The organism is Desemzia sp. FAM 23989 (genome assembly GCF_045528345.1).
In the GTDB taxonomy this organism is placed as follows: domain Bacteria; phylum Bacillota; class Bacilli; order Lactobacillales; family Carnobacteriaceae; genus Desemzia.
Window position 1 is genome coordinate 1 of record NZ_JBGQQT010000013.1, and the last position, 57,671, is coordinate 57,671.

At 38.0% G+C, this 57,671-nt stretch carries 54 protein-coding genes, 3 pseudogenes and 2 other annotated features (1 of these 59 running past the window's edge); of the genes and pseudogenes, 21 read left to right on the forward strand and 36 right to left on the reverse strand.

The features are described from left to right. Nucleotides 1–230 precede the first annotated feature (230 nt). Nucleotides 231–854: an acetate uptake transporter gene (locus ACEN36_RS08405; protein WP_407126357.1), complete on the forward strand. Its 624-nt coding sequence runs from the start codon at nucleotides 231–233 to the stop codon at nucleotides 852–854. Nucleotides 855–1,495: 641 nt separating this feature from the next. Here the strand turns inward: ACEN36_RS08405 and ACEN36_RS08410 are convergent. Continuing rightward, nucleotides 1,496–2,053 carry an NADPH-dependent FMN reductase gene (locus ACEN36_RS08410; protein ID WP_407126358.1) on the reverse strand — a complete coding sequence of 186 codons (558 nt, stop codon included), beginning with the start codon at nucleotides 2,051–2,053 and terminating at the stop codon, nucleotides 1,496–1,498. A gap of 565 nt (nucleotides 2,054–2,618) precedes the next feature. On the opposite strand from ACEN36_RS08410, the gene ACEN36_RS08415 reads away from it, so the two are divergent. Then, entirely contained in the window at nucleotides 2,619–3,035 is a 417-nt protein-coding gene (locus ACEN36_RS08415; RefSeq protein ID WP_407126359.1) for a hypothetical protein, read from the forward strand. A gap of 187 nt (nucleotides 3,036–3,222) precedes the next feature. Here ACEN36_RS08415 and ACEN36_RS08420 read toward each other — a convergent pair whose 3' ends face one another. Next, nucleotides 3,223–3,402 carry a hypothetical protein gene (locus ACEN36_RS08420; protein WP_407126360.1) on the reverse strand — a complete coding sequence of 60 codons (180 nt, stop codon included), beginning with the start codon at nucleotides 3,400–3,402 and terminating at the stop codon, nucleotides 3,223–3,225. A gap of 18 nt (nucleotides 3,403–3,420) precedes the next feature. Further along, nucleotides 3,421–4,509: a DUF871 domain-containing protein gene (locus ACEN36_RS08425; protein ID WP_407126361.1), complete on the reverse strand. Its 1,089-nt coding sequence runs from the start codon at nucleotides 4,507–4,509 to the stop codon at nucleotides 3,421–3,423. A gap of 163 nt (nucleotides 4,510–4,672) precedes the next feature. On the opposite strand from ACEN36_RS08425, the gene ACEN36_RS08430 reads away from it, so the two are divergent. From ACEN36_RS08430 to ACEN36_RS08450, 5 genes are all read left to right on the forward strand, one after another. Further along, nucleotides 4,673–5,344 (forward strand): ATP-binding cassette domain-containing protein, encoded by a 672-nt coding sequence (locus tag ACEN36_RS08430; RefSeq protein ID WP_407126362.1) that lies wholly within the window; start codon nucleotides 4,673–4,675, stop codon nucleotides 5,342–5,344. Next, nucleotides 5,328–6,086 carry an ABC transporter permease gene (locus ACEN36_RS08435; protein ID WP_407126363.1) on the forward strand — a complete coding sequence of 253 codons (759 nt, stop codon included), beginning with the start codon at nucleotides 5,328–5,330 and terminating at the stop codon, nucleotides 6,084–6,086. Before ACEN36_RS08430 ends, ACEN36_RS08435 begins: the two co-directional genes overlap by 17 nt. A gap of 251 nt (nucleotides 6,087–6,337) precedes the next feature. After that, entirely contained in the window at nucleotides 6,338–6,538 is a 201-nt protein-coding gene (locus ACEN36_RS08440) for a cold-shock protein (RefSeq protein ID WP_407102469.1), read from the forward strand. 208 nt (nucleotides 6,539–6,746) lie between these two features. Continuing rightward, nucleotides 6,747–7,799 carry an SDR family oxidoreductase gene (locus tag ACEN36_RS08445; protein WP_407102468.1) on the forward strand — a complete coding sequence of 351 codons (1,053 nt, stop codon included), beginning with the start codon at nucleotides 6,747–6,749 and terminating at the stop codon, nucleotides 7,797–7,799. Between the two features lie 72 nt (nucleotides 7,800–7,871). Next, nucleotides 7,872–8,087 carry a hypothetical protein gene (locus tag ACEN36_RS08450; RefSeq protein WP_079651004.1) on the forward strand — a complete coding sequence of 72 codons (216 nt, stop codon included), beginning with the start codon at nucleotides 7,872–7,874 and terminating at the stop codon, nucleotides 8,085–8,087. A gap of 730 nt (nucleotides 8,088–8,817) precedes the next feature. Here the strand turns inward: ACEN36_RS08450 and ACEN36_RS08455 are convergent. The 3 genes from ACEN36_RS08455 to ACEN36_RS08465 all read right to left on the reverse strand — a co-directional run bounded on the left by ACEN36_RS08455 (nucleotide 8,818) and on the right by ACEN36_RS08465 (nucleotide 11,917). Further along, entirely contained in the window at nucleotides 8,818–9,258 is a 441-nt protein-coding gene (locus ACEN36_RS08455; RefSeq protein ID WP_407126364.1) for a VOC family protein, read from the reverse strand. A gap of 77 nt (nucleotides 9,259–9,335) precedes the next feature. Continuing rightward, entirely contained in the window at nucleotides 9,336–10,709 is a 1,374-nt protein-coding gene (gene argH / locus ACEN36_RS08460; RefSeq protein WP_407126365.1) for an argininosuccinate lyase, read from the reverse strand. Further along, nucleotides 10,706–11,917: an argininosuccinate synthase gene (locus ACEN36_RS08465; protein WP_407126366.1), complete on the reverse strand. Its 1,212-nt coding sequence runs from the start codon at nucleotides 11,915–11,917 to the stop codon at nucleotides 10,706–10,708. The genes argH and ACEN36_RS08465 overlap by 4 nt, the downstream gene beginning before the upstream one ends. A 396-nt stretch (nucleotides 11,918–12,313) precedes the next feature. Then, nucleotides 12,314–12,540 (forward strand) — a binding site (T-box leader). A 63-nt stretch (nucleotides 12,541–12,603) separates the two neighbouring features. Here ACEN36_RS08465 and ACEN36_RS08470 point away from each other — a divergent pair. Genes ACEN36_RS08470 through ACEN36_RS08480 form a run of 3 tightly spaced genes read left to right on the forward strand, consistent with a single transcriptional unit; the run spans nucleotide 12,604 to nucleotide 14,851 of the window. Then, complete coding sequence (locus ACEN36_RS08470) at nucleotides 12,604–13,254, forward strand: amino acid ABC transporter permease (protein WP_407096041.1); 651 nt, start codon at nucleotides 12,604–12,606, stop codon at nucleotides 13,252–13,254. Next, nucleotides 13,247–13,969 (forward strand): amino acid ABC transporter ATP-binding protein, encoded by a 723-nt coding sequence (locus ACEN36_RS08475; protein ID WP_407096042.1) that lies wholly within the window; start codon nucleotides 13,247–13,249, stop codon nucleotides 13,967–13,969. The genes ACEN36_RS08470 and ACEN36_RS08475 overlap by 8 nt, the downstream gene beginning before the upstream one ends. Nucleotides 13,970–14,005: 36 nt before the next feature. Further along, complete coding sequence (locus ACEN36_RS08480) at nucleotides 14,006–14,851, forward strand: transporter substrate-binding domain-containing protein (protein WP_407126367.1); 846 nt, start codon at nucleotides 14,006–14,008, stop codon at nucleotides 14,849–14,851. A 65-nt stretch (nucleotides 14,852–14,916) separates the two neighbouring features. Here the strand turns inward: ACEN36_RS08480 and ACEN36_RS08485 are convergent, their stop codons facing one another. The 4 genes from ACEN36_RS08485 to ACEN36_RS08500 form a co-directional block, all read right to left on the reverse strand. Continuing rightward, nucleotides 14,917–15,615 carry a VIT1/CCC1 transporter family protein gene (locus ACEN36_RS08485; RefSeq protein WP_407126368.1) on the reverse strand — a complete coding sequence of 233 codons (699 nt, stop codon included), beginning with the start codon at nucleotides 15,613–15,615 and terminating at the stop codon, nucleotides 14,917–14,919. Between the two features lie 207 nt (nucleotides 15,616–15,822). Further along, the gene (locus ACEN36_RS08490; protein WP_407126369.1) at nucleotides 15,823–16,671 is read right to left on the reverse strand and encodes a PTS sugar transporter subunit IIC; all 849 of its coding nucleotides are present in this window, start codon (nucleotides 16,669–16,671) and stop codon (nucleotides 15,823–15,825) included. An 11-nt stretch (nucleotides 16,672–16,682) separates the two neighbouring features. Then, nucleotides 16,683–17,141 carry a PTS transporter subunit EIIC gene (locus tag ACEN36_RS08495; RefSeq protein ID WP_407126370.1) on the reverse strand — a complete coding sequence of 153 codons (459 nt, stop codon included), beginning with the start codon at nucleotides 17,139–17,141 and terminating at the stop codon, nucleotides 16,683–16,685. 21 nt (nucleotides 17,142–17,162) lie between these two features. Then, nucleotides 17,163–17,681 (reverse strand): SIS domain-containing protein, encoded by a 519-nt coding sequence (locus tag ACEN36_RS08500; RefSeq protein ID WP_407126371.1) that lies wholly within the window; start codon nucleotides 17,679–17,681, stop codon nucleotides 17,163–17,165. Nucleotides 17,682–18,267: 586 nt separating this feature from the next. Between ACEN36_RS08500 and ACEN36_RS08505 the strand changes: the two are divergent. Both ACEN36_RS08505 and ACEN36_RS08510 read left to right on the forward strand, forming a co-directional pair. Further along, nucleotides 18,268–18,726 (forward strand): annotated as a pseudogene (locus ACEN36_RS08505) (transposase). Nucleotides 18,727–18,842: 116 nt separating this feature from the next. Then, nucleotides 18,843–19,007: a transposase gene (locus tag ACEN36_RS08510; RefSeq protein WP_407102460.1), complete on the forward strand. Its 165-nt coding sequence runs from the start codon at nucleotides 18,843–18,845 to the stop codon at nucleotides 19,005–19,007. 737 nt (nucleotides 19,008–19,744) lie between these two features. Here the strand turns inward: ACEN36_RS08510 and ACEN36_RS08515 are convergent. Further along, nucleotides 19,745–21,517 (reverse strand): oleate hydratase, encoded by a 1,773-nt coding sequence (locus ACEN36_RS08515; protein ID WP_379902795.1) that lies wholly within the window; start codon nucleotides 21,515–21,517, stop codon nucleotides 19,745–19,747. Nucleotides 21,518–22,129: 612 nt separating this feature from the next. Here ACEN36_RS08515 and ACEN36_RS08520 point away from each other — a divergent pair. Then, a pseudogene (locus ACEN36_RS08520) lies at nucleotides 22,130–23,442 on the forward strand (IS1380 family transposase). A 193-nt stretch (nucleotides 23,443–23,635) separates the two neighbouring features. Here the strand turns inward: ACEN36_RS08520 and ACEN36_RS08525 are convergent. The 6 genes from ACEN36_RS08525 to ACEN36_RS08550 all read right to left on the reverse strand — a co-directional run bounded on the left by ACEN36_RS08525 (nucleotide 23,636) and on the right by ACEN36_RS08550 (nucleotide 34,095). Continuing rightward, complete coding sequence (locus ACEN36_RS08525) at nucleotides 23,636–23,902, reverse strand: MurR/RpiR family transcriptional regulator (protein WP_407102457.1); 267 nt, start codon at nucleotides 23,900–23,902, stop codon at nucleotides 23,636–23,638. Between the two features lie 269 nt (nucleotides 23,903–24,171). After that, nucleotides 24,172–25,923 (reverse strand): ABC transporter ATP-binding protein, encoded by a 1,752-nt coding sequence (locus ACEN36_RS08530; RefSeq protein WP_407126392.1) that lies wholly within the window; start codon nucleotides 25,921–25,923, stop codon nucleotides 24,172–24,174. 22 nt (nucleotides 25,924–25,945) lie between these two features. Beyond that, nucleotides 25,946–27,712, reverse strand: coding sequence for an ABC transporter ATP-binding protein (locus ACEN36_RS08535; protein WP_407096047.1), 1,767 nt, complete (start codon nucleotides 27,710–27,712; stop codon nucleotides 25,946–25,948). A gap of 19 nt (nucleotides 27,713–27,731) precedes the next feature. After that, a complete protein-coding gene (locus ACEN36_RS08540) occupies nucleotides 27,732–28,178 on the reverse strand; it encodes a MarR family winged helix-turn-helix transcriptional regulator (protein ID WP_407126372.1) in 447 nt (148 codons plus the stop codon). 779 nt (nucleotides 28,179–28,957) lie between these two features. Further along, nucleotides 28,958–29,683, reverse strand: coding sequence for a class A sortase (locus tag ACEN36_RS08545; RefSeq protein ID WP_407096049.1), 726 nt, complete (start codon nucleotides 29,681–29,683; stop codon nucleotides 28,958–28,960). A gap of 125 nt (nucleotides 29,684–29,808) precedes the next feature. After that, nucleotides 29,809–34,095 carry an Ig-like domain-containing protein gene (locus ACEN36_RS08550; RefSeq protein ID WP_407126373.1) on the reverse strand — a complete coding sequence of 1,429 codons (4,287 nt, stop codon included), beginning with the start codon at nucleotides 34,093–34,095 and terminating at the stop codon, nucleotides 29,809–29,811. A 494-nt stretch (nucleotides 34,096–34,589) separates the two neighbouring features. On the opposite strand from ACEN36_RS08550, the gene ACEN36_RS08555 reads away from it, so the two are divergent. Then, nucleotides 34,590–35,501, forward strand: coding sequence for an AEC family transporter (locus tag ACEN36_RS08555; RefSeq protein ID WP_407096052.1), 912 nt, complete (start codon nucleotides 34,590–34,592; stop codon nucleotides 35,499–35,501). Nucleotides 35,502–35,580: 79 nt separating this feature from the next. On the opposite strand, the gene ACEN36_RS08560 is transcribed toward ACEN36_RS08555, so the two are convergent. The 7 genes from ACEN36_RS08560 to ACEN36_RS08590 form a co-directional block, all read right to left on the reverse strand. Beyond that, the gene (locus tag ACEN36_RS08560; RefSeq protein WP_407096053.1) at nucleotides 35,581–36,012 is read right to left on the reverse strand and encodes an organic hydroperoxide resistance protein; all 432 of its coding nucleotides are present in this window, start codon (nucleotides 36,010–36,012) and stop codon (nucleotides 35,581–35,583) included. Continuing rightward, nucleotides 36,005–36,448: a MarR family winged helix-turn-helix transcriptional regulator gene (locus ACEN36_RS08565; RefSeq protein WP_407126374.1), complete on the reverse strand. Its 444-nt coding sequence runs from the start codon at nucleotides 36,446–36,448 to the stop codon at nucleotides 36,005–36,007. Before ACEN36_RS08565 ends, ACEN36_RS08560 begins: the two co-directional genes overlap by 8 nt. A gap of 431 nt (nucleotides 36,449–36,879) precedes the next feature. Next, complete coding sequence (locus ACEN36_RS08570; protein WP_407126375.1) at nucleotides 36,880–38,076, reverse strand: amidohydrolase; 1,197 nt, start codon at nucleotides 38,074–38,076, stop codon at nucleotides 36,880–36,882. 275 nt (nucleotides 38,077–38,351) lie between these two features. Next, nucleotides 38,352–38,504, reverse strand: coding sequence for a hypothetical protein (locus tag ACEN36_RS08575; protein WP_407096055.1), 153 nt, complete (start codon nucleotides 38,502–38,504; stop codon nucleotides 38,352–38,354). A 75-nt stretch (nucleotides 38,505–38,579) separates the two neighbouring features. Then, entirely contained in the window at nucleotides 38,580–39,056 is a 477-nt protein-coding gene (locus ACEN36_RS08580; protein WP_407126376.1) for a hypothetical protein, read from the reverse strand. Nucleotides 39,057–39,080: 24 nt separating this feature from the next. Next, a complete protein-coding gene (locus ACEN36_RS08585) occupies nucleotides 39,081–39,230 on the reverse strand; it encodes a hypothetical protein (RefSeq protein WP_407096057.1) in 150 nt (49 codons plus the stop codon). A gap of 100 nt (nucleotides 39,231–39,330) precedes the next feature. Further along, on the reverse strand, nucleotides 39,331–39,756 hold the full coding sequence (locus ACEN36_RS08590; RefSeq protein WP_407096058.1) for a hypothetical protein: 426 nt from the start codon (nucleotides 39,754–39,756) through the stop codon (nucleotides 39,331–39,333). Nucleotides 39,757–40,607: 851 nt separating this feature from the next. On the opposite strand from ACEN36_RS08590, the gene ACEN36_RS08595 reads away from it, so the two are divergent. From ACEN36_RS08595 to ACEN36_RS08615, 5 genes are all read left to right on the forward strand, one after another. Further along, nucleotides 40,608–41,582 (forward strand): bile acid:sodium symporter family protein, encoded by a 975-nt coding sequence (locus ACEN36_RS08595; RefSeq protein ID WP_407126377.1) that lies wholly within the window; start codon nucleotides 40,608–40,610, stop codon nucleotides 41,580–41,582. Nucleotides 41,583–41,605: 23 nt separating this feature from the next. Then, nucleotides 41,606–42,688: an iron-containing alcohol dehydrogenase family protein gene (locus ACEN36_RS08600; protein ID WP_407126378.1), complete on the forward strand. Its 1,083-nt coding sequence runs from the start codon at nucleotides 41,606–41,608 to the stop codon at nucleotides 42,686–42,688. A gap of 122 nt (nucleotides 42,689–42,810) precedes the next feature. After that, complete coding sequence (locus ACEN36_RS08605) at nucleotides 42,811–43,398, forward strand: hypothetical protein (RefSeq protein ID WP_407126379.1); 588 nt, start codon at nucleotides 42,811–42,813, stop codon at nucleotides 43,396–43,398. A 74-nt stretch (nucleotides 43,399–43,472) separates the two neighbouring features. After that, on the forward strand, nucleotides 43,473–43,700 hold the full coding sequence (gene relB, locus ACEN36_RS08610) for a type II toxin-antitoxin system RelB family antitoxin (protein ID WP_407096062.1): 228 nt from the start codon (nucleotides 43,473–43,475) through the stop codon (nucleotides 43,698–43,700). Beyond that, on the forward strand, nucleotides 43,700–43,969 hold the full coding sequence (locus ACEN36_RS08615) for a type II toxin-antitoxin system RelE family toxin (protein WP_407102452.1): 270 nt from the start codon (nucleotides 43,700–43,702) through the stop codon (nucleotides 43,967–43,969). Before relB ends, ACEN36_RS08615 begins: the two co-directional genes overlap by 1 nt. A gap of 80 nt (nucleotides 43,970–44,049) precedes the next feature. On the opposite strand, the pseudogene ACEN36_RS08620 reads toward ACEN36_RS08615, so the two are convergent. Beyond that, nucleotides 44,050–44,915: pseudogene (locus tag ACEN36_RS08620) on the reverse strand (NmrA family NAD(P)-binding protein). Between the two features lie 506 nt (nucleotides 44,916–45,421). Between ACEN36_RS08620 and ACEN36_RS08625 the strand changes: the two are divergent. Continuing rightward, nucleotides 45,422–46,177 carry a DUF975 family protein gene (locus tag ACEN36_RS08625; RefSeq protein WP_407126380.1) on the forward strand — a complete coding sequence of 252 codons (756 nt, stop codon included), beginning with the start codon at nucleotides 45,422–45,424 and terminating at the stop codon, nucleotides 46,175–46,177. Between the two features lie 155 nt (nucleotides 46,178–46,332). Here ACEN36_RS08625 and ACEN36_RS08630 read toward each other — a convergent pair whose 3' ends face one another. From ACEN36_RS08630 to ACEN36_RS08680, 11 genes are all read right to left on the reverse strand, one after another. Beyond that, nucleotides 46,333–46,929, reverse strand: a complete 597-nt coding sequence (locus tag ACEN36_RS08630) for a sigma-70 family RNA polymerase sigma factor (RefSeq protein ID WP_407102448.1) — start codon at nucleotides 46,927–46,929, stop codon at nucleotides 46,333–46,335. Nucleotides 46,930–47,007: 78 nt separating this feature from the next. Then, the gene (locus ACEN36_RS08635; RefSeq protein ID WP_407126381.1) at nucleotides 47,008–47,535 is read right to left on the reverse strand and encodes an NYN domain-containing protein; all 528 of its coding nucleotides are present in this window, start codon (nucleotides 47,533–47,535) and stop codon (nucleotides 47,008–47,010) included. Nucleotides 47,536–47,571: 36 nt separating this feature from the next. Further along, entirely contained in the window at nucleotides 47,572–48,429 is an 858-nt protein-coding gene (gene rlmB, locus ACEN36_RS08640) for a 23S rRNA (guanosine(2251)-2'-O)-methyltransferase RlmB (RefSeq protein WP_407126382.1), read from the reverse strand. After that, nucleotides 48,416–48,826, reverse strand: a complete 411-nt coding sequence (locus ACEN36_RS08645) for a Mini-ribonuclease 3 (RefSeq protein WP_407102446.1) — start codon at nucleotides 48,824–48,826, stop codon at nucleotides 48,416–48,418. Before ACEN36_RS08645 ends, rlmB begins: the two co-directional genes overlap by 14 nt. A 1-nt stretch (nucleotide 48,827) precedes the next feature. Continuing rightward, complete coding sequence (gene cysS / locus ACEN36_RS08650; RefSeq protein ID WP_407102445.1) at nucleotides 48,828–50,234, reverse strand: cysteine--tRNA ligase; 1,407 nt, start codon at nucleotides 50,232–50,234, stop codon at nucleotides 48,828–48,830. Between the two features lie 43 nt (nucleotides 50,235–50,277). Beyond that, nucleotides 50,278–50,808: a serine O-acetyltransferase EpsC gene (gene epsC, locus ACEN36_RS08655; RefSeq protein WP_407096069.1), complete on the reverse strand. Its 531-nt coding sequence runs from the start codon at nucleotides 50,806–50,808 to the stop codon at nucleotides 50,278–50,280. A 247-nt stretch (nucleotides 50,809–51,055) separates the two neighbouring features. Next, nucleotides 51,056–51,270, reverse strand: a binding site (T-box leader). Nucleotides 51,271–51,279: 9 nt separating this feature from the next. Then, complete coding sequence (gltX, locus tag ACEN36_RS08660; RefSeq protein ID WP_407126383.1) at nucleotides 51,280–52,752, reverse strand: glutamate--tRNA ligase; 1,473 nt, start codon at nucleotides 52,750–52,752, stop codon at nucleotides 51,280–51,282. Between the two features lie 151 nt (nucleotides 52,753–52,903). Then, nucleotides 52,904–53,611: a 2-C-methyl-D-erythritol 4-phosphate cytidylyltransferase gene (ispD, locus tag ACEN36_RS08665; protein WP_407126385.1), complete on the reverse strand. Its 708-nt coding sequence runs from the start codon at nucleotides 53,609–53,611 to the stop codon at nucleotides 52,904–52,906. A 12-nt stretch (nucleotides 53,612–53,623) separates the two neighbouring features. Continuing rightward, on the reverse strand, nucleotides 53,624–54,736 hold the full coding sequence (locus ACEN36_RS08670; RefSeq protein WP_407096072.1) for a PIN/TRAM domain-containing protein: 1,113 nt from the start codon (nucleotides 54,734–54,736) through the stop codon (nucleotides 53,624–53,626). Between the two features lie 112 nt (nucleotides 54,737–54,848). Continuing rightward, nucleotides 54,849–56,222, reverse strand: a complete 1,374-nt coding sequence (radA, locus tag ACEN36_RS08675; protein WP_407096073.1) for a DNA repair protein RadA — start codon at nucleotides 56,220–56,222, stop codon at nucleotides 54,849–54,851. 177 nt (nucleotides 56,223–56,399) lie between these two features. Next, complete coding sequence (locus ACEN36_RS08680; protein WP_407126386.1) at nucleotides 56,400–56,930, reverse strand: dUTP diphosphatase; 531 nt, start codon at nucleotides 56,928–56,930, stop codon at nucleotides 56,400–56,402. Between the two features lie 234 nt (nucleotides 56,931–57,164). Here ACEN36_RS08680 and ACEN36_RS08685 point away from each other — a divergent pair, with 234 nt between their 5' ends. After that, nucleotides 57,165–57,671, forward strand: the beginning of a protein-coding gene (locus ACEN36_RS08685) for an ABC transporter ATP-binding protein (RefSeq protein ID WP_407096075.1). Its footprint extends 621 nt past the window's final position; the window shows 507 of its 1,128 coding nt (coding positions 1–507); it begins with the start codon at nucleotides 57,165–57,167; its stop codon lies beyond the right edge, outside the window.

The window sequence follows — 57,671 nt, forward strand, 5'->3', positions numbered from 1 at the left end:
GGCTTTTATTACTTTATATTTCTTATCTTCATTCATCGTTAGTATTATCCTTTTCATGATTTTATTTTATCATTTTGGGACATTTTATGCTTCGACCTACTTAGGACATTATCACGTTCGAACGATAGCTCTCTTTCCGTAATAATTATCCTATTGACTTCCCTCCCTGAAGCCAGCTATAATTCAATCTGTTGTGTTTAAAAATATAGGTACATTAGGAGAATATGATTTTGGAAAAAGAAAAAATGGTATCATTTAAAGAAATTACTGCCAACCCTGCACCACTAGGTTTAATGGGGTTTGGTATGACAACGGTCTTATTAAATATTCACAATGCTGGATTCTTCGAAATGAACGCTATGATTTTAGCGATGGGAATTTTCTACGGTGGTTTAGCACAAGTTATCGCAGGAATTATGGAGTTCAAGAAAAATAATACATTTGGAACAACTGCTTTCACGTCTTACGGATTCTTCTGGTTATCATTAGTAGCTTTAAACATTCTTCCATCAATGGGATACGGTCAAGCAGCTGATTCATTGTCTATGGCAGCTTACTTATTCATGTGGGGAGTTTTCACTTTGTTTATGTTCATTGCTACATTGCGTATTAACAAAGCATTACAAGTTGTCTTCGGGTCATTAACTGTCCTATTTTTCTTATTGGCGATTGGAAATTATACAGGATCTACTTTGATTCTAAACATTGCCGGGTACGAAGGCATCCTTTGCGGATTCTCAGCTATTTATGCTGCTATGGCGCAAGTAATCAATGAAGTATACGGTAAAACTGTTCTTCCAATTGGTGAAGTTCAAGCATCACAAAAATTACAGGCAACTCCTGTAACTGAATAGAGTAAATATCTAAAAGTTTCTACGTCTAAATGATGTAGAAGCTTTTTTTGTACATACTTCATTATTATTTTCGTAGTAAAATTATTTTAGCAATCTTCAAAAGTTTTTTTCAAATTTACTTATCAAGTGGGATGAGTTCAAACGCTCACTTGAAGAATAAAATAAGTTTATTCCTCAAGTTAAGGGTGCTTCGAACCTCCACTTGACTAATAAAGCTGATTTATTCATCAAGTGAATAACATTTATCTCCCCACTTGATGAGTAAGGTAGTTTTGCCACGCAAATCCGACGGCTACTAAAAGAACAAAAAAACCGAGCAGCAATCAGGAATGAATCTGATTGCTGCTCGGTTAAAAGCATATATAAGAATGAAAGGCAAAACGCTTTTCTCTCTATCTAAAACGAGCTGCGCAGAGCAGACCCCATGGCTATAAGCCGGAGCCGTTCTGTTGATAAAATGCATCAACTGAACGGTTCCTTCTTATAGCCAGTGGTCTGAACGCTCTGTTCCGCTCTCTATCTAAAACGAGCTGCACAAACCATCCCACACGCCTATAAAGCCTCCAACAACTGTCAGGAAAATCACCTGACTGTTGTTGGAGGCTTTATATTCGGAGAGGTAAACGGTTTGCTCCGCTCTCTTATCTAATAGTGTTTAAAGCTTTTGTCCATAACAATAGGTCATCGAACATGCCTGCAGCATTCGCTTCGTTGTGAGCTGCTGGTTTGAAGACACTCATGTTTTCAAAGTCAGTGATCAATGAGAAGTTAGTTGTTGTGCGTACAGTTGCTACGCGCTGTTCAGCTAAGATTACACGGATATTTTCGTGAGCACGTGCTCCACCTAAACTACCGTATCCAACTAATGCTGCTGCTTTATTGTTAATTTCTGGGTTTAAGTAATCTAAAGCATTTTTCATTGCGCCACCTAATGCGTGGTTGTATTCTGGAGTGATAAATACATATCCATCAAACGAAGCCATTTTTTCAGACCAAGCTTTGATTGCAGATCCTGCAGCTTCTGCACGAGAAGCGTCTAATTTAGCTCCCAGTAATGGCAAGTCGAAGTCTGACAAATGTACTAATTCGTATTCTACTCCTTCGTCATTTCTGTTTTTAGCAAAGTCTAAAACCCATTGTGATACTGCTGTTGCGTTGTTTCCTTCACGTACACTACCTGAAATAATACCGATTTTCATAATTCTAGTCTCCTTAATTTCTGTTTGATTTTGGTTCCCGAATAAAGAATTTTTTACTCGAGTTAAAAAGCTTTCTTGTGCCAATGTGTTTCCTCCCATTTGTGTAACGAATTGTGGGAAACCCATCAACCGTTTACTTACTTTTTGTTAACTTACTTACATTATGGCATACGAATTAAATAAACACAAGCAGAAATTTACTGTTTCGAGATAATTTGTTTCGAACTACTTATTTTCCTTCATAAAATACAATTCTTTTCCCTATTCAGTTTAATCTTTATACTTATTTGTATACGTAACTTTCGTAGTTACAAATCAAAGCGAGAACATTCCCATCATGTCAGAAGGGTTAAATGATTTATTAGAGACGATTGAAGATTCATAGTCGTCTTGTTCTAATTCACAATAGTGACTCAGCTAAGCAATAAAAAACAATCGTTTTAACCCTGTAAGCAATTAAGTTCCATTGGCTGCTTTTTTAATTCGCACTTTACAATAAACTTTCCAAACTAATGTAGTATGGTAAAGTTAAAGATATAAATTGAGACACAAAGGAGATTAACAGATGACTTTTTCTTTCAAAGGTTTGGATCACATGCAAATCACTGCACCATTAGGCTCAGAGGCAGAGACTAGAAAATTTTTCACAGAGATTTTGGGTTGTAAAGAAATGGAAAAGCCCGAGTCACTCAGCCATTTCGAAAGTTTATGGTTTGATGTTGGCAAACACATTCTGCATGTCGGATTAGAAGAAAATTTCCATGCAGAAAAAAGAGGCCATCCTGCATTTGAGATAACTAATATTGCTGGATTGATGGACCGTCTGAAGGAATACAACGTTCCTTTTGAAGAAGATTACAATCTTCCTGGTGCCCGTCGCTTTTATACATACGCCTTTTTTGGTCATCGAATGGAATTTTTGGAGTGGCAAGTCAAACCTGAAGCGATGATGACCGATGTAGAAAAAGCGAGTATGAAGTAAACAAAAAAGAAGTCAAAGAAACAATTGGTTTCTGACTTCTTTTTTATTATGGTAGGAAATATGGTTTAACGAAAAAAGATATGGACTATCTCACCACGAATAACATGTACAACACCACACTAACAATAGCTAGCACACAAGCACTCGTTAATGCAGCTACTTTACTAATTTTCTCAAGTGATTTGAGCTAGCTTTTTCTTTGATGTTTTCCATAATACCTAATCCCTCGAATAGGCAAGTTACCCAGTACTAAGAAGACGGAGCCAATAATAATCAACGGCATTCCTAAAACGATACCGTCGCGTAATGATTTCAAATGCCGTTGTGCTGCTATTCTCCCTGCCATTGCCTCAATTTTTTCCAACATGTGACTTCCCCCTTTTTACTAAGCTTCAATAAATTTGAAACTTGACCAAGGTTCTAAATAATCCAGTAAGAAAATAGATTCAGGTGTTAATTTGGCAACGATATTTCGTGTTTCATCGTCTTCCATCTCTTTCAGTGCGATTTGTGTTTCCCCTTTGTATTGTCCGAAGTTATTGTTGCAAATTAGAACGTCGCCTTTCTTCATTTCTGCAGTAGCGTGCACCGGGAAATCTTCAGCTTTGTATTTCACACGCGTCATAGAAGAACGAATCATGTATTCAGAGCGGTCTCCTCTATATTGGTGCACTTCATCTAGGATCACTTTCTTTTCCAGTTCCGTCACATCAGGTTCGAATGTAATTTCTAATTGCACATGTGAATTCATAAAAGCTTCAGACATGGCTTTTAATTCTTCCTGGGAAGCATATCCGTTTCCAATCAGCAAATCATTGATCGTATCCATCAAACGATAGTGATTGACTTGCGTGCGGATAGACAATGAGCGGTGTTGTTCTAAGGTACAGAGCCCTGTTTGGACAGGCCAAGGACCTAACTCCCCTACTTGTGATGTCACAAAAGCCGCTGTATTCAATCGGTAATCCGTATATTGGGCGGTCGTTTTCTCAAAATGAGCTTGAGACAGACCAGAATATTTTTGCGGGTAAAAATTGTGAGATGCTGTGAGAGTTTCTTTATTTGGTTTATAACTCATAATATTATCGATATATTTTGTACCGCTGCTCATATTGACTTCGATTTGAAGACCGTATGGATTTTTAGTCATACGAGCTTCTTCAGCACCAGTAAAACCTAAATCTAAACGTACCGCAGCAGCGCCTAAATCACTAAAAAATTTCAGATCATCGTAGCTGACATTCAATTGTTCAAACAATCCAGGATTGATATCCACAACAGTTTCCATCCCTAGAGAATTTCCGTATTCAATAATTTTCTTGAATTTGTTCACCACTTCTTCTGTATCACCGGTGATTTCTAATAAACTAGTAAATATCCGTTTAAATCCATATTGATGTGCCAAATCTAAATACTCTTTATCCTGTTCATATGTACTTTTTGCTGGATAGATTGAGATGCCCATTTTCTTCACTCATTATTCCTCCTATTTATTGAAAACGTTTTATAACAATGCAATAAGTCTACCTGTAAAAAATCCACCTGTCAATTTATCTCCTGCCTGTTTACCATCTTTTCTTTTCTTCAAAATATGGTACCATAAAGTAGGAGTACACTATGAAAAAGGAGCAAAAAATATGTCCTTATTAAAAATCAACAACTTATCTTTTGAAGCAGCTGACAAAAAAATACTTGAAAATATTCAGTTTACTTTAGAAGAAGGCGATTTCCTCTCTATTACTGGGCCTTCAGGAAGCGGAAAAAGTACGCTTTTAAAAATTATTGCGACTATTTTGTCTAAAACCAGCGGGGAAGTTCTTTATAAGGGTAAATCTGTTGAATCTTATGAGCCAACGGAATACCGGAAAGAAGTCTCTTACTGTTTTCAGTCTCCGGTTTTATTTGGAGATACAGTTAAAGATAACTTAGCTTTTCCCTATAACATTCGTCAGATGGCGTTCGATGAAGGAAAAGCTGTGGAGTATTTAAAAACGGTTGGACTGTCTGAAGATTATTTAAACAAATCTATCACTAGCTTGTCTGGTGGCGAAAAGCAGCGGATCGCGCTTATTCGCAACATCTTGTTCCAACCTAAAATTCTATTATTGGATGAAGTCACTAGTGCATTAGATGAAGAAAACCGTCAGATCATCTGGAAATGGCTCCATGAGATGCGTCAAAAAACCGAAATGACGATTTTAATGATCAGTCACAACGAAGAAGAAGCTGCTCTTGCAAGCAAGCACATCCGTATCGTAGCGGGAAAAATGGCGAATAAAGGAGGAGTTGTAAATGAATCTGCAAATTAGTCCAGGTACAATTGCTTTAAGTTTTGCGCTGGTATTGGTAGGGGTATTTATTTCATATAAAGAAAAATTAGGAACGGCTAAAGAAATTTTGTATAGTATCGCGCGGGCAGTCATTCAATTAGTAGCTGTCGGCTATGTGCTGACTTATTTATTCGGTTTCGAGAATCCTATTGTCACTATTGGGTTAGTTTTAGTCATTGCTTTTAACGCTTCTTGGAATGCCCATAAACGCAGCAACCATATTCCTAATTCACTAAAAATTTCTTTGATCGCTATTTTTTCAACGATTATCCTGACTTTAGCAGTGTTGGTATTATCTGGTTCTATAGAATTTATTCCATCTCAAATCGTTCCTATCGCTGGAATGATCTGCGGAACTGCCATGACCACTATAGGATTGTGCTATCGCAACTTAAACACGTTATTTCGAGACCAGCGTCAGCAAATATTGGAAAAGTTGTCTTTAGGGGCAACACCCAATCAAGCCTCTCGATCTATCTTGCGTGAAACCATCAAATCTGGAATGCAGCCTTCCTTGGATTCAGCTAAAACTATCGGAATCGTCACACTGCCTGGAATGATGTCCGGACTGATATTTGCTGGAACTGTACCGACAACCGCTATTATGTATCAAATCATGGTCACCTTTATGATTGTTGCTACAACCAGCTTATCTTCTTATATTGCATCCTTTTTAGCTTATCGCAGTTTTTTCAACGACAGACAGCAATTTTTGGCGTAAGCAGCATGGCAAGTACTGTTGAGTATCCTCTTCACGATTTGTGTCTTCTTTGTTCACCTTGAAGAAGAACAATTAGTGATTAAAGCTTTACTTATGTGAAATAAAAAGATATAGTAATAAATGTAGTAGCTTATTTAAACAAATTAATTGGTAGTTTTATTCATTTTATGTCTAAATTCCCTCTTTGTTTTTTTAATGAAATATTGCAAATAAAACGTGCCATGAGCACATATAATTGGAGGAATTTAGTTATGAATAAAGGTACAGTTAAATGGTTTAATGCAGATAAAGGTTTTGGTTTCATCGAACGTGAAGGCGAAGAAGATTTATTCGCACACTTCTCAGCAATCCAAACTGACGGTTTCAAAACATTAGAAGAAGGCGAAGCAGTTTCTTTTGATATTGAAGAAGGTAACCGTGGTCTTCAAGCAGTAAACATCGTTAAAGGTTAATTCTAAAAAAACTAAACCTAACCTCCAAAAATCGGCTAGCTGATTTTTGGAGGTTTTTCGTTGTCTAAAACATTATTTTTGCATTCTCGTTACCCGCTTCATTATGATAAGAGATAAGGATAGAATTCTTCAGGTACTTCATTGCTATTTGGAAGAAATTCGTTTGTTGTCACTGATTGATCGTGGACTTAAATGAGGAGGAATAATGATGTCATCAGACAAAATGGAAAGCAAAATGCCTTCAAATAATCTAAAATTGAATTTGAAAAAAGTAGCAGATCAAGTTATTGTCATCACCGGAGCGTCTAGTGGTATTGGATTAGTAACAGCAAGAATGGCCGCTGCTAAAGGAGCAAAAGTAGTCGTTGCAGCACGAAATGAAGACGCTTTAAAAAAACTAGTGGCTGAGCTGAACGCCAAAGGGCAAACCGCTATCTATGTCACTGCTGACGTTGCAAAAGAAGAAGAGGTTAACCGAATTGCTGAGAGAGCCATTGAAGAGTTTGGCCACTTCGATACTTGGGTGAATAATGCAGGAGTAGCCATTTATGGTCATGGTACGGATCTTAGTATTTCAGATATGAAACGCATGTTCGAAGTAAACTTTTGGGGAGTGGTTTACGGAACAAGAGCAGCTGCTAAACATTTTAAAGATACTAGAAAACCAAGTGCTATCATCAATGTGGGCTCCGTATTTGGAGATAAATCTTCCGTGATGCAGTCTATTTATGCAACTTCTAAATTTGCTGTGCATGGCTGGACCGACAGTATCCGAATGGAGTTTGAAAAAGAACAATTGCCGATTTCGGTTACTTTGATTCATCCGCATAAAACCGACACGCCTTATACAGAACATGCCCATAGTTATATATCGAATCAACCTTCTCATTTAGGGATAGTTTATCCACCAGAATCTGTGGCCGAAGCGATTTTATTTGCAGCTCAAAAACCTAAAAGAGATCTATATGTTGGCGGGATGTCTAAACTCACTGCTGTATTAAACGATCTTTTCCCTCGTTTTACTGATCGGTTTGTGGAAGAAGTTATGTATCCATCTCAGTATAGAGACCGTCCTTCTAAGCCAAAAGAAGAAAGTAGCTTGTACAAAGCGGGTTATGGACTCCATGAACGAGGAACCAATAAAGGCTGGATTCGTAAAAGAAGTTATTACGTAAAAGCTCAAAAACATCCTGTATTAACGACTATGGCCATTACTATTGTTGCGGTATTAGGGTTAAAATTATTCAAATGCAAAAAGTAGCATTTCACAACTAATCAAATAACGTTTTTTGTCTCCCAATTGATGAAAAGCCTACACAAAGGAGTATTCAAAATGGAGAAAAAGCCTAATCAATCTTCATCTAATTCTACGGGAATAGGTATGTCTCTTGGCGTTTCTTTTGGAGTAGTATTTGGAATACTGTTTGATAATTTAGCTGTAGGGATAGCTATAGGAATCGCTCTTGGTGCTGCGTTTGGAGCGGCAATGGGCTCCAAACCAGATAAACATAGCGAATCTGGAGATGAATCTAAAAATCAAGACGAGTAATGCAAGCATCGATTTTCTAGTTCCAACCCAATTTCCATCTAGCAACAGCAATATAAGACCACCCCTTTCGCCCTACTTCTGCGGCAATAAGGAGTGGTCTTGTTTTTAGAAAGTACCATACCTCTCTATTGGAAAGCACTTTATGGTACTTGAAAACCTTCTTAGTACCATATCTCTCTGTTTGAAAGCTCTTTATGGTACTTGAAAACCTTCTTAGTACCATATCTCTCTGTTCAAAAGCACTTTATGGTACTTGAAAACCTTCTTAGTACCATACCTCTCTATTCAAAAGCTCTTTATGGTACTTGAAAACCTTCTTAGTACCATATCTCTCTGTTTGAAAGCTCTTTATGGTACTTTAAAACCTTCTTAGTACCATATCTCTCTGTTCAAAAGCTCTTTATGGTACTTGAAAACCTTCTTAGTACCATACCTCTCTATTCAAAAGCTCTTTATGGTACTTGAAAACCTTCTTAGTACCATATCTCTCTGTTCAAAAGCACTTTATGGTACTTGAAAACCTTCTTAGTACCATATCTCTCTGTTCAAAAGCACTATATGGTATTTGAAAACCTTCTTAGTACCGTATCTCTCTGTTCGAAAGCTCTTTACGGTACTTGAAAACCTTTTCAGTACCATCTCTCTGTTTGAAAGAAAAGTGATAAAACGTTAAAAAAGCTAGAGCACAGTACTGAGCTGTCCTAGCTTTTTTAAGTTAATTTACTTTTATTTAATTAACGTCTTCTGCATCAAGAGTCGATATTTGCCATTGAATACCAAATTTATCAAATAGATTCCCATACAACGGACTCCAAAAAGTTTCTTGCAACTCCATCTCAATCTTGCCATCCACTTTTAATTTGTCGAAAACGGCTCGTGTTTCTTCAGGGTCCTCATAAATTAAAGTCAATGACACATTAGTGCCTACAGTATACGGGGTTCCCGGAAAATTATCCGAAAACATGATATAAGACTCATTGGGCAACTGAATCGTCGCATTCATAATCAATTCTTTTGCGGCATCAGGGATAGGAGGTTCATCTGGATTGATCGGCATCTCTTTAAACTTAGTGCTGTCCAACACTTTGGCTTCAAAAATAGCTGCATAAAAACGAATCGCTTCATCCGCATTTCCATTGAAAATAAAATAGGGGTATGAATCTTTTAACATATCCTTACCTTCTCTCCTTTTGATAACTTTCGCTTCCAGTTTAGAGCTAAGATGTTGGTTAAGCAAATAATTCATATCTAAATCAATTCTTTTTTAGCTTGTTCAATCTGATAGTGAATTTGTTCAAATCCAGTTCCGCCAACTGAATTGCGTCTCGCTACTGCAGCCCGGGAATCCAATAGCGGATAGACATTTTCCATGATTTCAGGTGCAATGGCTTGGTAATCTGTCAACGAAACATCTTGCAAATAAATGCCTTTTTTCAAGCAGTCCAGGACCAATTTGCCGACGATTTCGTGTGCTTCGCGAAACGGAATCCCTTTTGTGCTCAAATAATCCGCTAATTCGGTTGCGTTAGAGAAATCTTTCGTCGTGGCTTCTAGCATGTTAGTTTCGCTGACTTCCATCGTTTCCAACAACCCAGCAAAAACGCGCAAACAATCTTTCACCGTCTGGACAGTGTCAAACATGCCTTCTTTATCCTCTTGTAAATCTTTATTGTAAGCTAGCGGCAAGCTTTTCATCGTTGTCAGCAAAGAAAACAGGTTCCCATATACACGCCCAGTTTTCCCCCGAATCAATTCAGCCATATCCGGATTTTTCTTTTGCGGCATAATCGAGCTGCCGGTTGAATAAGTATCCGATAAAACGACGAATTGGTATTCATGACTCGTCCATAGAATGATTTCTTCACAAAAACGCGACAAGTGCATCATTAATAAACTGCTGTTTGAAAGGAATTCTACAATAAAATCGCGGTCACTGACAGCATCAAGACTATTTGTATAAATATCCGAAAACCCTAATTGTTCTGCAGCATAGTGCCGGTCTATTGGAAAGGTTGTGCCCGCTAAAGCCGCTGCGCCTAGAGGAGACAAGTCGATGCGAGACATGCTTTCTTCGTAGCGCTCATGATCTCGTTTGAACATGTTGAAATACGCCAATAAATGATGCGCAAAAGAAATCGGTTGTGCGTGCTGCAAGTGGGTATAGCCGGGTAAAATCGTTTCTACATGTTGGTCCGCTTTCGTTACAACTACCGATTGCAAATGAACCAGTGAATCAATGATTTCGTTCACTGCTTTTTTCAAATACAGATGCATATCCGTCGCTACTTGGTCATTACGACTACGTGCCGTGTGCAGTTTTCCTGCTACTGGTCCAATTTCTTTATGCAAAAGCATTTCGATGTTTAAATGGATATCCTCATTCTCAACTGAAAACACCAATTCGTGGTCTCGGTATTTTGTCAGCAGGCTCTCTAAACCACGAGTAATCTCTTTAGCCTCATCAGCCGTTAAAATCCCTGTTTTAGCCAGCATGTTTACATGGGCTAAACTTCCCCGGATATCTTCTTCCGCTAGAATTTGGTCCACCTCAATTGAAGCGCCAAATTCATCGATCCATTTTACATTTTCGCCTTCAAAACGGCCTCCCCATAACTTTTTCATACCTTTTTCACCAACACCGGGTGATTGACTTCAGCATGGGTTTTCGTTGGCAAGCCCCACAACTTGATAAATCCAACGGCTGCTTCTTGGTCAAAGGCGTCTTCAGCTGTATAAGTAGCCAGCTTTTCGTTGTACAACGAATTAGGCGATTTTCTTCCTTCAACGATTGCGTGGCCTTTGAACAATCTGACACGCACTGTTCCGTTTACGTATTGTTGTGTCGATTTCAAAAAGGCTATCAAACTTTCTGTTAACGGGTTATACCACAAACCGTTGTACAACATCTCAGCCAATTTTTGTTCAATCAGTGGTTTAAAATGAGCAATATCTTTTACAAAGTTTAAATCTTCCAATTCTTTATGAGCTGTCATCAACGTCAATGCACCAGGTGCTTCGTAGACTTCACGAGATTTGATTCCTACCAGTCTGTTTTCGATATGGTCGATGCGCCCGATGCCGTGTTTTCCGGCAACTTTGTTTATTTTTTCAATGAGTTCTGCTAATGAATAAGGGACTCCATCAATCGCTGCTGGCACTCCGGCTTCAAACTCAACCTCAATCGTATCTGCCGTATCCGGTGTATAGTCTAAACTAGTCGTCAATTCATAAGCTGCTTCTGGCGGTGTAGCCCACGGGTCTTCTAAAATACCACACTCATTACTTCTTCCCCAGAGATTTTGGTCAATAGAGAACGGATTATCCAAATCGATTGGAACCGGAATATTGTGTTGAACAGCGTAGTCAATTTCTTCTTCACGCGACCATTTCCAGTCACGAACCGGAGAAAGAACCGTTAATTCTGGCGCTAAAGAGTTGATAGCCACTTCAAAACGCACTTGGTCATTCCCTTTTCCCGTACATCCGTGAGCAACAGCGATCGCATCTTCTTGCAAGGCAACTTCTACCAGCTTTTTAGCAATTAACGGACGCGATAAAGCCGAAATCAAAGGGTATTTGCCTTCATAAAGCGTATGGGCTTGTAAAGCAACCAGAGCAAAATCTTTTGCAAATTCTTCTTTAGCGTCAATCGTGTAAGAAGCCGCTGCTCCCATTTTAAGGGCCTTTTCTTTTATGAATGCTAAATCTTTTCCTTCACCTACATCCAGACAACAAGCCACCACATCATAACCTTTATCCACTAACCATTTAATTGCAACTGATGTATCTAAGCCTCCTGAATAAGCAAGAACGACTTTCCCTTTTTTCATATCAACACTCCTTTGATTTTTTAAACTTGTTACGCATCTTAATATGCCGAAAGATTAAAATCAAGTAATAATTTTTCTTCAAAAATTAGAAAACGCCTCTCTGTATTATGAAAATGCTGAAATATCGCCTTTTGTCATTTATAAATTAAATTGAATTTTTATTAATTTTATAGAATATTTTATTTAAATTAGTTTTTGCAATAAAAGAGTTGCATTTCTAAAATAAAGGTGTAATATAAGCTTTAACATTTAAAACGAACAAGATACATCAGCTAAAAATTATATATCACTCATTTTTTATTTGTATAAAAAATATTTTAAATGTATAGACGAGTCGTTTAAAACTATTCAACAACATTAGAAAATAGTGAGCAAAATCGTTTGTAACTGAATATCCTAAAATCTATGATAGAGAGAGTAGACTTGAATTTTTCTCCCAGCGAGTCGGGACAGAGTGTAAGCCCGTCAGAAAGCTCCTTGTTGAAGCGCACTTTATCCGATGAAGAGGTGAACTTAAAGTAGCTTCTTCCGCATTTCAGGCGTTATTATAATGAGGTGGATGTGCCTGCGCGCACGTCAACTAGAGTGGTACCGCGGATTAAATTACTTAACCCGTCTCTTGCGTTATACGCAAGAGACGGGTTTTTTTGTATCTAAAAATAAAGTTGAAAAGGAGTTCTGTACTCATGACTGTCGAATCTTTACTCACTTATTTGCCCCTTTATTTTAAAGGAGCTGGTTATACCCTAGCTTTATCTTTCTTTTCGATTATCATCGGTGTGGTGCTGGGTTCATTGTTGGCTATTGTAAAAATGTCCAACAACCCATTTTTGAATAAACCTGCATCGGCCTACATCCAACTGGTAAGAGGAACACCCATGCTGGTGCAACTGTTCATTATCTATTATGGATTGTATGTGATCAATATTGATCTTCCTGATTTTATGTCAGGCGTGATTACTATAGCACTCAACTCAGCTGCCTACATTGCTGAAATCATCCGTGCCGGAATACAAGCAGTTGATAAAGGACAAATGGAAGCTGCACGATCTATTGGAATGAGCTACAAAACAGCTATGCAGAAAATTATTTACCCGCAAGCCTTAAAAAACATTTTGCCTACATTAGGAAACGAATTTGTGACATTGATTAAAGAGTCTTCTATCATTTCCGTAGTTGGAATGAACGACTTAATGTACAACGCTCAAGTGGTAGCCGGTGCTACCTTCTCACCTTTTCTTCCTTATGTGATCGTGGCTGTGTTTTATTTCTTTATGACAACTGGCGCTTCCAAGATAGTTAATACATATGAAAAGAGGTTACAACTAAGTGATTAAAACAATTGAACTCATAAAATCCTATGACAATAAAGAAGTTTTGAAAGGCATTACTGAAGAAATCCATGATGGTGAAGTAGTTGTTGTGATCGGTCCATCCGGTTCTGGGAAAAGCACTTTCTTACGTTGTTTGAATATGTTGGAAGAACCGACTTCTGGACAAATCATTTTCGAAAACCAAACAATCAATCAGAAAGGAGTCAACATTGATGCTATCCGTACTAAATTAGGGATGGTCTTTCAAAATTTCAACTTGTTTCCCCATTTGACTATCATGGAGAATATTACGATTGGTCCGACTCAAATCCAGAGAAAGAACATACAAGAGGCTACACAAATTGCAGAAGACCTGCTTAACAGTATGGGATTATCAGATAAAGCAGCTGCTTACCCAAGCTCGCTCTCTGGTGGACAAAAACAGCGGATTGCTATCGCCAGATCTTTAGCGATGCAACCAGATATGATGTTATTTGATGAACCTACTTCGGCTTTAGACCCAGAAATGGTCGGTGAAGTCTTACAAGTCATGAAAAATTTGGCCAATAGCGGGATGACGATGGTTATTGTCACTCATGAAATGAATTTCGCTCGTGAAGTTGGAGATCGAGTCATTTTTATGGATGAAGGAAAAATCATTGAACAAGGAACACCTGATGAACTATTTGATGATCCAAAACAAGAACGCACAAAAGCTTTCTTATCAAAAATATTGTAAAAAATAAGTCTTAACAGACAACAGGGGGAAGAAAAAATGAAAAAGAATTGGGTAAAAGCTTTATTAGGGATTATGAGTATTTTGGCATTAACAGCTTGCGGCGATAGTGAAGCGGCTGAGACAGGCACGGGAGATACTGCTGCTACAGCTCCTACTACCGTTGCTGATATACAGGAAAAAGGTGAATTAGTTGTGGTCACTTCTGCAGACTACCCTCCTTATGAATGGCATTTAGTAAAAGACGGCAAGGATACAGTAGTTGGATTTGATATCGATATTGCTCAAAAAATTGCAGATGAACTGGAGGTGGAGCTGGTCATCAATGATATGGACTTTAACGGTTTAATTCCTGCCGTTTCTACAGGGAAAGCCGATTTAGTTATTGCTGGTATGAATCCTACTCCTGAAAGAGCTGAAAATGTTGATTTTACAGATGTATATGTCACTACACAAGATGTCGTTTTAATCAAAAAAGAAGATCAAGATAAATTCAATTCCCCAGAATCACTGAAAGACATGAAATGGGCAACACAAAAAGCTACTATCCAAGAAGATTTCTTAAAAGAAAGCTACCCAGATTCTTATTTGCAATCCGTTGGGAAATGGGGGGCAGCCATTCTTTCTTTAACTACTGGTAAAGTAGACGGTATCTTAATGGTAGAAACTGTTGCAAATCAATACGCTAAATCAAACGAAGATTTGGCTGTAGCCGAAATTGATTTGGGCAGCGAACCAAACCAAGCCGCAATAGCGGTTCAAAAAGGCAGCGACGATTTACTTACTACAGTAAATGATATTTTAAAAGGAATGCAGGCAGACGGTACTATTGATGAACTGATCGAAAAAAATACGCAACTGATGGAAGATAACAACGCTAACTAATCGATCTTTATTTAAAAAGGTATGGCCTCTCAGAAAAGAGACACCATACCTTTTTTGTATTTCATTTATTGTCCCAATAAAAAGCCTACTAAGTAAGCGAATAGAGCAGCAAAACCGCCGATAATCAGCATCTCTAAACCTGATTTAATCCAATTGGAGTGCGTTACCCGAGATTTTAATGCTCCTAAAATAAATAATGTCAAACCCGTCAATCCTGAAGCCAGCAAAAAGGAATAACTGATCACGCCTGGAATAAATTGGCTAAAAACATAAGCTAACAACGGTACTAACCCAAAAGTAAAAAATGAAGTAAAGGTTACTAAAGCATTTTTTATCGGACTGCCTTCTTCTTCCTCAACTTCTGTACAAAACAATTTTTCTTTAACAGAATCATCGTATTGGTTCATGATGGTACTCACAGTCGCTGCATCTGCTTGAGTTAAACCGATATTTTGATAGTGTTCAGCAAGAGACTGTTCAGCATTTTTTTGCTGCTTTATTTGGTTACGATGTTCTTCGTACTCTTTTTCTGACTTGCTGGATAGGAAATCTCCCGTTGCCATTGAGAAACCATCTGCTAGCAAATTTGAAAAACCAAGAATAATAATCACTCGCAAATCCAACGCTCCTCCGACAACACCCGCTACAACCGCAAACGTAGTAATGATACCGTCTAACCCGCCATAGACCATACTTTTTACATACGAACCTTGATTGCCAGACTTTTTGGACTTATTTCGCACTTTTCTTCTATATAATGTCATTTTTTACTCCTCCTAATTCTATTCAGTCGATCACAGTATTAGAATACTTTGTTTTAAAAGTTTTCCATGTTGTATATCGACATTCCTTTTGATAAGTTTTTTATTATATCTATAATATACAAAAAACTGACCCTATTAACAGCAACTTTATCTGCTATTTATGGGGTCAGTTTATATTATTCTATATCATCCGCTTCTAACAAGTTTTTAAATAGAATCTGTGTAAGCTTCTTCTACAGATTGTCCTTTTTCTAAAGCATAAGCTTTTTGATCCTCCATGCGGAAGAATGGGAAATAGATAGCAGTTGAAATACCAATTTCAACTACTTGCCATAAAGCTCCGCGCCAACCTGAAACAAGAAATCCTGAAAAAATCGGTGGCGTTGTCCATGGTACATTAACTCCATTTGTCGGAGGCACCAGTCCTGTTGTCATAACGATATAAGATAAGATCGTAAGAATTACGGGCGTTATAATGAATGGAATGATAAATACTGGGTTTAATACAATTGGCAATCCAAATATTAATGGTTCATTGATATTAAAGATAGACGGGCCAATCGCTAATTTTCCTAAAGTTTTAAATTGTTGCGACTTAGCTGCAAACAAACATAACAGAGCAAGCCCAACAGTAGCTCCAGCACCACCCATTTTAATAAAATTGCTATAAAATTGATAAGTTACAATATTCGGTAAATCTAAATTAGCTTGGAAAGCTGCTAGATTTTCAGCCATTGTAGATAACCAAATCGGCTGCATAACTCCACCTACGATGTTAGGCCCATGAAGACCAAAAGAAAATAAGATTGTTTCAAGGATAATAACTAGAACAGTTGCCGGCAAGCTTGTACCTATCGTAGTTAACGGCGTTTGAATGATTTGGAAGATGAAGGTTTGAGCTGTTTCATAACCGGTTGAACCAAAGCCCATACGGATCAGCATAAAAATCAAGATAATGAACAACCCAGGAATCAATGCATCAAATGAACGTGCTACATTGCTGGGAACTGATTCAGGCAAAGTGATTTTCCACCCTCTGCGCAAGACGAAAGCCATGATTTCAACCGCTAATATCGCGCTGCCAGCATCCCTAAGAAAAGTCCACTTGCACTAAAGTTAGCCATTGGAAGAAATGCAGAAGTTGCTTCATTGACTTCAAATGACGAAATGGGTGTTAAAATCAAAAAACCAATCAGAGCCCAAAGAACAGCTCCTAAATCATCTATTCCATTACTTTTAGCTAATGAACGAGATAGCCCAATAATAACGAATAATGTCATAATGTTCATTGTTACATCATACGGCACATTGAAAAATGTTGCCCAATTGTTTCCAAACAGGTTTGCCATCATATCCGCATATCCTGGAATAGGCAAATTGGCAAATAATAAAAACAACGATCCTAAAATCAAGAGAGACATAGCTCCCATAAAGCCATCACGTATTGCTGCTAAGTATTTGTTCTCATTTAACTTTAACGCTATTGGACCTAACTTATTCTGTAAACCTTCAAAGAATTTTTCCATATGTGAAAACCCTTTCTATATTTAATTTCTTTTATTATAAAAGGATTCTCTCTTTAATGAAAGCGGTATCTTTAATGTTGTGTTGATTTTCAATAGAAAGAAATTTTTTTTCACACATGAAAAAAACGAATCATTATAATTTTCTTTCTTCAGTTTATAAGTTTGCCTTGCAATGATTTCAATTAAATAAACCACTGGTACTGAAGAAGTCATCACATAATGATCTCCTATAACTTCTTTTTCAAAATTATAAGTCAAATTCATATTAGACAATTTTGCTAAAGTACTGGAAGCTGAACCCGTAATGCTCAGGACAAAATTTTGTTCTTTTCTTCGCAGTTTAGTCACTAGTTCGTTCACTACAGGCATTTCCCCTGTTACGGATAAGACAACAAAAATTAAATCAGATTGAATCCCCATTAAGGAATCAAATGGATAATATGGATCCTTAATACTAAATGCAGGAACGCCTACATTAGACAATATTCGAGCGCCGTAATCAGCATTGATTCCTGAAGAACCCGTTCCTAAGAAGACCAACGTTCGACCTTCCAATATCAATTCAACGATATAATCAACTTTTTGCTGGAAATCATGATTATCAATATTATCCAGAAAATTATAAATCAGAATAATTCATAGTTATTCTGAAATTAGTCTAAACCTGCACAGTGAAGCTATTGTTTTATGCAATTTTCAACACCCTTTGGGTGTACAAAAAGAACCTCATTTTGTTATGGTTAAAGCGACTGAACTAAACCAATAAAAGGGTTCTCTAAATGGCTACATTACAGGAAACACACGTAAAATTAAATTCAAAAATAGTGATAGATAATACTGGTGTAAATCTTTCTACGGATTCTAATTTGATAATAGTAAAATAATTTATAGATTTGATTGTTTTTTCGAATTTAGTTAATCAGTTTCTGACGTTAAAAAATAACCGAAGTTACTGGTTTAATAATAATATTTCCTTGTTGGAACAACTCTTCTTCCAGTTGATTGATGGTTATTCTGCCAATTCACTAAAAGATCCTGTTTTTCGTTTGTTATTTAATAAAGATTGAACCCCATATCAAGCTTCTCTTTCTCTATTTTGGAAAGGTTTGAACGAAATTCGACGGAATTGATTATTGATTTAGACTCCACGCATTCCGATATATTTGGGAACCAAGAAGCTACCCACTATAACGCTTACTATAGCACAAATGGTTATCACACTTAGTCAATTGTGATGGCTTAACAGGAGATTTTTAAAAAACAGAACCTCGTTCTGTGAATGTTTATACCTCAAATGGAGTAAAGAAACTTCTTGGATCCGATGCTGAAACATTACGGCCGTAACCTTCCTTGCACGGATATTATTGTGCGAGTCGATAGTGGATTCGCTACACAGGAAGTTTATGATACATGTGAATCGTACCAAAGTTATTATGTAGTTCATATTAAAGCGAATGCAAAACTGGCCAAATTAGCTGAGTCTTTCATTTTAATCGGTGATCATCATTCTTGGGAAGAGCAGGAGAGCCAATATTATCCCATTACTTATCGAGCTAAAAATTGGTCAAAAGTACGACGTGTCTGAATCAAATCCACTCGTAAAGCTGGTGAATTGGTGTTTCGTTATGAATACCTAGTCACGAACTTATCAGAGAACTTATCGGCTAAAATGCTGTTCAAGTTGTACCATAGCGTGGAACCATGGAAAATTATATCAAGGACGCCGAAAATGGGTTTTATTTCGACAAAACGAACAGTTCCAGCTTTCTAGAAAATAATGCCCATATGATGGTAAGCCTCTTAACTTACACCCCGATTAACTTTATGAAACAAATCTGCTTGCCGGCGGAAAAAGCTGCCTTCTAGGTAGATACTCTACGTCTTCGGTTATTCAAGGTAGCTGGTAAATTGGTTAGCAGTGTATGAATATCGTTCTTGAAGATAAGTTCTTCTCACATCTATCAAGATTTGTTCTATTATCTATTAGACAAAATCAAACAACTCAGCTGGTAGAATCAGAACTTAGTTTAAATGTTTAAAGTTCTATACACACCAAGGGATTCATATTCCCAAAAACAGGAAAAACTTCTTGTCGTTTCTTAGTGAAAGAAAATTCTAAACCAACAAACCAAAAAAGTAGTCGATTCTCGGCGTAAAAAAGACAAAATTCTTGACGAAGCCTTTTTACTTGAAAGTGAACGATTATAAGTTGAGGTAGCTTTAATAAAATTGAGAGAAACCTAAGGATTGACCCAAAGGCAATTAGCTGAAAAAGTTAAAAGTCCCAGTCTACAATTGCACGGATTAAAAAAAGAAATATGCTTGTTACTTTTATAACCATGAATGATATCACTAAAGCATTTGGTAAAATTATTGAAGTTAAATTTATTTAGCTAATTGAAAAAATTTCCAATAATTTATTGAATTGTCGATTATTTTTCTAGCTTTAATTCCTTGCAATGGATAATGTTTCATTTTATTGTTACCTTTATGTTTTTTTGAGCAATATAGAGACATGGCTGGGACAATATTCCCCAGCCATGTCTCTATATCTACCTACTTTTCAATGTTGTTAAATTTTATTTATTTGTATGGTTTCAATGCTAAAGAAGATCTGATTCTTTCAAAACATCTTCAATATACGTATTTTTGGTCTTCTTAACAAAAGTTTCTATCAATTTCCGCTCTACAAACGGAAGCTCCGTTTTCGTAAGTTTCTTCTTATCTGTTAAATAATATACAGCATTGGCAAGTGTACGAATATCATATGCAGAATCAAAAACTTCAGGAACACCACGTTCAATATTTAATAATTGATAAACAGCCTCCATAGCTGTTCTGACAGAATATTCAGTAGTAAATACTGTATCACGTTCTGTTTCTGCAAAGTTTCCAATGAATGCCAAGTTTTTTGATCCGTTTGGGATTACTAAAGGACGATCTCCTGGTGCTCTTAACATAAAGTATGAAGTAATATAGGGCATATAAACTGGAATTACTGTACAAGAAGTTTCAGATAACACTTGAATATCTTCTTCTGGTACACCAAGATGATACATTAATTCTTGAACAATTTCTTGACCGGAACATTGTTCGATTGGTTTTTTTATATAATTTCCTGGTTTATTTGATAACAAGCCATAGACCCACATTATTGTTTGTTGATCATTTTGTCCTTTAAAATGTGGTTGACGGTGTATTGCAAAGCTCATTAACCAGTTTGAATCCTTAATAGTGATTATGCCACCGGTAACGACTTTTCCTGTCCGCAATTTTCTCTTCGTTAATCGTGAAATATAGGGTTCAATATCGAAGTTTTCCCAAGTTACTGTTGCTGAAATATACCAACTTTCAGCTGGAAGATTTTCATAGAATACTTCTGGATGTCCAAATTCTGAAGATTGTTTAGCTAAGTTTTTCCAAAGATTCCAGCTTCCACCTAATTCATGAGTTATTGGTGCAGGTGTATTATGGTCTCCTTGAGTGGAACTTTCTGTGATTGATCCATTTGTAACAAAAACAAGATCGTTTTCAGATAAGGAAATTTCTTGTGTTTTTTCTTCCTTTGTTAACAAAATAGTGCGCGCAACTTTGGTTTCGTGATCAATATCAACCTGAATATTATTAATTTTCGTTTCATATTGGAAGTCGACGTCTTGATCTTTTAAGAACGTGATTAAAGGTTTAACTAATGACTCATATTGATTATAACGAGTGAACTTTAATGCAGAAAAATCAGGTAATCCTTTAATATGATGAATAAAGCGCATTACGTAGCGCCTCATCTCGATTGCAGAATGCCATTTTTCAAAAGCGAACATTGTACACCAATATAACCAGAAATTTGATTCAAAAAATTCATCGCCAAAGACATCTTCAATTTTTTTGCCAATCAATTGATTTTCAGAAGTCATGAATAATTCAACTAACTCTTTTTGTGCTTTTTTTGATAACGTAAATTGGCCATCATCATCTGCCCGTTCTCCGCGATTATGGATAATTCGACAGTTAGAAGAGTTGGGATCATCATGATCTAGCCAATAAAATTCATCTAAAACGGATGCATCTTTCACTTCAAGTGAGGGAACAGAACGAAAAAGATCCCACAAACACTCAAAATGATTTTCCATTTCACGTCCTCCGCGAGTAACAAAACCATCATGTGGAATAAAGGTTCCATCTAATGAACCACCTGAAAGGGATAGTTCCTCAAAAATGTGAACACGTTTACCTTCCATATGACCATCTCGAATCAAGAAAACAGCCGCTGCTAAACCTGCCAACCCAGCACCGACGATATAAGCGCTTTTTTCTTCGATACCATCTGGCTTACGACTTTTTGCAAATGCTTCATAATTCCCGTTTGTATGTCTCATTGTCTATTCCCTCCTATATTTTTAAACATCATAAGTTTATTCCTATTGTGGTTTTACGTCAAACAATACGCTGATCCTGGGACAGAAAACAACTAAAAAAAACAATCATACTCATTTGAATGCTTTTATAAAAAAGAAATATCTTTGGTATAATTAATAATAAGTAACGACAAATACAATAATAGGCTGGGGAATCCTGGTAAATTATGGTGAACAATAGTTTCTCAAGCTATGGATTGTGAATCCCTTTTGGTATAATGGGTTCCTAACAAACAACTCCCGTTTTTGTTGTTTTTTTCCTCGAATCTAGTAGACAAAAAAGTCATAGTTGTTTGTACTTTTGTGTCTTCTATTACTTAAAAAGTTGTAAAGTGGGGTTACATATATGAAATTAAATAGAATCGTGCATCCCTAATTTTACTCATTCAAGGTCTTTTTTAAAGAAAAATACGACTAATACCTAAATAATTCATAGTTTTTCTGAAAGCTATCTAAAACCTTACAGTGAAGCCATTATTTCACATATTTTACAACACCCTTTGGGTGTACAAAAAGAACCCCAATCTGTTATGGTTAAAGTGACTAAACTAAACCATGAAAGGGGTTCTCTCAATGGCTACATTACAGGAAAAACGGATAAATTTCAATCCTAAACTAACAGTTTCCAACACTGGTGGTAATCTTTCAACAGATGCCGGATTGATTTTAGTAAAAGAATTTATGGACTCACTTGGATTTTTAGAATTGGCCAAAAGCCTTCTTCAAATCAAAGATGACCGGACTTACTGGAGACACGACAATATCTCCTTACTAGAACAACTTCTTTTCCAACTGATCTCTGGCTACGCTGCAGATTCATCAGCTAAATTATTGAAGGAAGATCCCATCTTCCAACTTATTTTAAATAAAGAAACAGCTGCTTCACAACCTTCTCTTTCACGTTTCTGGGACCGAATAGATGAAAAAACGATCCGTCAATTCCAAGATTTGAATCAAGCTTTGATTGATAAAGTACGATTGAAGCGAAACACAACAGAGATAATCATTGATTTGGATTCTACTCATTCGGATACTTTTGGAAATCAAGAAGGAACGAACTATAATGCCCACTATCAAACAAACGGTTACCACCCCTTAGTTGCTTTTGATGGGCTAACGGGCGACTTTTTAAAGGCAGAACTTCGTTCTGGAAATGTTTATACATCAAACGGTGTAAGGGATTTTCTAAGGCCTTTACTCAATCATTACAGCCAGCAACTTCCTTGCACAACGATTCTTGTGCGTGGAGACAGCGGCTTTGCGACACTAGAAGTATATGAAACTTGTGAATTGAACGAAAGCTTTTATGTGATTCGTCTGAAAGCCAATGCTCAACTAGCAAAGTTAGCAGAATCATTCATTTTAATTGGCGATGATCATCATTGGGAAGAAAAGAAGTTCACTACTATTCTACGTCTTATCGAGCAAAAAGTTGGTCACAAGAACGTCGGGTTTGCATCAAATCAACTAGAGAAGCAGGAGAGCTGATTTTTCGTCATGAATATGTGATCACCAATTGTTCAGAAAATTTATCCGCTGAAAACATATTTTATACCTATCAAAATCGCGGTACGATGGAGAACTTTATTAAAGAAGCAAAGAATGGATTCTATTTTGATAAAACCGATAGCTCAACTTTTCTGGAAAATCATGCTCGTATGATGATAAGCCTATTGGCTTACAATATCGTTAACTTTATGCGAACACTTTGTTTATCGGCAAAAGAAGCGACACTTCAAATTGATACTCTCCGCTTGCATTTATTTAAAGTAGCAGGAAAATTGGTACGAAGTAGCCGTAGATTGCTATTAAAACTGAGCACGACTCATGTCTTTCAAGATAGTTTCTATCAGTTGTTAGAAAAAATACAACAACTCTGTTGGTGACCATCCAAATGAATTTTAAAAAATTCATTTCTTTCAGGGAGTTCGTGCGGCCAAAATTAAGTAATACCCTATCATTCAGCTCATCGTTTTACCTATTTTAACTTTTTCCATCCTTTAATGAATAAAAAAGTAAGTTAATTGGGATGGACAGATGAAAAAAATAACTTTTACAGATAAATTTTAGAAGTATGAATTATTCAGGATAAATGCTGTTTGTTAAATTATTTAACTCTTCTTGTTCATTTTGTTTAACTTCCTCTTTCATCTTAACTCTAAATTCAGCGAAAGAATCATATCCCATTTTTCGAATAAATCTAGTGATTGAAGCATTGGAAACATGCGTAGCTTCTGCCAGGTCTATTACCCGCATAAATTGAACTTTATCCAAATTTTGCAGAATAAATTTATAAATTATCATATCTGTTTCTGATAATTCATTGATTTTATCCATTCGAAACATATTATCCCCCCTGAATAATTAAGCTTTTTAACACTAATTAAAGAGTAACATTACTAAATCGATAAAGGAATGGTTATTTTATGGGTACGATAAACCACAGTAGTACATTTTAAAAGAATCAGTACTAACTTCGATACTCTTGAAAAAAAAGTCTACGAACAATATTATGTTAACTCATTTTGCTATACAAAAAAACAGCACTCTCTGCAAATAACTCAGGGAGTGCTGTTCAAATGATGTTTTATTTATTCAGCGACTGCCGAACTGTCTTAAGCTTCTTCAAACTGACTATTGTACAAGTTAGCGTAGAATCCGCCATTTGCCAATAATTCTTCATGGTTTCCTTTTTCAATGATATCTCCATTGTCCATCACTAAAATAACGTCAGAGTTTCTGATCGTAGACAAACGGTGTGCGATAACAAATGACGTACGGCCGATCATCAATTTATCCATAGCTTGTTGGATCAGTACTTCTGTACGTGTATCCACTGAGCTGGTTGCTTCATCTAAGATCAATAACGGAGCATCTTTGACCATAGCACGAGCGATCGTGATCAATTGTTTTTGACCAGCAGATAAGCTGGTTTGATCATCCAATACAGTATCGTAACCATGTGGAAGAGTATGGATAAAGTGATCAATTCCTACTGCTTTACAAGCAGCTTCCACTTGTTCATCGGTTACCCCTTTTACGTTATAAACGATATTGTCGCGTACTGTTCCTTCAAAGATCCATGTATCTTGCAGAACCATACAGAATTGATCATGAACCATTTCGCGGGTCATCTGCGTAGTAGGGATACCATCTATTTTGATGGCTCCGCTATTCACTTCGTAGAAACGCATCAATAAGTTGACAACTGTTGTTTTCCCAGCTCCGGTCGGTCCAACAATAGCCACTTTTTGTCCAGCTTTGATGTCTACTGAGAAGTCATTGATGATGGTTTTATCCGATGTATAACCAAAGTGAACATGGTCAAATTCAACATCTCCACGAACATTTGTCAATTGAGCTGTACTGTTGGTTTCTTCTCCTAATTCATCTTCACCTAGAAAATCAAAAACACGTTCACTAGCTGCAGCTGTTGATTGAAGACTAGTAGCCGCTTGTGCAAATTGAGATAGAGGTTGCGTAAATAAACGAATGTACATCATAAAGGCTACGATGACACCAAAAGTAATGTGACCATTCAATGCCAAACTTGCTCCTAAGATACTCACTACTACATAACCGAAGTTCCCGATAAAGTTCATCAACGGCATCATGATACCTGAAAAGAATTGAGATTTCCAAGCACTTTGATACAAGTCGTCGTTGATTTGATCAAATGTTTCTTTAGCTCCGCGTTCAGCATTGTAAGCTTTAACGACATTGTGTCCAGAATAAATTTCTTCTACATGACCATTAACGGCACCTAGAGCTTTTTGTTGAGCTCCAAAAAATTGTTGAGAATGTCTAACGATCAAAATCATTAAACCGAACCCAATCAAAGTTGAAACAACAGCAGCTAATGCCATTGGTACATTTGTGATGAGCATCATAACCAATGAACCAACAAACATTGTTGAAGCTGTTACCAATGAACTGATACTTTGGTTCATCGTTTGGCTGATCATATCGACGTCATTCGTCACACGACTCAAGACATCACCAATGCTGTGTCCGTCAAAATAGCTTAACGGCAGACGATTGATTTTTTCAGAAATATCTGTTCTGAGCTTTTTAGATACCCGTTGTGTGATCGTGGCCATAATAAACCCTTGAACATAATTGATGACAAAACTAATTACATACAGCGTTACTAATAGAAATCCGATTTTTTCGATGGCAGCAATATCCAATTCGCCGGCTAGTCCAGCTGTGATCAAGTCTGTAATTTCACTGATCTTGTGCGGACCAACTAATGAAATGATCGCTGCCCCCATAGCCAATACTAGCGCAAATACCACTACGGGTAAATATGCACGGATATAAGCAAGGAGTTTTTTGTACGTTTGTTTTGTGTTTTTAGGTTTCATACCTGATACTTTGCCAGCATGTTTACTCATTTGCAAGTTCCTCCTCTGATAGCTGAGAATAAGCGATTTCGCGGTAGACTTCGCATGTAGCCAGCAATTCTTGATGTGTTCCTTTTCCAACAACGCGACCTTCATCTAATACAATGATCGTGTCAGCATCTTTAATGGTTCCGATTCGTTGACCAACCATCAAGTTCGTTACATGTCCTGCTTCTTCTTTCAATTGAGAACGCAATTCGCGGTCTGTTTTGTAGTCCAAAGCAGAGAATGAATCATCGAAAATAAAAATCTCTGGATCACGAGCAATCGCTCTAGCAATGGCCAAACGTTGTTTTTGACCACCTGAGAAGTTGTTTCCACCTTGAGCCACATGACCTTCATACGTATCGGTTGTTTTTTCAACAAAATCAGTCCCTTTGGCTACATTGATTGCATGCTTAACAGCCTCTTTTGAGATAGAACCTTTACCATTGTCTCCAAATGCCACATTCGATGTAATTGTGCCGCTGAACAAGACAGATTTTTGCGGAACATATCCGATTTTATTGCGTAAAGCTTCTTGCGTATACTCTTTAACGTTTACGCCATCCACCAAAATTTCTCCTTCTGTTGAATCATAAAAACGAGGTATAAGATTCAAAATCGTACTCTTTCCGCTACCTGTTGATCCAATAAAGGCAACTGTATCTCCTTTATGCGCTACAAAGTTGATATCTTTAATTACATATTCAGAAGCATCAGGGTATTTAAAACTTACCCCGCGGAATTCAACTTCACCTTCTAAATGCGCTTTTCCTTCTGTAACTGTTCCATCATTGATTGATGAAGCGGTAGTCAATACTTCATTGATCCGGTTAGCAGAAACTTGCGCTCTTGGTAAAAGAATAAAAATAAAAGTCAACATCACAAATGACATGACTACTTGAATCGCATAAGATGAAAAGACGACCATATCACTAAAAATTGTGATGCGCGCCATCATATCCAGCGTATCATTAATCAAATACGCACCAATCCAATAAATTGCCAAACTTAATCCATTCATTGCAGCTGTCATACTTGGTGCCATTAAAGCCATTGTACGAGTCGTAAATAAGTAATTTTTATTCAAGGCCGTATTCGCTGTCTCAAATTTACTTTCTTCATGGTCTTCAGCATTATAGGCACGGACAACACGAATACCCGTCAAGTTTTCACGCGTTACTGCTGTCAAATTATCCGTTAATGTTTGGATACGTTTGAAGCGTGGAAGAGCCAACGCAATTACAACTCCAATAACAGCTAGCAAAGCCACTACTGTAATTCCTGTTGCAGCTGTCCATTGCCAGTTTTTATTGGAAATCTTAGTGAGTGCCCAAATAGCCATAATAGGAGCTTTGAACAGAATTTGCATTCCCATTGCAATAAACATTTGAACTTGGGTGATATCGTTTGTTGAACGAGTAATTAAGCTGGAAGTTGAAAATCCATTAATTTCTTCCATTGAAAAACCTTCTACTTGATCAAACAATCTTTCTCTTAAATTTTTTGCAAAAGAAGCAGCTAGTCTAGTGGCAAAAAAGCTCACAATAATAGCAGCGATCAAACTTCCTAGGGCACATAACATCATGTAGCCACCTGTTTGGATAATATCGCTGGTTTCACTACCTGGTGTTTGAACCATAACAGTGATTTCAGACATATAATCTGGTAATTTCAAATCCAAAAAGACTTGACCAACAATAAACAGGAAAATCATAAAGACGATTCCCCAATCTTTAGCTTTTAAGTATTTTAACAACTGTATCATATATAAACTCCCTTACTTCTTATTCAATATCCTCGATATTTTTTTTTATTTTATTCAATGTATTAAAAAAAGCTTCTATTTCTTCTTCAGTTAAACCAGAACGTACTTGGCTTTCAACATCATGAATACATTTTACAGCTTTTTCTGAAAATATAATCCCAGCTGGAGTGATCACCAATTTTTTTAGACGAGCATCATAGTTAACAGGAACCCGATGAATCAGTCCCTTTTTTTCTAACGTATTCAAGATACCTGTCGCAGTAGAACGTCGAATTTTCAGCAACTCTTCTATATCTTTTTGGAAAATGTCTTCTTCCTTGTTATTGTATATATAACCAACAATCCTAGATTGCATCATATTACTGTTATCATCTAAAATAGCTGACATCCTCGCAGCCATTAGCCATTTGACTTGATGACTGGTAGCTTGCAGTGAGAAACTAACGAAATTTTGAAATTCTCTCACTTTCCTCCCCCCTCCACTAAATTCATTTATATTCCCTTTAATCATCAAAAATAGTTCATTTTATCTAGTTAGGTTCCGAACTGTTAGGTTCCGAACTGTTAGGTTCCGAACTGTTAGGTCACTAACAAATATTATGCACCTTTTTATTTCCTGATGCAAGTCTTTTTTCATATAAATAACCCAACAAATCAATGATTCCCCTTCCATTCCTTTAAATACAAGAAAATCTTTTTTACTATCATGGGCTAGACTATATGCGCACAAATGACACTAGAACAACAAATGATTTTTACCAGCCTAAATAAAAAAGAATATTACGCTTTCTTAAAGGAGCGAAAGCGTGACATTCTTTTTTATTGGTAAACTGTTGCTTTTGCCTTTTCTTATTGTCAACATCTAAGATTAGCGCAGATCTGAAATTCAGAGCAACAGCAAGATACAAGATGCAGGGTCTTTACCTGACTTGTCGGAAATATTCTGGTGCTCATAAGTCAGGTAAAAGAGAGAAACCTGACTTATACTCTAAATTTTCACCTCCACAAGTCAGGTAACGAAGAGTTACCTGACTTGTCGTACTGATTTTGAGTTCCATAAGTAAGGCAACAGATTACACAGACCTTAGTAAGTATGAGTGGAGGCTTAGATGACAGCAGGGTTGCCAAATAAATAGAAAAAAATACACTCCCACTATTGAATCAAATCATTCATAGTTTCGGGAGTGTACATTTTCGAGAAGCTTTTTGTATTAGTATATTTCAGTTAGTAGGATTTTTTCCCTATTAGCGAGAACGAATGCTCAAGTCTAAATCAAAAGCCGCTATCATTTCAGCAGAAGCCTCTTCCACGGGAACTTTTTGAACAAAATCAGCTACCGTTAATAATCGAGCTACACCATCTTCATCACACGTAATCAATGTGAGCGTTGTTTCACCTGAAACATCATTCAACACACTGACTTCAGTCGCTTCAATCATACGTTGTTCTGCTACTTCGTATTCATAGATGAAACTAAGATCGGTCAAATATACCGCGTCTCCTAACTCCACTCTATATAACGGCTTAAACAGTAGATCAGAACGCTCCATATAGTGTCCTGCTAAAGCATAGTTTCCTTCACCCATGACTTGCTCCTCTTTCATCGTCCCCGCTGTCAAAGCTAAGGTGTAGGAAGAAGTTCCTTTTCCAATAGGCAAATTGAGTCCTACACTAGGTATACTAATCCCGCCAAGGACATTGATTTGGTCGCTATTGAATTGGGCTAGAGCTGCTGTTTCTAAATCCAGCATTTGGACCTCATCAAACTCAAAATCTGCATCTTTTTGATAATTTTCTTCTATAGTACTAGCATCGATCGAGTCAACCGTTAATGATTGCGAACCATTAGAGATCATCCAATTCTTAATAGGGCCGCTAAATATCAACAATAGTCCGACAATTAGTAAAATAATCCATACTCCATTGAGCCACTGCTTCTTATTTTTTTTCTTCTCTGTCCTCTTTTTCATATTCACGCTCACTTACTTTCACTTCTGCCATAAAATAACAATTTGGAGACAAAACAAGGTGGTTTAATTCCTGAGTTTTGCCTCCTGATTGTATTTGCATTAAGTTATCATACTATCTACTGACTTTATTTCTTTTTGTTCAACCCTTTTTTCTTTTTCAATGCTAGCATTACTGCACCAAGAGAGGCCATTACAAATCCGCTGATCATAGTGAAGATGTTTTGAGATTCCCCTGTTTGTGGAAGTGTAGCTTGGTCTTGACCATCTCCACTGAAAGAACCATTGTCTCCACCTTGATTATTGCCATCAGATGGATCATTGATACCACCATTTGTATTATCTGAAGTATCATTATCATCTCTCGGATCCGTTCCGGCTTGCTCTTCTTCCTCATCGATTGCTCCATCATTGTCATCGTCTGGATCCGTTACATCTGGATCACCATCTTCATCTGTATCGCGTTGCACCACAAATGCGAACGTTTCAGACGATTCATTACCTGCTGCATCCGTTGCTGTGACTGTTACTTCAAATCCACGCTCTTCTTCTCCTGCAGCCCAATCTCCAATCGCGGGAGCCCCACTGATAAGCCCTGTTTCTTCATCAAATGAAACTCCTGAAGGCAAACCATCTACGACTACTGCACTTGGTTCATTAACTTCTACCAAAATATCTTCAATAGGTTGATTTTCTATAGCTGTCAGATCTTCAATAATTGAAATTACTGGAGCTACCATATCTACATCTTCTGGAACATCTGTCTCATCTTTTGGATCTGTTCCTGCTTCGATTTCTTCTTCATCAGTTGCTCCATCATTGTCGTCATCTGGATCCGTCACATCCGGATCTCCATCTCCATCCGTATCGCGTTGGACAGTGATCGTAAACGTATCTGCAGCTTCATTCCCCGCTGCATCTCTAGCAACAACTGTTGCTACAAAGTCACGCTCTTCCTCATCAGCTGCCCAGTCACTCACAACCGGAGTACCACTAATCACCATAGTTTCTGGGTCAAATGAAACTCCATCTGGCAAGTCAACAACTCCTACTGATTGTATAGGTGCTGCAAATGGTTGAATCAAACTGAAGGCCTGTAATTCTGAGACTACAGATGGTGTTTCTTCTTCACCTGGATTTTCTACGACGACTTCGATGTCTTCAATTGGTAAACCTTCCACAACTGTTTGATCTTCGACTTCTACAATAATTGGAGCAGTCATGTCACTGACTGTAATTGGTGTTACCTCAGAAGTGTTGCCAGCTTCATCAACTACCACTACTTCTAATACTTCTCCGCCCGTTAAATCTAGGTCTTCAGGTAATACTACTACAAAATTACCATTCTCATCTGTTATACCAGTCACTGTATCTCCATTTGGTAAAGTAACAATGACTTCTGAATTTGGTTCTGCCGATCCTGCTACTTCAGTATCTTCACTAGTTACACCTTCAATAACTGGTGCATCTGGTGCAATAACATCTGGGAAGTCTGTTTCATCTTTTGGATCTGTTCCATTTTCGATTTCTTCCTCATCAGTAAATCCGTCTCCATCATCATCTTCATCTTCACTGTCTGGAATCCCATCGCGATCTGTGTCACGTTGGATCGTAATGGCAAACTCTTCAGCTTCTGACTCGTTTCCAGAATGATCCATAGCGGCAACACTAACATCGACTGTCCGTTCTTCTTCATCTGCTTCCCAATCTTCAATTACAGGAGCTCCAAAAATTCTATCCGTTTCTGCATCAAAGTCTAAACCTGCTGGTAAGCCATCTACTGTGACTACACTAGTTTCATCATCCGTTTCTACCCCAATGTCTTCAATATCCAGCCCTTCTATAACTGTAATATCATCAATTGCTGTAACAATTGGTGCTGTGGTATCTGGATCAATATCTTCCGGGAAATCTGTTTCATCTTTTGGTTCTGTTCCTGCATCTTCTTCGTCGCCGTCACTTACACCATCATTGTCATCGTCTGTATCTTCTATATCAGGAATCCCGTCTCCATCGGTATCACGTTGAATGGTTAAGACAAACTCCTCAGTGCCTGCATTATCTGCTGGATCGATTGCTGTAACGGTAACTGTAAATGGACGTTCCTCTTCTTCTGTACCCCACTCTTCAATGACTGGTGTGCCTGTGATTAACCCACTCGCTTCATCATAACTCAAGCCTGATGGCAAGCCAGCTGTTGTAACTTCACTCTCTTCGTTAACTTCCACTACAATATCTGTGATAGGTTGTTTTTCTAAGGCACTTAAATCTTCAATTTCTGAAATAACTGGAAGAGATAAATCTTCTACCGTTACTTCCACAGCATCGGAAGCATTCCCAGCTTCATCTGTCGCAATCACTGTCAGAATATCGCCTACTTCTAGTTCTGTACCTTCTGGCAGTGTTACTACAAAGTTACCATCCTCATCAGTTGTTCCTGTAACTTCTTCACCATCAGGCAAGGTAACAGTGACAGCTGATCCTGGTTCGGTTTCTCCAGTAATTTCTGTCACATCATCACCTACTGGATCAATTATTGGTGCTGCGGGTGCTGTGGCATCTGTGACTGTAACTGCCGTTGGGTCGGAATCATTATCTGCAACGTCAGTCGCTACTAATAGAAGTTCTTCGCCACCTACCAAATCTACCTCTTCTGGTATAGCTACGGTAAATGCTCCTCCTGCGTTTGTCACTCCTTCTGATGTTTCCCCAGTTGGGAACGTAACTGTTATCGTTGAATTCGGTTCTGCTGTTCCAGTGATTACGGTATCTTCACTGGTTACTTCATTTACGTCCGGAGTTGCTGGTGGTGTTTCATCTAAAAGGTCTACTACTACGGTTGTTGCTGGATCAGATCCATTACCTGCTGCGTCTGCCGCTACAACAGTTATTGTCTCATTACCCATTAAATCCACATCTTCTGGAATGAAAGCAGAATACACACCTTCTGCATTCGTCGTTCCCACTATCTTCTGACCGTTTGGTAAAGTCACTGTGATATTCGAATTAGGTTCTGCTGTCCCTGTAATTACTGTCGAATCTGTGGTCACTCGGTCAATAGTTGGTGTTTCTGGTGCAGTTGTATCTACTACGTTAACAGTTGCTGGATCTGACGGATTTCCCGCTTCGTCTGTTGCTATAACAGTCAATGTTTCCCCACCAACTAAATCCACGCCTTCTGGAATTGGGGCAGAAAATGCGCCTTCCTCATTTGTAGTGCCTATCGTTGTTACACCGCCTGGCAAATTCACTGTAACTGTCGAACCTGGTTCTGCTGTCCCGGTGACTTCTGTTGCTTCACTGGTTACTTCGTTTACAATTGGCACTTCGGGTGCGGTCGTATCTGCTGGAAATGCAACTTGGGTTACACCATCTAGATCGCTTAATAACTCAGCATCAATCACATTAGTACCCGCGTTAATCGCTGAACCGGAAATAGAAACTAAGCCAGTAGCATCAGTATCTCGTTCTACTGCAACATCTACTGAGACAGTAGTTCTACCTATAACTTGTGCAGAAACTAAGCCACTAGTTAAGTTTGTTGTACCATCTGCTATATTATTAACTAGATCTAACACTGGCTGTAACAAAGCTTGAACTGGAGCTAACGGAACGCTTATTGTTCCACTCAACAACTCAATGTCTAAATTCTCAATAGCATCTGCTACATCTTGCAGTAAGGGTTCTACAACATCATTAACCGCTGAATTTAAATGATTTCCTAGACCTTCAGAAAAATCGACAGTAACAATTCCATCCTCCGTATTCACAACAGCAGGAGCAGTGGCATTGTACTCAAGAATATTAAAAACCGTACTATCTAAATTATTTAATGCAGCTAAAGCTCCCTCAAGTTCATCTAGTCCTTGAACATCTATTAGAGGCGAAGTAAGGGGATTACTTAATATGACATCTACTGCAGATACTAAATCACCAACAACTGAATTTAAGTTGCCAGTTATCCCGTCTAAAGCATTTCCTAGTCCTGGAATAGAAGAAGCATTAATAGGCAATAGTTCTACGTTAACTTGTGCGGTTGGATTGTTTTCTATTAAATCTCCTGCTAATTCTGGTGCGTGAAACACCGCTACTGTTTGTGGATTAACTAACTCAACATCTGCTAATCCAGTTCCTGTTAACGATAAATTCAAATTATAAGGACCAGTTCCTTCTAGATTTCCTAGACTCCCACTAACAGCCACATCTCTTAACAACCCAACTTCCGCCAAAGTCGCAGCTGAAGCTGTATCTTCTGCAAATCCTATCAACTGTCCATTTTGAATAACAGGAACGAATGGCTGGAAAACTAGCGCAGACGCTACTGCTGAAGATGCAACCATTCTTTTAATTTTTTGTCTATGTATCTTTCTATTATTGTCCATTTTCTTTCTGTAATCGTACGACTTTCTTCTCATATTCTTATTCCTTCTATTTTTTCACCTATAGCGACCAGTTTTTGCCCCAAACAACAACCTGCAAACTTAGGCGGTAATCATTCAAGAAAATTGAATATAAAAAAAACCGCTTTCTAAATAAAAAGTAACACAAGTGTTTTTTTCCAAAACAAAAATGCTCACAGGAAAAAGCATAAAGGAGAAATAGTCTTTTAAAATAAAAAAATCACAATAAACATAACGAATATTATAAAAATAGTTAATTTTTTCAGAGAGCTCATTCAGTTCAATGTTTTCAATATTTTTACATACATTTTTTGGACCAGAAAAAACAAACAGTTAAAGTAACAAATAGTAAGTGCATTTTTTATTTTTCACTAACGATTGATTTCCAACAAAAGACAACATTGTACTTAATAACTATTGTACAAAAAGTTCTAATAGGAATTTTCTTTTTCTTCCTGTAAGATGACTCTAAAAGGTTTTTATTACTGGAAAAAGGAGTTGAAATATTAGTGGGTGCTGTACTTACGCAAGCAATCAGTTTCTTAAGTGTGATTTTAGTTGCTTATCTTTTTAAAACAAAAGGATTGTTAGAAGAAAAAGATGGGCACACAATTTCTAAAATTATTTTAAATTTAACATTGCCAGCCACTATTATATTAGGTTTTAACGGGGTGCAAATAACCAGCACCTTGATAATGATGATTGCTTTAGGGTTATTAACAAATATAGGGCTGGTTACTATTGGAGGATTGATTTGGCGAAAAAGACAAACAGCAGATCAGGCCTTGATGATGTTTAGTCAGGCTGGTTATAATATCGGAAATTTCACGATCCCTTTTGTACAAGGGTTCTTTCCCGAAGCTATTCCGTTTATCGGCAGTTTTGATTCTGGGAATGCTTTAATGCTGTTTGGCGGGACTCCCTTGTTGGCAGATAAAATGTTGGGGCAACATCGCGGAAAAAGAGGTCCTAAAGAAGTTATTTTCCGTCTTTTCCGCTCTCCTTCTTTTTCGACTTATATCATTATGATTCTATTAGCACTGATCAACTTCACCATTCCTGAAAATGTCCTCTCAGTTATTGATCTTTTTGCCAGCGGAAATGCTTTCTTGTCGATGTTTATGATTGGGCTCTATTTGGATTTTAATATTCCTCGGATAGATTTGAGAAAAGTGATTCAATTGCTGTTTACCCGCTATACTTTAGGGATTTTACTAGCGTTAGTCTTTTACTTTGTGTTGCCGTTACCAGACATTGTTCGGTTATCTTTAGTTTTATTGGCACTAGCACCAATCGGGACTGTTTCCACCATCAACATGGTCGTTTACGGTAATAAACCCTCTCTTTCTGGTTTTTTATCTTCCAGTAGTATCTTGATTTCGTTGATTCTTATGACAGGAGCTTTGGCTTTGATATTGTAAATTAACTTACAGCACATAAAAACAGGCACCCGACAGTTTGTTTAACTGCTGGGTGCCTGTTGCATATTTATTTTTATTTTTATTTAAATTCTACTGCTTTTACTTCTACTTCAATATTATTTTGAACGGCTTTTGAGTAAGGACAAAATGCATGAGCTTTTTCAGCTAACTCTTTTGTTTCTTCAAGACTCTTTCCTTCAATCGCCACTTCCATGACAACAGACAATTTAAAACCATTATCTGTTGGGTCGCTGTTTAACGTAACCTCTGTGGCTACTTCCGATTTAGCTTCAACGTTTGCTTCTTTCATTTTAACTTCTAATGCGGAATGGAAACATGCGCTGTATCCTAAAGCAAATAATTGTTCTGGATTGCTGCCTTGGCCTGGTCCACCCATTTTTTTCGGTGTAGACACTTTAACTGAGAAAGATCCATCTGGTAAGTGACTTTCTCCTTCACGTCCACCTGTGTTGATTGCCTTTGCTTGGTACATTACTTTTGATTCAGTCATTATTTATTCCTCCTAATGTTTTAGTCAAAGCATTGATGCGTTCCAATAAATCAAAGTACTCTTTTTCTTCCAAATTCAGAAGATCTAAACAGTCGGAAACCTTATTTGTTAACTCATCTTTTATCTCACGTGCTTTATCTGTCAAGGAGACCATTACTTTTCTTTCGTCTTCCGGATTACGATTTCGAGTAATGTAACCAGCTGCTTCCATTCGTTTGAGCATCGGTGTTAAAGTACCACTGTCCAATCCCAACCGTAATCCTAAGTCTTGAACACTTTGGTTTGATTCTTCCCAAAGCGCAAGTAAGGCTACATATTGAGGATATGTAAGAAAATAAGGATCTAAAACCGGACGATAAAACTTGGTAAACTGTTTTGATAAAGCATAAGTTGAAAAACAAAGCTGCTCTTCCAATAAAAAATGATTTCCTTCCATGTTCTTTTCCTCCTAATTCGGTTGTGCACAATTATATTGTACACAACTTATTTTATAAAAACAAGTTTTTTCTTATCTATTTGTAAAAGGACGTTTAAAGTAGCTCAATGTATTGCACTATGGCGGCTGTAAATTATTTGACGTTGGTAAATGAAAATTCGCTAGCGTTATTTCAGCTCATTTTATATTGGTCATTTTTACACGACCGATACGATCAGCAAGATTTCTTGCTCCAACCATAAACATACCTGAGAACAATGGTGTTATACTAACTGAAATAATCAATACACCAGCTGAAATGGCTAAATCATTTTGAACGTCTGGTCAAATATTTAACATCGTTTGTGTGAACAACCAAAAGGTCAAAATGCCCCTTACAATACCTGCGATTAATTTATTATCACCTTTAAACTCTTGTTCCATCATACATGTTACTTCCCTATCAAATAATCGACTACAATAGATCCCATTGCTTTTGCTGAGATCATGAGTGATTTTTCATCAATATCAAATTTTGGATTGTGGTGAGGATATGCTTTTCCATTTTCAGGAGTTGCTCCAACGTAGAAGAACATACTTGGACGTTCTTTCGCATAGTAAGCAAAATCTTCTGAAGGTGGCTGTGGTTCACACATTTCTACACCTGTTAGTTCAGGAATATCTGTGTTATTCAACACCTTGATACCAAATTCTGTCGTTTCAGGATCATTGTACAAAACTGGGCAGTCGTTTTTGTAATCTAGATCATATGTTACACCGAACATAGTGCTGATTCCATTTAACTTCGCACGAATCTCTCTTTCAATAGTCTCTTGTGCTTCATCAGATATAGAACGAACGTCGCCTTCAAGAATTACTTTATCTTTGATAACATTGGATGAACCTTTGCCATCAAAGTTTCCGATAGTGATCGAACCCACATCAAATGGACTCAATGCACGACTGACTATGGTTTGCAAAGCAACTACAAAGTGGCTTGCTGCAACAATAGCGTCTTTTGTTTTATGAGGCGAAGAGCCATGTCCTCCAACTCCATTGATGGTTATTTTAAAGTAAGAACATCCAGTTTGAACGTTACCAGGTCGGTAGAAAATTTTGCCTGTTTCCATTTCAGACATGACATGGATACCAAATACATTATCCACTCCATCCAATGCTCCATCTGCAATCATACTGACAGCTCCACCTAGCGGCACTTCTTCTGCGTGTTGGTGAAGAATAACGACTTTACCTTCTAGTTTGTCTTTCATTTCGATCAATGTTTCTCCAAGGATCATCATGTAAGCTGTATGTCCATCATGACCGCAAGCATGCATCACACCAGGATTTTGTGAAGCAAATGGTAAGTTTGTCTCTTCAGTAATTGGAAGTGCATCAAAATCCGCACGAATACCGATCGTTTTACCAGGTTTCCCACTATCAACGGTTACAACGATTCCATTCCCGCCGACATTTGTACGAATGACGCAATCTTTACCTTGATAAAAATCTTGAATGTATTTAGCCGTCTTATCTTCTTTAAAAGATAGTTCTGGATGAGCATGTAAATAACGACGAATTCCGAACATACGGTCTTTTTTCTCATCTAAGCGTTGCATCAATTCTGTTTTTACGGATTGTTCTGCCATAATTCATTACCTCCTGTTTTTTTACTTATGTGTTAGTTACATTTTATTGCTGTGAAGGACTTGTTCGCTTCAACAGTACCCATTATAGGACTTTTGCAATTTATTACTATGCTTCTTCTTATCATTTTCGAATTAGTTTTTTACCTCTGTCTTAGGGATAAGCGATTGAATGTAAAAAATAAAGGTCATAATTTTTACATCCCTTCTTTTTACTCAATAACTTTCCGCATTTCTACAAAATGAATGGCGTTTCTAGATAGTTAAGCTGAAAATGATCACTCATCCTCGATGTATTCGTCTACCATTTCAATTGCCGGACGAGACAAATGCAGAATGTAATCAATAATCTCATTATCAATGCCATAATAACTACTCAGTTTTCTCCAATTTCTATATAATCCGCCATTTTCATTATCAAAGCGGAACATACGAATTTGGTAATTTCCTTTGTGCAAACCGGTTAAGTGAAAATGCAGTTCTTTATTACGGGACTATACAAATAATTAATCTGTAGAATATTGCGGGTTAAAGCGGCGCTCATTAAATAGAATGATTTGGTACGCATCTTCGTTTTCTGTCATTTGCTTAAAGTAACGTGATAAATAAGAAATTGAGAGAAATTTTTCCTCTGCTACATCCGACAATGTCAACGAATCGCGGTAGCGTTCTTCAATCTTTTGAATGATACGAGTGACTCTCTCATCACCGGCTTCCGTTCCGCTCCATTCGGCGATACCTTTTCTGAAGAAACGAGTCATGATCAGCATGATCTGATATATATTGCTTTGCAAAACTAAATCACTGTTTTCCTCATCACGGTAAATTTCAATAATCATTTCGGATAAGACATGGTATAGTTGCCGACTCGTTCTGTCTCTCCCGCTATTGTGCTCGTCAGAAAAAAACTGGAATGCACTTTGAAAATATTTTTTGTAATACAACGCAAAAAAGTGACTTGTAATACTTAGTGTAATCAACATACAGTCTTCATCGCCCGTCACAACCTAACGTTTATTCCGATTGACGAATACCGTATCTCCTGATGTTATCCTTACTTTATTTCCTTCATAAGATACTTCTGCAGTACCTTTCACTGCAAATAAAATTTTGGTTTCAAAAAACTGTTGCGGAGAAGAATAGTGTACGTTCTCCATGACAATTGTAAAATCTTCGGTTTGTTTACGTTCTATGTTGACCGATACTTTCTTTTTTCATCTGATTTTTTATCTAAATGGTTTATTACACCTCTACTCTCTACTCTACCAGTTTCCTTCCCTTATTTGCAGATAAAAGTCTTCTTTTAGTCACAAGCACCGCTGACAAAATCAATTGCACGATGGCAAACCCGAAAGTAATGAGATGCACAGGCTCTATAATTTGTAACATGATGACTTGTACCACCAACCATATAACCAGCACACCGCCAAAAAATCCGCTGATGTAACCTTGGTAACGCGAACGAAAGAAAAAGAAAGTTGCGCTGAATAGTTGACCCAAACCAATTGCCACCAATAATAAAATTCCTGGAACAAAGAAATTATCAAATGGCGAGTTAGCCAACAGGTCTGTTGAGATGCCAAATGGACTTTCCGGAATTGAAACAGCTGTCCAACCACCCAATACAGCAAAAATCCCGACAACTATATGGGTAAAAAACAATAACAATTTGACAACTTTCATTTCTTTGACCTCCTTACTTTTCACCAACGTGTCGTTAACAGAGTTCGGCTTTAAATCAGAGTGCATTGAACAATTTTCTACTTGCTTTACATCTCAAATAGTAGTCTTTTTCTTTGTACTGTCAATTGATATGAATAAAAATCAAATACTTTATCTTATACCGTTGGCAAAGAACTTTTTTCAACTTAGTTGTGTTCTTTAAATACCTGATAATAAAACTATTGAAAGATAAATCTGACTTGCAAGAAGAAAAATAAACCTCACAAGTCAGATAAATCGACTTTATCTGACTTGTGAGGTCTAAAATAAGATCGATAAGTCAGGTAAATGGATTTAACCTTACCTGTGAGGCCTAAAATAAGATTGGCAGGTTAGATAAATATTTGCTGCTCGTCTTTTATTCATTATATGAAGTAAAAAAGTAGTCTATATTGAAATATTTCTAAATAAAGTGGTTTTTTTTAATAGAATCTCACTAAATACTATCTACTTTTCCTTTACGCTCGAAACATAAATGATAAATAAATGAGATTAAAGTGTTGACTCTTTCATTTTTCAATGTTATTCTTTCATCACCAACTTATGAGAGGAACATCGTCCATGAAACCAATGTTCAGCCAAGCAGCTATTATTATTAAGAAGAGGATTTAGACACTGTAAGAGAGTTTTTTTACAGTCGTTTAAGTCCTCTTCATGCTACTTAGCTGAATGGGACTTAGGCCACCCATTCATTTTAATTGAATGGGTGGCCTTTTTATTTTCTCGAAAGGAGTGAGCACTATGGAAAGTGACATTGATATTTTAACTTATCGAAAAAAACCACCAGATAACATACCCTAGGAGGAATTCATATGAAGTTCTTTAACACATTCAATCATCTTTACAATAAATATTTGGCTTTAATCGTTGTTGCTGTGGCCGCACTAGCGTTATTCTTACCGCACTCTTTTTTATGGGCCAGTTCTTATACGACATTATTTTTGCAAATCGTCATGTTTACCATGGGATTAACAATGAAACCAGCTGATTTCGCAGCAGTTTTTAAAAAACCATGGATGATGCTGCTGGTTACTTTTTTGCAATTCACCTTTATGCCGCTGTCCGCTTATTTATTGGCTAAATTTTTCCAGCTTCCGGCTGAAATGGCATTAGGGCTGATTTTATTGGGGTGTGTGCCTGGGGGAACCTCTTCTAACGTGATTACTTATTTAGCAAAAGGTGATGTACCGTTGTCTGTAGCTGCTACTTCTGTATCTACTCTCTTAGCTCCTTTACTTACCCCCTTGTTCTTATCTTTCTATGGCGGAGCATATTTAGAAATCAGCTTTTGGACTATGTTTTTATCCATCATCCAAGTCGTTCTAGTCCCTATCATTGCCGGATTGGTGCTCAGCTACTTCTTCGCCCAGCACGTCGCTAAAGTAGAAACCGCCTTACCTTCCTTATCTGCTACCGCTGTTTTAGTCGTCTTAGGCGGAACCGTTTCGGTCAATTCAGAAACCTTATTAGGAACCGGGATGATTATGTTCTTGATTGTTTGGTTGCACAATTTATCTGGCTACGCTATTGGTTATGCTGTTTCAAAATTATTCAAATTCAATCGCCCTGCTACGAGAGCGGTCGCCGTTGAAGTTGGGTTGCAAAATACTGGTCTTGCTGGGAGTTTAGGTTTAGCTCACTTTAGTCCTGCTGCCGCTTTAGCTGGTGCAGCAGGAACCATTGTCCATACCTTATTTGGGACTTTATATGCCTCATTTATGAGCCATAAAGATCAAGCAGAAACACACACTGAAGAACCAGTTGCAACAATCGTTGCGGAATCTTAAAAAATAGAAAGAAGGAATGTTACATGCGTTTGAGTCAAGTTGTTCGTCCAGGCCCAGGTCAATTTTTGAGTGAATCAGGAGCTTTAAAGTATTTAGACGGGAAGCTGACGGCTTTTCAAAAGCCCGTTGTGATTACGGGAGAGTTGTCTTATGCAGCTTTTCAAAAGCACTATCCTGGTTCGCTGGATTTGCCGGTATATCGCTACGACGGCACAGCTTCCCATGAAGATATGGAACGTCTGTCCAAATTAATCCAAGGAACGGATTGTGTAGTCGGAATCGGCGGCGGCCGAGCATTGGATACCGCAAAAGGCACAGCTGAACTGCTGCAGGTCGAATACATGACCATTCCGACAGTCTTAGGAACTTGTGCAGCTTATACCCCGCTTTCCGCTGTGTATCATCCGGATCATTCTTTTAATGTGGTCGATTATTATGAAAAAGCCGCTTTGCTTTGTTTGATGGACCTAGATTTGCTGATCGAATCGCCTCAAAAATACTTCATGGGCGGAATTGGAGATACATTGGCAAAATGGTACGAAGCAGAAGGCATCACTCGTCACGTCGAAGGAGATCTGCCAGCAATGGTGGAAGTTGGGCTGAAAACCGCTAAAGTGACACAAGAACTGTTGCTTGCCGACAGTCAAGAAGCTTTAGCCAGCATGGAACACGGTGAAGTGACCGCTGCGTTTAAGCGTGTTGCCGAAGCTGTTGTAGCTATTGCCGGAACAGTCGGCGGATTTGCTGGAGAATACGGCCGCATGGCGGGGGCTCATGCAGTTCATAACGGAATGTCTCTGGTTCCCGAAACTCATGCTTACGAACACGGGGTCAAGGTAGCTTATGGAGTACTGGTGCAATTATGGGCTTCCGGAGATGCAGAAGAAGCTCTGAGATTACTGCCTTTCTATAAAGAAAACCACTTCCCTCACCGTTTAGCTGACTTCGGAGTGGAAGACTATTTATTGGAGAAAGCAGAAAGAATCGCCGAATTTGCGGCTTCAGATGCTAAAACCTTTAACTTGGCTGTTCCAGATGTTACGAAAGAAATGGTGTTTAATGCGATGAGAGCTGTGGAAGAACTTTCTGGGACGGTGACTGTTTAAAACTAAATGATGCTTTTGATGTTCATGAGTTAAAATTCATGAACATCTTTTTTTGTGCAGAAAAATAAAACAGATAAAAAATGCGTACAGTTATAGAGAAAGACAAAATTTGAGGTGATAATATGGGACAAGATTATTGGATATTAAATGCAGACAAAAAATTGATGCTCGATCCGCTTCAATATGATGCAGGAGGAAAAATATTTGAACACTGTTTTATGGGAAAAAGTTATTTGTATGAATTGCTCCATTTACTAGCAAATGAGTGGAAAGGGGATTGCGTATTTAATAGTGGGGATTATGCGACCGATTTCCCTGAAAAATACAATCATAGATATCAACGCTATAACGATAGTATACTCAACTATAAAGATGAATGCGATGGCAGTTTTAGAGTACTGACTAAAGATTCTGCTAAACAATTACCTGCTAGGTGGGAGACCTTCATTCAGCAGTATGTATTTGTTAATTATGATCAAAATATTTATTGTACCATCGACTGTTGTCCTGCTACTCCTACAAGGCAGATTTGCCCGGTTCCGCTCTTACTATCCAATAGTGACACTATTTCAGGTGGCGATTATGCTTCTTTTAGCGACTGTGACCAAGTTGGGAGCTGGCGATATAACCATGTGGGAGTAGAATTCAAACATTGGGAGAATCTATCTTTTATGACACAAGTGGACTATAAATTCACTTACTGGTCTTAATAGAACATATTGAAGGCCGTCCTCTTTACTCCTGTATTGCTTTGTAATACAGTAAAAAAAAAGAGGTGTTTTCGATGGCAATGATCACTATCCGTGTAAAAGATGAAGAAAAAGAATGGTTGGAATACATGGCAGAGTTTTATGGAATAACCTTATCTGATTTAATGAAAAAATACTCTATGGAACTATTAGAAGATGAATACGACAAGCAGATTGCCGAAATTTCCCGCAAAAGATGGATAGAATCCGGTAGAGAAACAGTTTCGATGTCTGAGATTTTAGATGAATTTGGAGAACTCTGATGCCGTATAAACTGCTTTTTACAAAAAATGTCCAAAAACAACTCAGAAAAATGGATCAGTTTCAATCTTGTCTCATCACGAGTTGGCTATATCAACACATCGATGGAATAGATGATCCGAGAAAGCTAGGTAAAGGACTGACCGCCAATCGCTCTGGTTATTGGCGTTATCGAATTGGTAACTATAGAGTACTTTTAGACATCCAAGATGACAAAATGATTGTGTCGGCTATTCAAGTAGATCATCACAAAAATATTTACCATAAATAGCACAAAGCATTCTTTAAAATTTTGAGAAAATGTAATAAACAGCCTCGCACCAAAGATCACTTCTTCAATACGAGGCTGTTTTAGTTTTCCTTCTTAATGCCTTCTTGAATAAACCACTCCATTGCTTGCGGGTCGTGACCGGTAATGAATTTGAAGTCTTCCGTGACGGTATCCAACAAGCCCATTCCGCCTGCTTTGTACATCGAAGCCAACTCTCTTCCCATGCCATCTTCATTGTACATTTCCGCAAATTCTTTCAAGGAAACTGGCTCATAACCGATTTTTTCTCCCGTCACCTCACTCAACACCTGACTTAATGCCACCATATCGTAGTTACGCGATTGAGTCAGCAAGTAACTTGCCCGTTATTCCGCAAATGAGTGTTTAGAGCTACTTTAGCAATCGCTTCGGCACTGTCTTGTATGGTAATAAAGGACAACGCTTGGTCTTTCACCGGATAAATAATATTTTCACGTTCAATCAATTCCGACAAATAAGGTACCAATGGATCTGCATACAAAGCATTTTTTACAACAGCATACTGGATGTCTAATCCCGCCAAGCGTCTCGGTGCGTACGCATAGTAAGACGACATTTGAAACGGATTGTTTTCTTGATCCGCGATGAAGCCGACAAAAACGATATTTTTGATACCGCTCTCTTCCACTGCTTGCAACGTATTTTCAAATTCCGTAATGCGCTGCAGCACATTATAAGTTTTACTCGGGATATAAACGAGCACATCCGTCTCTTTAATGGCCTTTACTATGGTTGCAGCATCTAAATACTCAATAGCGGTTACTTCAACCCCTTGTTTTTTGAGATTTTCCGCTTTTGTAAGGGTGTGAACCGCTGCTCGTACTTCATGAGGTGCCACTTGCTTCAACAGCTCTTCCACGACTCCGCTGCCTAAATGCCCGGTTGCACCTGTCACTGTATATTTCATTTGTTACTCCTCCTCTTTATGGCTTTTTTATTTTAATACAACCTTCTATTTTCATTAGAATTTACGACTCTCTCAAAAAAGTGACTTTCTTTTACAACTAGAAAGGCTGTACTTTTAATCCCTTTGAGTAGAAATCAGTTATTGATGGTTTTTTTAAAGGCATTTGGTTTATTTATACAGATGTCAACTAATGGTTGCTAAATGTAAACCAGCAGATGCGTTACTTTCCCGGGAAATATTGAGATAATGAAAGGACTAAGTTAAGGAGGGCAGGAAAAACTTATTTTTTTTAATCTTATTTATGAAGTCTTTTCTATCCATTATTCCGTTCTCATTTTGGCTATGCTAAATTTATAGGGTGCTACTTCATTCTGAGGCAGTTTACATTTAGGGAATCACTGTAAGACATCAAGTATAAGAAACGGTATATTTAACACGTTTTTTATGGTTATTTATGGTATATTATGTCTTGAGAAATAAAACACAATTAAGAGGAGTTATACATAATGAATGAGTATAAAACAAGAGCAGAATTGAAACAAGACGCTCGTGATATGTTAAGTGGAAGATGGAAAGACGCTGTATTGATGAACCTTATTCCCACTTTACTTATGATTGTTGCTATGGTAATTGTAGTAGTTGCCATTGTGATAGCCATTGAAACGATCGGTTATTCTCCCGAAATAGGGACATATTATGGTGATGATGGCGGAAGCGGCGGTGGAAGCAGTACTATCAGCGGCATTTTTACAACATTTATTTCTACCGGAATTACATTTGCTTTCTTAAATGTTTTTCGCGATGCTAGTTACAAGATTCGTCCATTAAAAGATGCATTCCAAGTATTTTCTAAAAAGTATTTTTTAGGAGTATTGCTGATTTATATTATTTCAAGTCTTTTTACTTTCCTATGGGCATTACTATTTATTATTCCTGGGATCATTAAATCATATGCTTACTCACAAGCTTACTTGATTTACAAAGACCACGTTGACCGTCCAGATTTGGAAAAAATCTCAGCATTGGATTGTATTACGGAGAGTAAGGAATTGATGCAAGGACACAAAGCGCGGTTCTTTCTTTTGGAACTAAGCTTTCTAGGTTGGATCTTACTTGGTGTTCTTACATTAGGCATTGGCTTTTTATGGATTTCTCCATACATGATCGCTACCAACGCAGCCTTTTACAACGATTTAGTTGGCAGTCCTTCTATTGAAGACAGTGAATGGGATGATGTTGAATGGGATGAATCGCTTAATTAAAAAAGACAATCCTTTAATTAATGAGTCCTGCTGTTATTAATCCGTTATAGAAAAGGCCTGTACTACGATTTTTCTATCGTAGCACAGGCCTTTAATTAACTTAGTATTTAAGAGTACTAAAAAGAGCAGACCTCTATTAGTAAGCGCTTACTAAATTATTTTATATTCATTATTAATTTCCTTTTGCATCTATCTAGTGCATTGACTACTCGTGCAACCTCACATTGAAGTTCTTGTGCTATCTCTTCTTTATCCATATTTTTCATGTATCTTAGAAAAACTTTGTATTCAAATTTTGATAAAGAATCATAGAAATAAGGAATATTCTCTTTTACTTCTAACGCTTGTTGAAAGTTCATTTCACCTGAAAAATTTTTTATGTAAGTCGGTGAAAAACCATTTTCTAACAAGCTGTCTAATGATTCTGAAACTTTTTCAATTCTTCTTTTTTTAGCCATGTCTTTGCGTAACAAGTTGATATAGTAATGCCGTAAATTTGATTTGAAAAAATTTCCAAAGGTGCAGAATCTATCTTTATCGTAGGCATGAATAGTCGTATTTAAAACAATTCTTGCTTCTTGATTAAAGTCCTCTTTTTCGTAACTCTTAATATAGAAATCATTGATTATAATTTGGACCATTCCTGCATGACGCTGAAATAAAGCTTCAAATGGACCATAGTCCCCTTCTTTTATGATAGAAATCAATTCTTCATTACTTAAATGTTTATATAAATCATCTGCTTCGTTCACTATTTTTCCTCCAGCTCTAGATCGTCTATTTTTATTTAGCTCATTTTTAGTCTGCTCTTTTTTGGGATTCTCAAAATCCTACTTTTTCTCTGCTAAATGATCTCGATATTTCTCTAACGTATCTAATTGATGGTGGTTCCATGGTGAATTTCGGCGGTAACTTTGACTATGTAAGGTTTTTGCATCATTTTCGATGGATTTTTTTGAGTGCTGCAAATCTTTGTACAGCTCGTTGGCAGATTTACGCAACGCACCTTTTTGAAAAATGATCCATTGTTCGGCTAGATCACTGGTCGCTACGGTGACTTGTGTAATGAGCAAATTTTCTTCACCAACTACCCGTTCAATGTAACTGTCAGCGGTTTCACCTTCCTTAGTAAATATAACACTTAGTTGATATTTTGCATAGCTTTTTTGGATTCCGGGAACAAATTGGGCATCGAAAACTATGCGTACTTCGATGTCCTCATATTTTGCATAATTGGATAGTTCATGTAGCAATAAATCTCTGGCTTCTTCCATCTCATCTTGGTTTTTCAATTTTTCCAACATTGGCCAAGCGCCTATCATATTGTATCCATCTACGATCAGAACTTCTTTCTTCATAGCCTCGACCTCCCTTCTTTTCCCTTTTAGTTTGTTTTACAGTTTATTGCGTCCTCGGTAAACTTCGTACATCAATAAACCAGCTGCGACACTTGCGTTTAAACTTTGCACATGACCAGTCATAGGAATGGTAATAGTCCCATCCATTTGTTCTTTCACGAGCCTTGAGACACCTTTGCCTTCATTTCCAATAACAAGTCCCACTGGCAATGTTGCATCCCATTTGCGGTAGTCTTGGCCTTCCATATCTGTGCCATAGAACCAAATACCGCGTTCTTTCAAGTCTTTGATGGTTTGTACCAGATTGGTCACACGAACGACTGGAACGTGCTCAATGGCGCCTGTTGAAGCTTTAGCAACGGTTGCCGTCAGTCCAACTGCACGGCGTTTAGGAATAATAATTCCGTGAGCTCCGCTGGCATCTGCCGTACGCATGATTGATCCCAAATTATGCGGATCTTCCACACCATCCAATAAAATAAAGAACGGGTCTTCATTCTTTATAGCCGCTGCTTCAAATAAATCATCAATCGTTGAGTAAGCAAAAGCTGCTGTTCCAACCACAACACCTTGATGGTTTTGTCCATCTACTAGTAAATCTAGTTTTGATTTTGGCACGATCGAAATTTGTACTTTGCGTTTTTTAGCTAGTCCATGGATTTCTTCCATTTTAGCGCCAGAAAGACCTTCTTGTAAAAAGACTTTATTGATATCTCGTTCTGATTTCAATACTTCGATCGCTGGGATTCTTCCCATGACAAAATCGCGATCCTCTTCATTCTCTACCGCTTCTACGGAATCAATTTGTTGCGGACGTTTGTGCTGAGGACGACGGTTAGTCGTTTTTTTTCTATCTCGATCTCTATTTGACGATCGTTTATCATTTCTTGGCATCGTTTGTCTCCTCCACCTTCTGGATACACCAGTTGATCAATTCTTCCATCCGTTCTTTTTCGCCTGACAAATGCAAGTACCCCATCAACGCTTCAAAACCTGTAGAAATACGGTAAGTTGTAATGTCTGCATTTTTAGCTGATGTATGGCTCTTGGCATTTCTGCCTCGCTTGAACATCGTTGTTTCTTCTTCAGAAAGTAATTCTGCCGACATCATCTCATGCATCAAAAAAGCTTGTGCTTTGGCGGACACGAAATGCGTCGCCATGCGATGCAATTGGTTGGGTCTCGTTTGCCCTTGATTCACTAAATAATCTCTGATATACGTTTCGTAAATGGCATCACCCACATAAGCTAATGCTAACCCGTTCAATAATGCCCAATTTTTTTCAGTCATGTTATCCTCTTCTCCATCTAGTACCTTGTGGTGTATCGTCTAAAATAATGCCTTCTGCTTTCAATAAATCACGAATCTCATCGCTTCGTTGGAAGTTTTTAGCCGCGCGAGCCTCATTGCGCTCGACGATCAATTGTTCCACTTTTTCATCCAACAATGTTTCTTCTTCAAAGGCAATTCCGAAGATCAGCATCAATTCACTCATCAATTTCTGCATCGCTTCTAGGACAGTTTTAGACACTTCTGCTTGTTCACTATAAATATTCATCGTTTTAGACAAATCGTAAACGACGGTTATCCCATTAGCGGCATTAAAGTCGTCATCCATCTCGCGGATAAACGTTTGCTTGAATTCATCCAATTGAGCGATTTGTTCAGCATCTGTTGCTACTGATTCTACAGCATCTTTCAAACGATAACCAACATTTTCGTAAGCATGACGCAATTTAGCTAAATTATTTTTCGCTTCATCAATCGTTGCCATACTATAACTGATTGGACGTCGATATTGAGTAGTAGCCATGAAAAAGCGCAAAATCTGCGGATCGACTTGTTTGACGATATCGTGTACCAACACAAAATTCCCAAGCGATTTGCTCATTTTCTCGTTATCCATCGTCACAAAACCATTGTGCATCCAATAGTTGGCAAATGGGTGCCCTGTTTTGGCTTCGCTTTGAGCGATTTCGTTTTCGTGATGCGGAAAAGCCAAGTCTTGACCGCCTGCATGGATATCGATCGTATCTCCAAGGTATTTAGTAGCCATGACCGAGCATTCAATATGCCAGCCTGGACGACCCTTTCCCCAAGGAGAGTCCCAATTGATTTCTTCCGCTTTGGCAGCCTTCCATAAAGCAAAATCTAACGGATCCTCTTTTTTGGTATTTTCTTCGTCATTTAGACGATTGCTTGCACCCACTTCTAAATCATCAATCGACATATCACTAAGTTTGCCATACTCTTTAAATTTACGCGTACGGAAATAGACATCACCGCTTGCTTCGTAGGCATACTCTTTTTCGACCAACGCGTTGATAAATTCAATGATATCAGGCATATTATCCATAACTCGAGGATTGCTTGTAGCTTTTTCAACGCCTAGAGCAGCGGTGTCTTCGTAATAAGCATCAATAAATCTCTGAGCAACTGCGGGAGCAGTGATGTTCATTTCCTGAGCTGTACGAATGATTTTATCGTCTACATCGGTAAAATTAGAAACAAAATTGACATCATACCCGCGATATTCCAAATACCTGCGAACCGTATCAAAAGCTACAGTACTGCGCGCGTTTCCAATATGGATGTAATTGTATACCGTAGGACCGCAAACATACATTTTTACTTTGCCTTCTTCTAAAGGGACAAATGCTTCTTTTTGGCGAGTCAGCGTGTTATAGATTTTTAGCATGGATTACCACTTCCTTTTTAGGTGAGATTTTAATTCGTTTAGTTTAGTGTGCTACTCGTTGACCATTCAATTTGACGACTTTTGCAGGTATCCCTACAGCTGTAGCATTACTTGGGATGTCTTCCAGCACCACTGCTGAAGCGCCGATTTTAGAGTTATCTCCTATAGTGATCGGTCCTAAAACCTGAGTATGTGCGGATATTAAGACATTATTCCCAATCGTAGGGTGCCGTTTTCCTCTTTCTTTTCCGGTTCCGCCTAAAGTTACCCCATGAAACAGCACCACATCGTCTCCAATGATGGCCGTTTCTCCAATAACCAGTCCCATCCCATGATCAATAAACAATCTTTTTCCAATGACGGCTCCTGGATGAATCTCGATTCCTGTAAAAAATCTAGAAATAGTCGCGATTATTTTCCCCACCAAATACCATTGGTGCCGATAGAAAAAATACGCTGCTCGATGCCACAATATCGCATGAAACCCCGGATAAGTCAAGAATATCTCCAGCGTACTGCGGACTGAGGGATCATTCTGTTTTATCGTTTGAACCGTTTCACTTATAGTACGCATATTGGCCACCTTTTTTTCTTTTTTATGATTTATTTTTGGGGAAATTTATTAAACTAGATTTTTTCTATCGGAGCTAAACGGGCCACTTCGCATCAGTCTAGGCGAGTTGCGGTCGCTAGACACTCGAGAAAAAGATAAATGCAATTGAGGATAAAGGGCATCCTCTATTGCATTTCCTATTTTCTTGTCGCGTCTACCAAGCGTCCTCCACATCCTGATATAAAAATAGCGTCTTTTTTGCTTTCACAAAAAAGACGCTTTGGCGTGGTTCCACTTTTTTTCATTAGTCGCTCAAAAAGCCACTAATCTCGGACAGGGTAACGGGTGTTAGCCGGTAGGTGTCTACTTGATTCGACACCACAACTCCAAGAGGCACTTCACTGAATTCGCGTCATCTGCTTCCACCCATACAGACTCTCTGAAGGCGCTTATTCAGTTACTCTTTCTTATCATTGTCTTTAATGTATAGTTTTACGCTAATGTATTTAGAACTTCTTCTAAATGTTTCTTCGTTTTATCGCGTCCTAATAATTCAATCGTTTCGTTTAATTGCGGACCGTGCATTTGTCCGGTCACAGCGATGCGGATCGGCATAAATAAGTTTTTCCCTTTAATGCCGGTTTCTTTTTGAACGGTTTTGATTCCTTTTTTAACATTATCCGCATCAAATGGCTCAATTTCACTCAATACTTTGTCAAATGCTGCTAAGACTTCTGGAACTGTTTCGCCAGCTAAGATTTCACGCGCTTCGTTTCCTAAAGTTGGCGCTTCAGTAAAGAACAATTCAGATAATTCAACAATTTCTGCTCCATAACTCATTTGCTCATGATACAAGCTGACAAGGTTTTTCACCCATTGTTCTTGTTCTTCAGATAAGTTTTCTTCGATACGTCCAGCTTTTACCAAGTGCGGTTTTGCTAATTCCGTAACAGTATCCAAGTCTACATCTTTCATGTAGTGATTGTTGATCCATTCCAGTTTTTTCGCATCAAATGCGGCAGGCGATTTACTTAAGCGTGCTGAGTCAAAGATCTTAATCAGTGTTTCTTGATCAAAGATTTCATCTTCTCCAACAGGTGACCAGCCTAGTAAAGCAATAAAGTTGAACATCGCTTGCGGCAAGTAGCCTAATTCGCGGTATTGTTCGATAAATTGAAGAATACTTTCATCACGTTTGCTCAGTTTTTTACCTGTTTCACTGTTGATGATCAACGTCATGTGACCAAAAGTCGGTGCTTCCCAGTCAAACGCTTCATAAATCATCATTTGTTTTGGAGTGTTGGCAATATGGTCGTCTCCACGTAAAATGTGCGTGATTTTCATGTAATGGTCATCTACGGCTACTGCAAAGTTGTACGTTGGGAAACCGTCACGTTTACGGATAACAAAGTCTCCTCCAACACTTTCTGCTTCAAAAGAGATGTGTCCTTTTACTAAATCATCAAATGCATATGTGTTTTCTTTTGGTACACGGAAGCGAATAACCGGTACGATACCTTCTGCTTCTTTAGCTTTTTGTTCAGCTGCAGATAAGTTTGCACATTTGCCGCCATAGTGAGGCATTTCGCCGCGAGCGCGTTGTGCTTCGCGTTCTTCTTCTAACTCTTCTTCTGTACAGTAACACTTGTAAGCACGGTTGCTCATCAATAATTGGTCAATTAACGGATCGTAAATCTCTTTACGTTCCGATTGACGATATGGACCATATTTGCCAGGTTTTTCTGGACTTTCATCCCATTCGATACCCAACCATTTTAAATTTTCCAGTTGGCTTTCTTCGCCGCCTTCGATGTTTCGTTTTTGGTCTGTATCTTCAATACGAATAATAAATTTTCCATCATGATGACGGGCAAATAAGTAATTAAATAAAGCCGTACGAGCATTCCCAATGTGTAAATGTCCTGTTGGGCTTGGTGCGTAACGTACACGAACTTTTTTTGTCATAATGTATGTCCTCTTTTCTAAAAATAGAATGCCTTCAATTTAAATTAAAACCTTGTTGTCTTATCCACTTAAAGTTACCACGCAAATGTGACTTTGACAATTGTTAACTCTAAGATACTCGCTATCTAGATTGATTTTTCTGTTGCAGGAGTTAGTTGGATAACTGATGATGCAAAATAGCTTCGCCTGTTACCCAATCTTCTGGAGTAGTCATTTTTATATTGTAATAGTTTCCCGGTACGATCTTGATCTGTGAAAAAATCCGTTCCACAACAGACGCGTCATCTGTTCCGAAAAAGTTGTCGCTAGTTGCTTTTTCGTGAGCCTCCAACACTAGAGAACTGCGAAAAGCTTGCGGCGTTTGAGCTTGCCAAACACTTTCTCGTAAAATCGTTTTTTCAATGATCCCATTTGAAACCTGTTTGATTGTATCCTTTGGAGGGACAGCTAAAATAGCTCCTCCTGTTTGCTGCATACCTTCATTTAACTGATCGATAAAATCCTGCTCAAGAAAGGGACGGGCAGCTTCATGAATCATCACATACCCGTTTTCAGGATCTTTTAAACACTGTAAGCCATTGTATGAACTATATTGTCGTTCAGAACCGCCGATAACCAGCGAGATAGGTTTATCTGTATTCGGAAATTCTGCTTCAATCAATTCTTCCAGCATCTCAACTTCATCTGGGTTGACCGTCACAATGATGTGAACGCAACAAGGATCTTTTAAAAATGTTTCCAAAGCACGTTCAATCAACGGTTTTCCCATCAAAGACAACCAGACTTTATTTCGATCCTTCTTCATGCGTTTGCCTTGGCCAGCTGCTAATAAAATCAGCTCATAAGTTGTTTTTGCCAAATCCAATCGCTCCTATTCTTTATCGTTCAGTTTCTTTTGTGTATTAGCCGGTTTTGCAAAAATCATTCGACCAGCAGCCGTTTGAAGTGCACTTGTCACCACTACTTCAATCGTTTTGTTCATGTAGTGTTGTCCTTCTTCTACAACGACCATTGTGCCATCATCTAAATAAGCGACTCCTTGCGTCCGCTCTGTACCAGCTTTGACCATCGTCACTACCATACTTTCACCTGGGATAACGACTGGTTTTACTGCGTTAGCCAGTTCATTGATGTTTAAAACAGGAACATTCTGGAATTCACATACTTTATTCAAATTGTAATCATTGGTCACTACTACTCCATCCAATAATTTAGCCAGCTTCACCAGCTTAGCATCGACTTCTTCGATTTCTTTAAAATCTCCATCGTAATTTTCTACTTTTAAGCCTTCTTCTTTTTGTAACGCATTTAAGATGTCCAACCCTCTTCTTCCACGTACGCGTTTCAAGCTATCGGAAGAGTCAGCAATGTGCTGCAATTCATGCAATACAAAGTTTGGAATCAAAATCGTTCCTTCTAGAAAACCTGTCATGACAATATCATACACTCGTCCATCTATGATCACGCTTGTGTCTAAGATCTTGTATTTGCGGAAATTGTCGTCTGCATTACGCTCTAAAACTTGGTTCTCGGATTCCTCAGTCTCTGGTTTGGGTTTCGTTTGGAATAACGTGCGGATTTCTTGGCGACGTGTAGTCCCTACTCGAAAACCGAGGTAAGCCAAAAATATCGTCACTAATAAAGGCACTACATTGCTTAATAACGGCAATCCAAAAGTACTTAGCGGGATCGTAATAAGCCATGCCAACAGCAATCCTATAATTGTTCCGATACTGCCAGCAATCAAATACGATAAGCTTAACTGACTAATAAATTCTTCTGCTTTTCCAATAGCTCGTTCAACATATTTCACGGAAGGTAAAGATAAAAGATAAAAAATAAGTGCACCAATCAAAATATTCGTGAATACATTGTTGACTAAATTACTGTTGACGCCAATAATTTCCCAAAATAATGGCAAGAATGTTGCTCCGATACTTCCACCAATCAAGACAAAAACAAGCGAAATAATTTTTTTCTTCAAATATGTTCCTCCTTTATAAAAGCTGTACTATATTAATTAGTTTATCATCATTGAGGAGCTTTACACTTGCTGTGCAAAGCTGCCTGAATGACTATTGGACGTTCCTTAAAATTTATCCTTTGATCCCTTTTTTGACGGCTTCACTAATGGTCGCGACACCGATGACTTCAATGTCTTTCGGAAAAGTCCAGCCTCCGATATTATTCTTAGGAATAAAAATGCGTTCAAATCCTAATTTAGCCGCTTCTTTAACGCGTTGTTCAATTTGACTGACACGTCTGATCTCGCCAGTCAAGCCGATTTCCCCTATAAAGCAATCCGTAGCTCGTGTACCTTTTTCTTGGTAGCTGGAAGCGATACTGATCGCTATGGCTAAGTCGACAGACGGTTCGTCTAATCTTACGCCACCCGCTGCTTTCAAATAAGCATCTTGATTTTGCAGCAATAAATTCGCTCTTTTTTCCAATACTGCCATAATCAATGAGACTCGATTATGGTCTAACCCGCTGGCAGTTCTTCTGGCATTCCCAAACGCAGTAGGAGTCAATAAAGCTTGGATTTCTACAAGTATCGGACGTGTTCCTTCCATAGCTGCCACTACGGACGACCCATTTGCTCCCGCCAGACGTTCTTCTAAAAACATTTCTGAAGGATTTAATACTTCTTTTAATCCATCTTCCCGCATTTCGAAAATACCTATTTCATTAGTAGAGCCAAACCGGTTTTTTACAGCTCGTAAAATTCTAAAAGATTGGTGACGGTCTCCTTCAAAATACAGCACTGTATCCACCATGTGTTCTAACATACGCGGTCCAGCAATTGCCCCTTCCTTGGTCACATGACCAACAATAAAGATAGCAATATTATTTGTTTTAGCGATTTTCATTAATTCCGCTGTGTTTTCACGTACTTGCGAAACACTCCCAGCAGCACTCGTGATATCTGGTTGATTCATCGTCTGGATCGAATCAATGATTACATATTCTGGTTTGATCTCTTCAATGGTCTGCCGAATAGCGCTCATATCGGTTTCTGGGTAAATATAGAATTTCCCTCCGTCAACGCCTAAGCGAGTTGCCCGCAATTTGATTTGCGTCGCACTCTCTTCTCCAGTCACATAAAGGACTTTTCCGCCTGTCATATTGAGTTGAGCTGAAACTTGCAACAGTAAAGTAGATTTACCAATACCAGGGTCTCCCCCGATCAACACTAAAGAACCCGGAACAACTCCACCGCCCAACACACGATTCAATTCGCCTAATTGCGTTTTGACCCGCGTTTCGGTAGAAACCGTGACATCTTTGACGAGTTGCGCCTTAGCCGTTGCACCGGTCATACTAACGCGACTGCGGCGATCTGTTTTGTCTACTTCCAATTCTTCCATCATTTCATTCCAACTGCCACAATTTGGACAACGTCCCATCCACTTAGGAGATTCATAACCACAAGATTGACAGACAAATTTAGTCGATTTCTTTTTGGCCAAAAGCTGAACCTCTCTTTCTTTTTGATGTTTTATGACTATTCTTATTTTACCACATCTTAAGCCTTCTGGGGCTTCTAGAATGCACAATAAGTTTAAATAACCGTTAAGTTTATTGTCTCTTGTTAAATAATGATACGCAAGAAACTGAAAAATAAGTTTTTGTGCACTTTTGAACCGTTATTTTCCTGAAGACCCAAAACCGCCAGTGCGAAGAATGCCGCTATTTGTATCTTTGTCTGCCTTCAAATAAGGCATAAAGATTCCTTGACCGATACGGTCTCCTTTTTTGATGACGTAATCTGTCAGTCCGTAGTTGATAAATTGAAAATAAATGTGCCCTTCATTTTTTTCATTCCCATAATAATCAGCGTCCACGATTCCTACCCCATTTGGCATAGACAATTGGTTTTTGATCGGGTTGCTGGAACGATTGGCTAATTGCAAGTACTCATCTTCCTGCATATACGCTTTGACCCCTGTTGGAACCAGTGTCGATGCTAGATATTCTTTATTGGCTTCAGGTAAACCAGAAGTTTCATTTTGCTGTAAAGCTTGATTTTTTAATAACACATTCCAAATAGTGGGCACTACAATATCTTCTGCTGCTTGAAAGTCATAGCCTGCTGCTTGCTGTGTAGCTCTCTCTGGCAATGTGATCTCTTTTCCTTCGTAACTTGATACAATTTCAAAACCTCTTACTTTGTTCATTTGTCAGTCCCTTTCTTTATAAAAAAAGCTTTTGTTTTGCGGTTTTCATTTTACTAGTTTAGCATAAGAAAAAGAACTCTTGGAGAAAATTGTTTAGAATCAGCAATTTTTCTGCTCTGAGCAATCTGCACAAATAAATCTTTTGATTTTTGTGCAGTTCAACATTTTAAAAAGATAGCGTTTACAATATACTGGTACTATCAACTAAACAATTACTCAAAGGGGACGAATCATATGGTAGAATTAGCTTTAAAACAAATTCATAAACGTTACGACAATAATGATACTTATTCTGTAACAGATTTTAATTTAGATATTAAAGACCGCGAGTTTATTGTGTTTGTTGGCCCATCAGGTTGTGGGAAATCCACAACTTTACGGATGGTTGCTGGATTAGAAGAAATCACTGAAGGCGAATTATGGATCGGCGACACGTTGATGAACGATGTAGCTCCAAAAGACCGGGATATCGCAATGGTTTTCCAAAATTACGCCCTATATCCTCACATGACTGTATACGATAACATGGCCTTTGGATTGAAATTACGCAAATACAAAAAAGAAGAAATCAAACGCCGTGTAGAAGAAGCCGCTGATATCCTAGGCTTAACAGAATACTTGAAACGTAAACCAGCAGCTCTTTCTGGTGGACAACGCCAACGTGTAGCTTTAGGACGTGCAATCGTTCGTGACGCAAAAGTCTTCTTAATGGATGAGCCTTTATCCAACTTAGATGCGAAA

What these genes read in the sequence shown, in the direction of transcription:
- ACEN36_RS08410 (WP_407126358.1), bottom strand. Translation starts at nt 2,053, where the DNA reads ATGAAAATCGGTATTATTTCAGGTAGTGTACGTGAAGGAAACAACGCA.
- ACEN36_RS08415 (WP_407126359.1), top strand. Translation starts at nt 2,619, where the DNA reads ATGACTTTTTCTTTCAAAGGTTTGGATCACATGCAAATCACTGCACCA.
- ACEN36_RS08420 (WP_407126360.1), bottom strand. Translation starts at nt 3,402, where the DNA reads ATGTTGGAAAAAATTGAGGCAATGGCAGGGAGAATAGCAGCACAACGG.
- ACEN36_RS08430 (WP_407126362.1), top strand. Translation starts at nt 4,673, where the DNA reads ATGTCCTTATTAAAAATCAACAACTTATCTTTTGAAGCAGCTGACAAA.
- ACEN36_RS08435 (WP_407126363.1), top strand. Translation starts at nt 5,328, where the DNA reads ATGAATCTGCAAATTAGTCCAGGTACAATTGCTTTAAGTTTTGCGCTG.
- ACEN36_RS08440 (WP_407102469.1), top strand. Translation starts at nt 6,338, where the DNA reads ATGAATAAAGGTACAGTTAAATGGTTTAATGCAGATAAAGGTTTTGGT.
- ACEN36_RS08445 (WP_407102468.1), top strand. Translation starts at nt 6,747, where the DNA reads ATGTCATCAGACAAAATGGAAAGCAAAATGCCTTCAAATAATCTAAAA.
- ACEN36_RS08450 (WP_079651004.1), top strand. Translation starts at nt 7,872, where the DNA reads ATGGAGAAAAAGCCTAATCAATCTTCATCTAATTCTACGGGAATAGGT.
- ACEN36_RS08455 (WP_407126364.1), bottom strand. Translation starts at nt 9,258, where the DNA reads ATGTTAAAAGATTCATACCCCTATTTTATTTTCAATGGAAATGCGGAT.
- argH (WP_407126365.1), bottom strand. Translation starts at nt 10,709, where the DNA reads ATGAAAAAGTTATGGGGAGGCCGTTTTGAAGGCGAAAATGTAAAATGG.
- ACEN36_RS08465 (WP_407126366.1), bottom strand. Translation starts at nt 11,917, where the DNA reads ATGAAAAAAGGGAAAGTCGTTCTTGCTTATTCAGGAGGCTTAGATACA.
- ACEN36_RS08470 (WP_407096041.1), top strand. Translation starts at nt 12,604, where the DNA reads ATGACTGTCGAATCTTTACTCACTTATTTGCCCCTTTATTTTAAAGGA.
- ACEN36_RS08480 (WP_407126367.1), top strand. Translation starts at nt 14,006, where the DNA reads ATGAAAAAGAATTGGGTAAAAGCTTTATTAGGGATTATGAGTATTTTG.
- ACEN36_RS08485 (WP_407126368.1), bottom strand. Translation starts at nt 15,615, where the DNA reads ATGACATTATATAGAAGAAAAGTGCGAAATAAGTCCAAAAAGTCTGGC.
- ACEN36_RS08490 (WP_407126369.1), bottom strand. Translation starts at nt 16,671, where the DNA reads ATGGCTTTCGTCTTGCGCAGAGGGTGGAAAATCACTTTGCCTGAATCA.
- ACEN36_RS08495 (WP_407126370.1), bottom strand. Translation starts at nt 17,141, where the DNA reads ATGGAAAAATTCTTTGAAGGTTTACAGAATAAGTTAGGTCCAATAGCG.
- ACEN36_RS08510 (WP_407102460.1), top strand. Translation starts at nt 18,843, where the DNA reads ATGGAAAATTATATCAAGGACGCCGAAAATGGGTTTTATTTCGACAAA.
- ACEN36_RS08515 (WP_379902795.1), bottom strand. Translation starts at nt 21,517, where the DNA reads ATGAGACATACAAACGGGAATTATGAAGCATTTGCAAAAAGTCGTAAG.
- ACEN36_RS08525 (WP_407102457.1), bottom strand. Translation starts at nt 23,902, where the DNA reads ATGTTTCGAATGGATAAAATCAATGAATTATCAGAAACAGATATGATA.
- ACEN36_RS08530 (WP_407126392.1), bottom strand. Translation starts at nt 25,923, where the DNA reads ATGAAACCTAAAAACACAAAACAAACGTACAAAAAACTCCTTGCTTAT.
- ACEN36_RS08535 (WP_407096047.1), bottom strand. Translation starts at nt 27,712, where the DNA reads ATGATACAGTTGTTAAAATACTTAAAAGCTAAAGATTGGGGAATCGTC.
- ACEN36_RS08545 (WP_407096049.1), bottom strand. Translation starts at nt 29,683, where the DNA reads ATGAAAAAGAGGACAGAGAAGAAAAAAAATAAGAAGCAGTGGCTCAAT.
- ACEN36_RS08550 (WP_407126373.1), bottom strand. Translation starts at nt 34,095, where the DNA reads ATGAGAAGAAAGTCGTACGATTACAGAAAGAAAATGGACAATAATAGA.
- ACEN36_RS08560 (WP_407096053.1), bottom strand. Translation starts at nt 36,012, where the DNA reads ATGACTGAATCAAAAGTAATGTACCAAGCAAAGGCAATCAACACAGGT.
- ACEN36_RS08565 (WP_407126374.1), bottom strand. Translation starts at nt 36,448, where the DNA reads ATGGAAGGAAATCATTTTTTATTGGAAGAGCAGCTTTGTTTTTCAACT.
- ACEN36_RS08570 (WP_407126375.1), bottom strand. Translation starts at nt 38,076, where the DNA reads ATGGCAGAACAATCCGTAAAAACAGAATTGATGCAACGCTTAGATGAG.
- ACEN36_RS08575 (WP_407096055.1), bottom strand. Translation starts at nt 38,504, where the DNA reads ATGTTCCGCTTTGATAATGAAAATGGCGGATTATATAGAAATTGGAGA.
- ACEN36_RS08580 (WP_407126376.1), bottom strand. Translation starts at nt 39,056, where the DNA reads ATGTTGATTACACTAAGTATTACAAGTCACTTTTTTGCGTTGTATTAC.
- ACEN36_RS08585 (WP_407096057.1), bottom strand. Translation starts at nt 39,230, where the DNA reads ATGGAGAACGTACACTATTCTTCTCCGCAACAGTTTTTTGAAACCAAA.
- ACEN36_RS08590 (WP_407096058.1), bottom strand. Translation starts at nt 39,756, where the DNA reads ATGAAAGTTGTCAAATTGTTATTGTTTTTTACCCATATAGTTGTCGGG.
- ACEN36_RS08595 (WP_407126377.1), top strand. Translation starts at nt 40,608, where the DNA reads ATGAAGTTCTTTAACACATTCAATCATCTTTACAATAAATATTTGGCT.
- ACEN36_RS08600 (WP_407126378.1), top strand. Translation starts at nt 41,606, where the DNA reads ATGCGTTTGAGTCAAGTTGTTCGTCCAGGCCCAGGTCAATTTTTGAGT.
- ACEN36_RS08605 (WP_407126379.1), top strand. Translation starts at nt 42,811, where the DNA reads ATGGGACAAGATTATTGGATATTAAATGCAGACAAAAAATTGATGCTC.
- relB (WP_407096062.1), top strand. Translation starts at nt 43,473, where the DNA reads ATGGCAATGATCACTATCCGTGTAAAAGATGAAGAAAAAGAATGGTTG.
- ACEN36_RS08615 (WP_407102452.1), top strand. Translation starts at nt 43,700, where the DNA reads ATGCCGTATAAACTGCTTTTTACAAAAAATGTCCAAAAACAACTCAGA.
- ACEN36_RS08625 (WP_407126380.1), top strand. Translation starts at nt 45,422, where the DNA reads ATGAATGAGTATAAAACAAGAGCAGAATTGAAACAAGACGCTCGTGAT.
- ACEN36_RS08635 (WP_407126381.1), bottom strand. Translation starts at nt 47,535, where the DNA reads ATGAAGAAAGAAGTTCTGATCGTAGATGGATACAATATGATAGGCGCT.
- rlmB (WP_407126382.1), bottom strand. Translation starts at nt 48,429, where the DNA reads ATGCCAAGAAATGATAAACGATCGTCAAATAGAGATCGAGATAGAAAA.
- ACEN36_RS08645 (WP_407102446.1), bottom strand. Translation starts at nt 48,826, where the DNA reads ATGACTGAAAAAAATTGGGCATTATTGAACGGGTTAGCATTAGCTTAT.
- cysS (WP_407102445.1), bottom strand. Translation starts at nt 50,234, where the DNA reads ATGCTAAAAATCTATAACACGCTGACTCGCCAAAAAGAAGCATTTGTC.
- epsC (WP_407096069.1), bottom strand. Translation starts at nt 50,808, where the DNA reads ATGCGTACTATAAGTGAAACGGTTCAAACGATAAAACAGAATGATCCC.
- gltX (WP_407126383.1), bottom strand. Translation starts at nt 52,752, where the DNA reads ATGACAAAAAAAGTTCGTGTACGTTACGCACCAAGCCCAACAGGACAT.
- ACEN36_RS08680 (WP_407126386.1), bottom strand. Translation starts at nt 56,930, where the DNA reads ATGAACAAAGTAAGAGGTTTTGAAATTGTATCAAGTTACGAAGGAAAA.